Source organism: Pseudoalteromonas sp. SG44-8 (assembly GCF_014164125.1).
Taxonomy (GTDB): domain Bacteria; phylum Pseudomonadota; class Gammaproteobacteria; order Enterobacterales; family Alteromonadaceae; genus Pseudoalteromonas; species Pseudoalteromonas rhizosphaerae.
This window is the reverse complement of the sequence record NZ_JACJEQ010000011.1, coordinates 57,672-115,342: the sequence shown is the minus strand read 5'-3', so window position 1 is coordinate 115,342 and position 57,671 is coordinate 57,672. Positions and strand designations below refer to the sequence as shown.

Sequence of the window (57,671 nt, the reverse complement as noted above, 5' to 3'; positions counted from 1 at the left end):
CCTAGTGAAATTACCTGTCGATTCTTAAGATGAACGTTAATGTAGGTTTGTAGCAATGATGTATTGCAAAAGAGGTGTTAACCGTGCAAAGGGCTAAGTCTTGTTACTATTAATCGCTTTAAACACTGAGTAGCTAACGGCTAATACTAGACAGATGGTGGCGGGGATAAAGAGGGCATTAAATTTATAAAACTGGAATGCATAAGCACCTAATGTGCCACCGCAAATGAATCCTGAGATGATCAGTAAAAACAACAGTGCTTTGCGTTTATCAAAGGGTTCGCCTCTTAATTTAGCGCCAAGCATTAGCCCTAGATCAGTAAAGATACCGGTAACATGGGTGGTGCGAATAACTGCGCCGCTGTAAGTGGTGGCTAACGCGTTTTGTAAGCCGCAGGCTGCAGATGCTAAATAGTGCCCGTTTACAGAGTCATTCGATAAAAAATACACTGAGCTTGCTAACAGAATGGCTTCAAATAACAGCAAGCTGCTGTAGTTATGGCCGAGTTTTAATGCACCACTTTGCAAAAAAGCGCCGGAGATCGCCGCACCAGCTAAAAAACTCAGTAGGATAAGAGCTAGGTGTAATACATCAGTAACGTGGGAGGTAACAAGGCTTGTGCCAAGGAGTGTTGCAGTGCCTGATAGATGTGAAATTGATTGATGTTTGAAGCCTAGTAACCCTATCGAATTAACAAGCCCAGCAACAAGCGCAAGTAAAAACGATCCATATTCTACCCAACGAGGCAATTTTGAAATCACGGCTAACAGTTAATTTAATAAAATCTGTTTGGTAACCTATCAGTTCGTTATTTATTAAACAATAGCTAGCTAAGTTTTCTGTGCATAGTTTGTGCTGGATCAGCAATATTTAGGTAGCTGTTGTGGATTGGTTGCTTACCAGTGCTAAAAATTCCTGTTCGGGTAATGGCTTTGCAAACAAATAGCCTTGGCCATAATCACACCCTATACCAAGTAATAATTGCTGCTGCTCTGGTGTTTCAATGCCTTCGGCAATCACTTTTAAACCAAATTGATGTGCCATAGTGATAATTGCTTTGCATAACGCGAGATCTTGATTGTCGGCTTGAATGTTATCAACAAAACATTTATCAATTTTTAAATAATCTGCGTCCATTTGTTGCAAGTAGGCAAGCGATGAATAGCCGGTGCCAAAGTCATCTAAAGCGAGTTCCATACCGGATTTTACCAGCGCTTTCAGACGTTGTTGAGTGAGTTGCTCTGGTGCGATCATTAACCCTTCGGTGATCTCGCTAACAATTGCACTCGGTGGTAAATTGGCGGCTTTTAGTAAGGCTGGCCACAGATCAATACCGCTATCAAGGCAGCTAAATTGTACCGGCGAGACATTAATACTAAGTTGAAAGTTGGCATCAACCTGCGCTCGTAAAATCGTTAGCGTTTGTAATGCGCGAGTAAATACAAATTGTCCTAATGGATTGATATATCTAGACTCTTCGGCCAGAGGTATAAACTCTGCGGGACTAATTACGCCACGTGTCGGGTGGCGCCAGCGCAATAGTGCTTCTGCTTTATGAATGTGCCCAGAATCTAGGTTAACGATTGCTTGGTAATAAAGATCAAATTGTTTTTGTTCAATGCCATAGCGCATGTTTTTGAGTAAATCCATACGCGCTTGTGCTTGCTCACGTAAGTTGTGATTGAAAAACTCAAAACAGTTACGACCATTTTGTTTGGCTTTATACATGGCTTGGTCGGCGGCTTTTAATAACAGCTCTGAGCTATCGCCATCGATTGGTGCAATAGCGATGCCGATGCTGGTTGCTATGTGTAGTTCTTCGCCTTCGAGTATAAATGCTTTTGTCATGGCATTGAGGATATCGTTGGCTACTTTTTTAATGTGTTCTTCAGTGACTAGCTTGGCATGCACAATGACAAATTCGTCGCCACCAATACGTGCAATAAACTCAATATCAACAATTTCTTGTTGCAAACGAATTGCGATCAACTTAAGTAATTCGTCACCATAAAAATGGCCTAAGGTGTCATTTATGTCTTTGAAATGATCAAGATCAAGTAGCATGATCACTAGTGGCTCATTAGGATTTAAGCTGTTGTTGAGGCGCTGATTTAAGCGTTCTTTAAGCTCAATTCGATTAGGTAGATTGGTTAAATGATCATAGTGAGTTTGATGCCATATCAGATCTTCGGCTGCTTTTTTAGCAGTAATATCGGTAAAGATCGCGACTCTGCGCTGCGCTTCAGAATGTTCATTGTATACAGTATCGATAGTAAGCCATTCAGTGAATAACTCGCCATCTTTACGACGGTTAATTATTTCACCTTGCCAACGACCCGTTTTTTGTAACTGTAGCCACATTTCATGATAAAACGCTTTGCTGTGTTTGCCTGAAGCTAAGATAGCGGTGGTATTGCCCAGTATTTCTTTTTTACTGTATTGAGTTACTTCACAAAAAGCTGGGTTAACATCTAAGATAACGCCGTTTGGATCGGTAATAGCCATTCCTTCACTGCTATTTGAGTAGACCAATGAGGCCAGATGAGAGGCTTTTTCAGCGTTCTTTCGCTGGCTAATATCTTGCAATACGATGGTGTACTCGTTGCTATTAAGCTTGGCACTGATCCGCGCTTCAAATACTTGCTCGACTTCGCTGTTATTGATTATTAACTCAAATTGACTAGTTTTATTTTTACAGGGTAAATTCCTAAGTAACTGTTTACTTTTTTCTTCACCAAGTAGCTCGCGAAGATGTAACTTTGAACGCGTACACACTGGTAAATTTAACTGTGAAATTTGTCCGCCTAAGTTCAGTACATCACCGTGAACATTGATCCGAATATAGGTATCAGGCAAGGCGTTTAATAAACTACTTAGTTCGTCATGTTGGCGTTTGACACTCGCTTCTGCCGTCAGACGTGTTTGCGCCATCGCTTTAAAATGTTGATAGAGAGTATTCAGCTCTGGGCTATTTAAAGAAAACTGTTTTGGTAATAACCCTTGCGCAAGCTCTTTAATCGTCAGTGTGAGTTGCGCTATGGGCGTTAATACGTTGCGCTTTAATTGGCTATGAGCAAATATAGACAGGCCAATAATCATCAATGTGAATGCAGCTAATGTGATAAAAAATAGTTGGTTGGCAGCTTGAATTGCGTTATTAAATGGCATGACAACATAGACGTTTAGGCTATTTTTAGTTTCATCGGTATACATGGTTTTACTGTGTAAAATGTGATTAATACCTTGCAATTCAATTGTGCTATTGAGGATAGGTAGTTCAGAGCTAAATCCATAGGCGTTAATATTTTCGCCAAACAGCGATGGATCGTTAGGGTAATTTGCAATAATGCGACCGTTGTTGTCGGTTATAACAGCAATGGCATCTTCGGGTAAATGAGAGTTGGCAAGTATCTGGCTCCACCAATCTAATGTGACAACCGTTACTACCGCCCCATATACTTGTTGCTGTTGATCAATAAGTGGATAAGCAAAATTGAAACTGAAGGTATTGATACTGCGATCTTTTTGAAAATAGCCAATGGCAAAACTTTTAGTTGCCACAGCATTTTTAAAGTATTCACGATCGGCAATATTAATATTTTCTTTGCGTCCTTGTAATATACACACTGCGTCGCCTTGCATATTGACGATGCCAATATTCGCAATTTCAGGTTGAAGTTCTTGTATTTTAGCTAGGTAATAAGGGCAGCCGGTTTGTAGTGGCGCGGCAAAGTCTTTTAAATCCGCAAGCTGAATAGTAAATGTTTTAATTTTTTTGAGTAGCTCAGTTTGCTGATCCATAAGCTGTTCGGCAACCGTTAAAGCCTGTAGCCGACTCTCTTGGCGCGCCGTTTCTTTAGCATGCCAAAGGCTAAATAAGATCACCAAAATACCTGGTAAGCTCAGTAAGATAAATAAACGATAAAGTCGGTGTTGTAACGATGAGGAAAAAATAACAATACTCTTCATACTGGGCTTTGGCATAAAATTGTAGCCAATTAAGTTGAAAATAACCATATATAATAAAAGGTTATTTATACTTTCTCTAATAAATAATAGAGCAACTACGCAAAAGAGTATGATTGCGCTACGTAAACCTCATTATTATAGTAAACGTAATAACCAGCTAAATTGACTTAGCTTTATTTTTTTGGATGAATTTTGGTTATGACTATTTAGCGCTTGAAAGCCTGCACCTGCCGTAAAGGCACTGGCAATACCGACATTCGATACTGCAAAGCGTTTAAGTCGGTAATTGAAAGCTTGATGATGTTGCTGTTTTAACGCATTGATGCTATTCATTTTTTGACTTAAGTGACGAACTTTATGATTTGGTTTCTTAATAAAATAATCAATTAGCATTATTCACCCCTATTTATATTGAGTAATTGTTTAATGCTGTGCGCAGTTTTATCAAAGCCAATTTTACTGCTGATATAACCAATATTTTTCCACAGCCACATCAAACAAAGCAATTGTAAGCCAATTAGACACACAGCACTGAGCCATATTGATTGACTAAAGGCAAAAATCGCAAAGCCAAGTGTAATCAGCAAACCGGCCCACAACAATACTAAGCCACCGGCAAAACTTACCAGTAAAATAATAGTCAATGCCAAAGAGCGGGTTGATAGTCGCCACTCGGCACTCGCTAATTCTTTACAAATACCTGCCTGTTGGCGATAGTCCTGATAAAGCTGTTCACCGTATTGAGACAATTTAGCAAGATGATCTTGCCACTGATCAGCACTTTGCGGTGCAGGATCAGCGGCTTGATGCTGTTTATCTTTAGGATCGGTATGTGGTTGCATAATCGCTTACTTGCTACGGCGAAATAGTGCAGTTACTAGCATACCGGCTGCAAACGCAATACCAGCTGTAGCAAGCGGATTTTCAGCGGCTAATTGACGAGTTTTACCACTGTATTCAGACAGTTTTTCACGCGCAATTTTTTGCTTTTCAGTCAGAGTTTCAGCTGAGCTTGAAGCACCATGGCGAATATTTTGCTCTGCTGTTGCAGCCTTAGAAGACAGCGAATCAACAGCAAGATGAGCCGCTGAGGTTGCTTTATCTGTTAATGGCGATTCAGTGTGAGCAGCGATGTCATCAACTTTTTTACTGGTTTTTGCAGCTGAATTAGAACTCGATGTTGAAGTAGTCATAGTAATCGTTCCTTAAATATTAAAACTAAATTGTGTAATACTTGTTGCAGCCTTCGTACCACTTCTACAATCTTATTTAATTACTTATAAATCAATGTTTTACTTTTCATTTTCCGAATTGGTTTGTTTGAAATAACAGCGTTTTAAGTAACTATTGCAAAAAGATCGCGTAAATTTTACAAGATCTATTAAGCAGTAATTCGCTACTAATATTTTGTAACTGTTCATTGATTATTCATTAATCATTTAAGTCTGTTTATTTTGTTTTATCTCAGAATAAAATATTTTTTTTGTAGTTATCCACTTTTTCCCACGTAATTCAGTAGCTTTGCGCTAGGCCTTATTTTTTCTGGCTTTAACACGCCATTATAGGTTTTTGCTGACTTGACAAAATAGCTTGTCAAGCCCTAAACTGGAGCACTGTGGTAAAAAGTGGTATTTAGTGGATCAAATTGGATCAAATTAATCAAAACAGATTAATTACAAACTTTTAGAGTAGGCTTTTTATGTTCCGTGGTGCGAGTTCACTGAGTTTGGATGATAAAGGACGATTTGCGGTACCGACTAAGTACCGAGACTCGTTGTTGTCTGAAGATCAGGGGACGGTGATCTGTACTGTCGCACTGAACGAGCCTTGCTTGTGGTTATATCCATTGGCGCAATGGCAGGATATAGAAGATCGCTTAGCTAAAATTTCCAATATGAATCCTCGCGCTCGACGCATGCAAAGGATGTTGTTAGGTAATGCAACAGAATACCAATTAGATAAAAATGGTCGAATATTGCTGGCACCGTCGTTACGGTCTCATGCTGATTTAGGCAAAAAAATCATGTTGGTCGGTTTGATGAATAAATTTGAGATCTGGGATGAAGAGCGTTGGCATGAACAAATGCGCCAAGACACCGAAATTGAACGACTCGGTGAGTTTGAATCAACCCCAGACTTAGATAATTTTTCGCTCTGATCACACAATAAAAAGGCAAACAATAGCTAATGACAGCGCAATTTGAACATATTTCCGTACTAATGGACGAAACCATCGAAGGTCTAGCAATTAAGCCAGACGGTATTTATATGGATGGTACATTTGGCCGAGGCGGACATTCTGGACAAATCTTGGCGCGCCTTGGTGAACATGGTCGATTACAAGCTATTGACCAAGATCCACAAGCGATCAAGTCTGCCGAAAAGTTTTCCGATGATAGTCGTTTTGCCATTGCCCATACTCGCTTTTCTAATCTATACGAAGTGGCAGAGCAAAACGATCTATTAGGAAAAGTAGATGGCATTTTATTAGATATCGGTGTGTCATCACCACAACTAGATGATGCCGAGCGTGGTTTTAGCTTTATGAAAGATGGCCCGCTTGATATGCGCATGGATCCTACCAGCGGCCGCAGTGCTGCGCAGTGGTTAGCTGAAGCCGAGCTGGAGGAGATTGTTCATGTGATCAAAACTTATGGCGAAGAAAAATTTGGTCGTCGTATTGCACATAAAGTGCTTGAAGTGCGAGCACATACGCCGATTACAACAACTAAGCAACTAGCTGATTTAGTTGACGAAGCAGTGCCAGTAAAAGACAAATTCAAACATCCTGCGACGCGTACTTTCCAAGCTATTCGTATTTATATCAACAGTGAATTGGAAGAGATTCAAACGGCATTACAAGCTGCGCTGGGTGTACTAAAGCCCGGTGGTCGGTTAGTGGTGATTTCGTTTCATTCACTAGAAGATCGTATTGTTAAACAGTTTATTAAAAAACAGAGTAAGGGAGTGGCATTACCCAGAGGTCTGCCTTTAACTGATGCACAAATAAATAAAAATCTGACGTTAAAGGCAGTGGGTAAAGCTATTAAGCCAAGCCAAGCTGAAGTTGACCGTAACCCACGTTCACGCAGTTCAGTACTTAGGGTGGCACAGAGGTTGGGATGAAGCCTAAAGCGAATCATCGACAACCCAATTTATTTTTAGAAATAATCAAAGGCCTAGGAGCTAATAAGCTAACCTCGGCCTTGTTGGTTGTGATATTCGCATCAAGTTTGAGTGTGGTGCAGGTCACTCACTTTGCTCGCCAAGAGCTGATTGAGCAAGATCAGTTGTTACAACAGCGAGATGAACTCGATTTAGAATGGCGTTACCTATTAGTTGAAGAAGAGTTTTATTCGCAACATGCACGCATTGAAGAAATTGCTATCGAGCAACTTCAGATGAAACGGTCCACAAGCCAAGACGAACAGGTGATAGTACTACCATGAGAAGTAGAGGGAAAAAACCAGTTAATAGTTTGATCACATGGCGTTTTATGCTGGTGTGCTCTGTGGTGCTGCTGGTTTTTGTTACTTTAGTTTCTCGTGCTGCTTATTTACAAGTTATCGAGCCTGATAAAGCCCGTTCAGAAAGTAATAAACGTACTGTGCGCGTGGAAAAGTTGCATGTGCAACGCGGGATGATTTTTGACCGTCATGGTAAAGAACTTGCAGTTAGTGTGCCTGTGGTAAGCGTGTATGCGGATCCTAAAGCATTGCATAAATCATTGCGTGCTAAAGTGCTCAAGCAAGCGCGTAAAAATGGCGAAGATGAGAATGCTCTTGCAGAAAATACCGCGCTACTTGAACAGCGTATTGCGTTGTACTACAAAAATGATTTGCGTTGGCGTGAACTTGCCGACGTACTGCGTATTGAACCGAAAACAATCAATGGTCGCTTGCGGGATGATGCCAGTCGCCGCTTTGTTTATTTAAAACGCCAAGTAACCCCTGCCGTTGCCAATTATATTGGCGACTTACGTCTGCCTGGTATTCATCTATTAGATGAATCAAAACGCTATTATCCTGCCGGAGAAGTTACCGCACATGTGCTTGGTTTTACTAATATTGATGGCAAAGGTATCGAAGGCATAGAGAAGCTTTACGAAAACGCATTAACTGGCGTTGAAGGTCGTCGCACAATTCGCAAAGATGCACAGGGTCGTGAAGTTGAAGTGCTTGATGAACGTGAACGGATCGAGCCTGAAAGTATTCATTTAAGTATTGATCAACGCATTCAAGCGATTGCTTATAAAGCAGTAAAATCAGCAGTTCTAACCTACAAAGCAACGTCTGGCTCTGCGATGGTGGTCGATGTGAAAACTGGTGAAGTGTTAGCGATGGTTAACAGCCCGTCTTTTAATCCAAATAATTTAAATGATGCAGCCCCGCATAAACGCCGAAATCGAGCGATCACGGATTTGTTCGAACCAGGTTCAACCGTTAAGCCTCTAGCCATATTAGCTGGGTTAGACTACGGCTCAATCCAACCGGATGATAAAATTGATACTTACCCAGGCTGGATGCGCATTGGTGGTACGTTAGTTACAGACTCGCGTAACCATGGTGAAATGACCTTACGTGAGATTTTAAAGTACTCCAGTAACATGGGGGTGACAAAAATAACGCAAGATGTACCGAAGGATTACTTTGTTGGCTTGTTCCAAAAGGTTGGCTTTGGTTCAGATACAGGCACCGGCATGGTTGGTGAAAGTAGTGGCTTGTTTTATCCGAATCGACGTTGGTCTGACCATGAAATTGCAGCACTTTCTTTTGGTTATAACGTTGCTGTAAGCACCGCACAAATGGCGCGTTTTTATGCCATGTTAGGTGCCGGCGGGATCAATAGACCATTGACCATCCTCAAGCAAGATTCAATCCCTGAAGGCGAGCGTGTTTTTCAACAAAAAGATGTTGAAGCGGTTGTGCATATGATGGAAAGCGTTTTTGAAGAAGGTGGTACAGCGAGCCGTGTAAAAGTTGATGGTTATCGTGCTGCGGGTAAAACGGGTACCTCTAAAAAAGCTGCCGCAGGTGGTTATGGTGATGAGTATGTAGGTTACTTTACTGGTATAGCACCTGCGAGTAATCCACGTTTAGCTGTTGTTGTAATGATCAATGAGCCCGGTGGAGATGTTTATTATGGCGGTGCAACTGCAGGACCAGTGTTTGCAGAAATAATCTCCAATGCGTTAAGAATTTTAAACGTGGCACCAGACAAAGGCTCGGTTGCCTACGTGAAGGGCATAGATGATGATGCGTGATTTAAAAATAATTTTACAACAAATAGAAGTAGCAGCAACAAGCTTATTAGTAAGGCACTTACGTTTAGATAGTCGAGATGTAACCCCTGGGGATGTCTTTGTAGCAATTAAAGGTCATCAATTAGATGGCGGACAATTTATAGATAAAGCGATTGCAAATGGTGCTGTCGCAGTAATTGCTGATCGTTTATGTGAGTTTGAATGTGATTTTGAGCCGCTTTATTTAATTTCCGATTTGAATAAGAAATTGCCCGCATTAGCGAGTCATTTTTATCAGCAACCAAGTAAACAATTAGATGTGGTAGGTGTTACTGGCACCAATGGTAAATCAACTACCACTGCGATGATTGCTCATTTAGCTAAGTTTTGCGACACCCAATCAGCGATTATCGGTACGCTTGGGTATGGGCAACCAGAAAGTTTAACTGAGTTAATCAATACCACACCGTCTTGTGTTGATTTACAAAGAATATTAGCGCAACTTGCCACTGACAATAACAAACTGGTGGCGATGGAAGTGTCATCACATGGTTTGGTACAGCAGCGTGTTGCGAAAACGCACTTTAAAGCTGCTGTGTTTACTAATTTATCGCGCGATCATTTAGATTACCACGGTGATATGGCAAGTTATGCCGATGCAAAGTTAATGCTAATGCGAGATTTTGACGCGCAGCTGGTGGTACTAAATCAAGATGATAACCAAGTAGAGCAATGGTTAGAACAATACGATTTTAATAACTTAGTGTGTTATGGCCATAAAAACTTGCAGCCAAAAGGTGCTAAGTTTGTGTACTTTACTGATGTTTCTTACCATAAAACCGGTATATCGGCACAGTTGACTACAAGTTGGGGTGATATTGCTATTACCTGTCCGCTGTTTGGCGAATTTAATTTATATAATTTAGCGGCTGCAATCGCAACTTTACTTGGTTTAGGTTACCCATTAGATCAACTGGCAGCCGGTTGTGCAAGCTTGCAACCAGTTGCTGGACGCATGCAAGCATTTAGCGCGCCAAACCAACCAACCTGTATTGTTGATTATGCTCACACGCCAGATGCGTTAGCTTTAGCATTGCAAGCATTGCAACAACATGTGCCCGGTGGCGTAAGTTGTGTATTTGGTTGCGGCGGAGACCGTGATAAAGGCAAGCGACCAATGATGGCCCAAGCGGCTGAGCAAAATGCTGATAAAGTAATTATTACCAGTGATAACCCGCGTAGCGAAGAGCCATGGCAGATCATTAAAGATGTTGCTGCTGGTTTAAGCCAGCCTGACCGTGCGCACTTAGAAGCTGACCGTGCTCATGCTATTGCCTTTGCAATAGATAACGCAAATGCCAATGACGTAGTGCTTATTGCAGGTAAAGGCCATGAAGATTATCAAATAATTGGTACGCAACGGATAGATTTTTGCGATCGTAAATTTGTCCAGCAGCACTTACAACAAAAGCAAAAGCTAGACCCACAAGAACAACAAATAAGAGGATCGCAGTTATGATCCCAATGGATTTTGATTGGCTAGCAAATGTGCTAGCAACTGATTATCAAGGTGATAATCAAACAGTAAAAAATATTAATACCGATACTCGCACCGTATGCGAAGGAGAAGTATTTTTAGCCCTACAAGGCCCTAATTTTGATGGCCATCAGTTTTTACAACAAGCGAAAGACAAAGGCGCAATAGCCGCTATTGTTAGTCAAAAAGTTGCCGTTGATATTCCACAGTTTTTAGTTACTGATACGCGTATTGCGCTAGGCGAAATTGGTGCTGCGGTAATGGCCAGTGTGGCACCAAAAACTATCGCAATTACAGGTAGTGTCGGTAAAACCACAGTAAAAGAAATGTGCGCAGCTATTTTAGCTCCTCACGGTGAAGTACTGTCGACCAAAGGTAATTTTAATAATGATATTGGCGTGCCATTAACCTTGTTACGCCTAGAACCGCAGCACAAATATGCGGTCATTGAGCTTGGCGCTAACCATATTGGTGAAATTGCCTATACCACGGCGATGACTAAGCCCGATGTTGCCGTTGTTTGTAATGTGGCAGCTGCACATATTGAGGGTTTTGGCTCTCTTGCGGGTGTAGCAACGGCTAAAAGTGAAATTTACGATGGTTTGAAAGAGCATGGCATTGCGCTAGTTAACTGTGACAGCGAATTCAGTGATGGTTGGCTTACTAAGTTACAAGGGCGCAGTGTAAAACGTTTTTCAAGCACTGAACAACTAGATATTTGGGCAGAAGAAGTCAGTCTCGATGAACAAGCTCATGCTTCTTTTTATATTTGTACCAAGCAGCAGCGAGTACCCGTTAAGCTTTCATTACCAGGTCGTCACAATGTTACAAACGCCCTTATAGCAGCTGCATTAACCTGTGAATTTGGCGTTAGTCTTGAGGCGGTGGCAATGGCACTAGCAACCATGGCTGAAGTAAAAGGCCGAGTAAACATTATTCAAGTCAATGAAACACTAACCGTGATTGATGACACTTATAATGCCAATGTGCAATCGGTTAAAGCCGCGATTGATTTACTTAGTGATATACAAGGTCAGCGTATTTTAGCGTTAGGTGATATGGGAGAACTTGGTGAAGAAGCTGCGCTTTATCACCAACAAGTTGGCGCCTATGCCAAACAACAAGGTATTGATGAGTTGTATAGCTTAGGTGTATTGAGTCAATACGCCAGTGATGAATTTGCTAAACCACAGCGGCATTTTTCAAGCCGCGAGGAACTGTTGCAACAATTACAAGCACAGTTAACTGACTTAGCACAAAAAACCACCATAGTCGTGAAGGGATCACGCAGTTCTCGCATGGAATTATTAGTACAAGATTTAGTTAACAGCCAGCAAACTGGCCGCAATGGAGTATCTCAATGTTAGTTTGGCTGGCTGAGTATTTAACACAATATTACAGTGCATTTAATGTGTTCTCGTATTTAACCGTTCGCGCTGTATTTGGTATTTTAACGGCATTATTAATTTCATTGTATTTTGGGCCTAAGTTGATCCGTGCTTTGCAAAGAATGCAAATTGGTCAAGTGGTTCGTAACGATGGCCCGGAGTCGCATCTATCGAAAAAAGGCACCCCAACCATGGGAGGCTTGTTAATTTTAGCGTCTATTTTTACCAGTACTTTGCTGTGGGCTGATTTAGCGAATAAATATGTATGGGCTACCTTGTTTGTGATCGGCTCATTGGGAATTGTGGGCTTTGTTGATGATTACCGTAAAGTGATCCGCAAAGATCCAAAAGGGTTAATTGCTAAATGGAAGTATTTTTGGCAGTCAGTGATTGCCTTAGTGGTTGCCTGCGCATTATTTTTTACTGCTAACCATGCCAACGAAACATCATTAGTAGTGCCGTTTTTTAAAGATGTATTACCGCAGCTAGGTTTGTTTTACATAGTTATGACTTACTTTGTAGTGGTGGGTACGTCAAATGCTGTGAATCTGACCGATGGCTTGGATGGTCTGGCCATTGTACCGACTATTTTAGTGGCAGCAGCACTGGCTATTATCGCTTACTTAACAGGTAACGTGAATTTCTCAGCTTACTTGCATATTCCACATTTACCATTGGCCAGTGAGTTGGTTGTGGTATGTACCGCCATTGTTGGTGCCGGATTAGGCTTTTTATGGTTTAACACTTACCCAGCACAAGTATTTATGGGTGATGTTGGTTCATTAGCGCTTGGTGGAGCATTGGGTATTATTGCTGTATTAGTTCGCCAAGAGTTAATTTTAATCATTATGGGCGGTGTATTTGTGATGGAAGCACTGTCGGTTATCTTGCAAGTTGGCTCTTATAAATTACGTGGCCAACGGATTTTTAGAATGGCACCAATCCATCATCATTACGAATTAAAAGGCTGGCCTGAGCCACGAGTTATCGTGCGTTTTTGGATAATTTCTATCGTGCTAGTGTTAGCTGGCCTAGTAACATTAAAGATCAGGTAAATGACGTATTTAAACGAGATGAAAAACAAACATATTACAGTGCTCGGACTCGGTGTAACCGGTCTGGGCATTGTGCGTTTTTTATTATCTCAAGGTTTAACGCCTAATGTAGTTGATAGTCGCCAATCACCGCCCGGTTGTGATTGGTTACAACAACATGCGCCAAATTTAACGACGCAGTTTGGTAATTTGGCAACTGCACAGCTTGAAAGCGCTGATATGATCATCATCAGCCCCGGTTTAAGTTTAACACTTCCAGCAGTTGCACAAGCAATGCAAGCGGGTGTTGAAGTGATTGGTGATATTGAGTTATTTGCTCGTTTAACAGACAAGCCGGTGGTGGCTGTAACAGGCTCTAACGGTAAATCGACTGTCGTTACGTTGGCTTATGAAGTATTGAAAACGGCTGGCTATAAAGTCGGACTTGGCGGAAATATTGGTACTGCCGCACTGGATTTATTAGCTGATGATTTTGATGTTTACGTATTAGAGCTATCGAGTTTTCAGCTCGATACGATGCACAGCTTAAAACCGGTTAGCGCTACGGTACTTAATGTGTCGGAAGATCATTTAGACCGTTACCCGAGCTACCAAGCCTATATTGATTCAAAACAAACGATTTATGCTAATGCCGCGCTGGCTGTAGTAAATAAGACTGACCCAGCAACGTATACAAAAACAATGCCGCAATTAAGCTTTGGCTTAGAAAATGCGGATTATTGTTTAATGACGTATCAAGGTGACAGTTACTTTAGTTATCAAGGCAAAGCTCTATTGCCTGTTAGTAGCTTAGCCGTAGTTGGTCGTCATAATCAGCTAAATGCGTTAGCGGTTATGGCATTATTGAGCCCATTTGATATCAGTGCTAGTCAGTTTGCACAAGCTTTTAGCCAATTTACTGGCTTGGCGCATCGTTGTCAGTTTGTTGCCGAGCAAGCGGGGGTTAAATATTTTAATGACTCTAAAGCTACGAATGTCGGGGCCACCATTGCGGCGATAGAAAGTTTAGCCGATCAGGCCAAGCAACTAGTGGTGATTGCCGGAGGCGATGCCAAAGGCGCCGATCTCGATAGCTTAAAGCCGTATTTACAACAGCAAGTTAAAGCGCTTATTTGTTTTGGTAAAGATGCCAAAGCACTGGTTGCGTTGACTGACAAAGGCCACTTAACAGAAAATATGCAGCAAGCGGTGATGCTTGCCAAGCAACTTGCCACTGCGGGCGATATTGTGTTGCTTGCACCTGCATGTGCCAGTATCGATATGTATAACAATTATATGCAACGTGGTGAGCACTTTAGTCAATGCGTATTAGCGGAGGCAGTATGATTGCTTTAGCTAATATTCGTGACACCCTGACTCCTAAGCCTTCGGCGCAGTTATACGATGTGCCACTGTTATATTGTGTGATCATGCTAATTGGCTTGGGGTTTGTGATGGTGACGAGTGCGTCGATGCCGACCGCTGATCGCTTATTTAACAATCCCTATCATATTATTATTCGCCACAGCATGTTTTTGGCGATGGGCTTTGTGCTGTTTTGGATCACCTGTTGTGTACCAATGACTTGGTGGAAACGCTCGAATCCTTACTTATTACTGTTTGGCATGGCGCTACTGATAGTGGTGTTAATCGTTGGACGTGAAGTGAATGGCGCAAAACGTTGGATCCCAGTAGGTCCGGTGGGCTTTCAGGTCGCTGAAGCGGCTAAATTATTCTTTTTCAGTTATATCGCCGGTTACTTAGTGCGTAAACGTGAGGAAGTTCAAGAAAACATCAAAGGCTTTGCTAAGCCAATCGCGGTGTTTGCAGTTTACGCATTGTTGATTTTATTACAGCCCGATTTAGGCACTGTGGTGGTGATGTTTGTAACTACCGTAGGCTTATTGTTCTTAGCTGGGGCTAAGTTATGGCAGTTTTTTGCCTTGATATTAACAGGCGTAGGCTTAGTCGTATTGCTCATTATTGTTGAGCCATATCGGATGGCGCGGGTGGTCGGTTTTCTAGAGCCATGGGATGACCCATTTGGTAAAGGCTACCAGTTAGTACAATCGCTGATGGCATATAGCCAAGGTGGTTGGTTTGGCCAAGGTTTAGGTAATAGTGTGCAAAAATTGCAATATTTACCTGAGGCCCATAATGACTTTATTTTTGCGGTGATTGGCGAAGAGTTAGGTTTTATCGGTATCGTCAGTATTTTAATGGTGTTTGGTACTTTGGTGTTTAGAGCACTGTTAATTGGTCAGCAAGCACTTAAATGTGGCAAAGAATATGAAGGTTACTTTGCATTCGCAATAGGTATTTGGTTTGCATTTCAAACCATGGTTAATGTGGGGGCGAGTGCCGGTATTTTGCCAACCAAAGGTTTAACCTTGCCGTTTGTATCTTATGGTGGCTCAAGTTTACTTATCATGACTATTGCGGCAGGTATTTTATTACGCGTGGATTTTGAAACCAAAATGGCCACTAAACAAGCAACATCCGGTGGAGGCAAGCGATGAATAAAAAATTAGTCGTTGTTGCTGGCGGTACTGGCGGGCATATTTTTCCCGGCATAGCTGTGGCTGATCACTTAAGGCAACAAGGTTGGCAAGTGAGTTGGATTGGCACTGCTGATCGAATGGAAGCGCAGGTTGTACCAAAGTATAATATTGAGATTGATTTTATTAATGTTAAAGGTGTACGTGGCAATGGCCTTGCACGTTTAGTAAAAGCCCCCTTTATGGTGATTAATGCCATATTACAAGCACGCAAAGTATTGAAAAAACAACAACCTGATGTTGTGTTAGCAATGGGCGGCTATGTTACTGGGCCGACTGGTATTGCCGCAAAAAGCTTAGGTATACCACTGGTGATCCATGAGCAAAATGCGGTTGCCGGTATGAGTAATAAGTACCTAGCCAAGTTTGCCAATAAAGTGTTGGCTGCATTTCCGCAAGCATTTGCCTCTGGATACAGTGACGTGGTTGGTAATCCGGTACGAGCCAGCGTAGCAAATGTGGCAATGCGGGAAGTATCAAGTCCGGTTAACGTGTTGGTCGTTGGTGGCTCGTTAGGTGCGCAGGTGCTAAACCAAACTTTGCCAGCAGCATTTAAACAGCTCAGTGAAGAGTTTCAGATCAATACATGGCATCAAACCGGTAAAGGTCATTTAGGCTCAGTAACACAGGCATATCAGCAGCAAGGTTTTAGTGCTGAACAAGCTAAGGTGGCTGAGTTTATTGATGATATGGATACGGCTTATGGCTGGGCAGATATTGTAATTTGCCGCGCGGGGGCGTTAACCGTAAGTGAGATTGCTGCTGCAGGAAAAATGGCCGTGTTTGTGCCGTTTCCGCATGCGGTTGACGATCATCAAACTGCGAATGCAAAATTTTTAGTTGATGGCAATGCGGCATTATTAATGCCACAGGGGCAGTTCAATCAACACAGTATTGTTGAACTATTACGCCCGTATTTAGCCAAACCAGCATTAATCAGTGAACTTGCAGGCAATGCTAAGCAATTGGCGACACTAGAAGCTACTGCCAATGTCGCATGGCATTGTATGGATGCCGCAGGTGTCCCCTTGTCAGCGCTGCAAGTAACAGAAAAAAGAGATAATTAAGTGAAACAAATGTCAACACACAAGAGCACTCGCCCGGCAATGCGCCGAATTAGCACTATCCACTTTATTGGTATTGGTGGTGCAGGAATGGGCGGTATTGCCGAAGTACTCGCATTTGAAGGATATCGTATTACTGGCTCTGATATTGCCCATAGTGCAATGACCGAACGTTTGATCCAAGCTGGCGCTGAAGTGTTTATTGGCCATCATCAAAGTAATGTTAAAGATGCCAATGTAGTGGTGGTTTCAAGTGCAATTGATGAAACTAACCCTGAGATTATTGCAGCTAAGGCGGCACGTATTCCGGTTGTGCGCCGTGCAGAGATGTTGGCCGAGCTAATGCGCTTTCGCCACGGTATTGCTATCGCTGGCACTCATGGTAAAACCACCACCACTAGTTTGATCGCAAGTATTTATGCTCAAGCTGGGCTGGATCCAACCTTTATTATTGGTGGCTTACTTAATAGTGCGGGTAGTAACGCAAAAGTCGGTAAAAGTGATTTTTTAATTGCTGAAGCTGATGAGAGTGATGCGTCATTCTTGCATTTGCAACCTATGGTATCGGTGATCACTAATATTGAAGAAGATCACATGGATACCTACGGCGGTAGCTTAGAAAAAATGAAAGACACTTATGTGGATTTCATTCATAACCTGCCTTTTTATGGCCTTGCTGTGGTGTGTATCGATTCAGAAGTGGCAGCTGAGCTTATTCCGCGATTTGGCCGTCCTGTGATCACTTATGGTGAATCGAGCGACGCCGATTACCGCATGACTGATTTTAGCCAAACGGCAAATACCAGTCAGTTTAAAGTGCGCACTAAGCAAGGTGATGAATTAACTGTGCATTTAAATATGCCAGGTAAACATAATGCATTGAACGCCACTGCAGCGATTGCTGTTGCAAAAGATCAACAAATAGCTGATCACGCGATTTTAGAAGCATTGCAACAGTTTGAAGGTATCGGACGTCGTTTTCAGCATTATGGCGATTTTGAAAACGAACGTGGCAAAGTAATGCTGGTGGATGATTATGGTCATCACCCTTCAGAAGTTGCAGCGACTATAGCGGCAATTCGCCAAGGCTGGCCTGATAAACGCTTAGTAATGATTTATCAACCACATCGCTTTACTCGTACTCGTGATTTATATGAAGACTTTGTAAAAGTGTTAGCCGATGTTGATCAGTTATTATTGCTTGATGTATACGGCGCTGGTGAAGAGCCAATTATTGGCGCAGACAGTAAAAGTTTATGTCGTAGCTTACGTCAACGCGGTAAAGAACCACTGCATGTTGCAAGTAGCTCTGAACTAGCTGGAGTATTAGCTGATACGTTACAAGATAATGATTTAGTTATAACCCAAGGTGCTGGTAATATTGGTCAATTAGTAAAAACACTCGCGGCGACATCGCTGTCGATTGAGCAACTTAAGCAGGTAAAGGTATGACGCAATTAAACACACAGTTTGGCAAAGTGGCAGTGTTGTTTGGTGGACACTCAGCTGAGCGCGAAGTATCACTAAAATCAGGCCAAGCGGTATTGAACGCATTACAAAATGCGGGCGTTGATGCAATTGGCTTTGATCCAAAAGAGCAACCGTTATGGCAATTAAAAGAACTCGGCATTGAACGAGTATTTATCGCCCTGCATGGTCGCGGTGGTGAAGACGGTACTATTCAAGGTGCACTTGAGTTTATGGGGTTGCCATACACTGGCAGTAACGTATTAGGCTCAGCATTGGCGATGGATAAAATACGTTGTAAGCATTTATTTAAATCTGCGGGCTTGAGCACTGCGCCTTATGCGGTGGTGGATAGCAAACGTGGTTTTGATGCTACAGCGATAATGAATGAACTGAAAAAAGTGATGGTAAAACCGTCGCACGAAGGTTCTAGCATTGGTATGGCGCAAGCAAATAATGCGCAAGAGCTTGAAGCTGCTTTAGCCGAAGCGTTTAAGTTTGACAGCCAAGTGCTGGTTGAGCAGTGGATAACAGGGCGCGAATTTACAATCACTGTACTAGGCGATGAGGTACAGCCAGTAATTGAAATGACCACCCCGAATGGTTTTTATGATTACCAAGCAAAGTATCAGTCAAATACCACGCAATATCATTGCCCAGCAGACTTATCAGCTGGCGATACCACGCATTTACAAGCAATGGCTTTAGCGGCATTTGATCTGGTGGGTGCCAGTGGTTGGGGTCGTGTTGATGCAATGCAAGATGCAGACGGTAACTTTTATTTGTTAGAAGTAAACACAGTACCAGGAATGACTGAAAAATCGTTAGTGCCAATGGCTGCTAAAGCAAATGGTGCAAGCTTTGAGCAATTAGTTGTTCGCATTTTGGAGCAAACGCTTTAATATGCATCCCTTTTTGGAAAAAGCGCAACAATTAAAACAGCAACTCAATTGGTCGTTAATCTTTGGTGTGAGCTTTTTCCTTATTGTAGTTTTTAGCTTAGTACAAATAACCAGCGGCGTTAGACAGTGGTTGGTGGAAAATAAAGATGCGCAGATAAAGCATTTAGCGGTGTTGGGGAAACCTCAATATACGGACGAAAAAGCGATTATTGGCGCGATTAAAAAAGCTGACTTATCGAGTTTTTTTGATTTAGATGTTAAACATGTTCAACATTTGGTTCAAGAGCTGCCATGGGTTGCTACTGCATCGGTACGCAAGCAGTGGCCAGATACATTACAAGTGTATGTGGTAGAGCATCAGGCCGTCGCAGTGTGGAACAGTGATTTATTACTTAACCAAAGCGGTGAAGTGTTTCAAGCTAGCAGTGCGAAGCTCAGTGACGAGCTGCCACAACTTTATGGCCCTGAGGGCAGTGAGTTTGAAGCTTGGGGAGCTTTCAAGCAGCTTGATGAAATGCTTAAGGTCAATAGTTTTAAGTTAACCAGTCTTGCATTGTCAGAGCGATTTTCATGGCAGTTATGGCTCGATAACGGTATTCGCCTTAAATTAGGGCGTAAAGAAAAAGCTAAACGGGTACAGCGGTTTATAGATGTTTACCCGCGGATGGAAAAACGTGCAGATGCACAAGTAGATGTAGTGGATTTACGGTATGATACCGGCCTTGCAGTGAGCTGGAAGCTCCTGGAAGAAGCGCAATTACAAAATAAGAGTAAGGCATGACTAAGTCAGCAGAAAGAAACCTAGTGATTGGATTAGACGTTGGCACCTCAAAAGTGGTGGCCACGGTTGGTGAAATCACCGCAGATAACAAACTCAGCATTGTTGGGGTTGGCAGCCAAGTGTCCCATGGTATGGATAAAGGCGGCGTAAACGACCTTAACTTGGTGTCGGAGTCTATTCGTCGTGCAATCGATGAAGCTGAACTTATGGCTGATTGCCGTATTAGCTCCGTGTATTTGGGGATCTCAGGTAAACATATTCAGTGCCAAAACGAAAGTGGTGTTGTGGCAATTAATAACACTGAAGTGACTGATGAAGACATTGAAAATGTTATTCATATTGCGCGCTCTGTGCCTATTTCAGCCGAACGTAAAATGCTGCATGCGCTGCCGCAAGAATATAGTATCGATATGCAAGAAGGGATTAAAAACCCGCGTGGTATGAGTGGTGTACGAATGGAAGCCCGTGCTCACATCATAACTTGCTCAAACGATATGGCGAAAAATATTGAAAAATGTGTTGAGCGTTGTGGTCTTGAAGTTGACCAACTGATTTTCACCGCATTAGCGTCGTGTTATTCGGTATTAACCGATGACGAAAAAGAGCTTGGTGTTGCGGTACTTGATATCGGTGGCGGTACGATGGATATCACTATTTATATCAATGGTGCGTTGCGCCACTCTGCAGTTATTCCTGTAGCGGGTAACCAAGTTACTGGCGATATTGCAAAAATATTTCGTACACCGATATCCCATGCTGAATCACTCAAGGTACAATATGCCTGTGCAAGTAGCCAAATGGCCAGCAGCGAAGAAACTATTGAAGTGCCTAGTGTAGGCGGGCGACCAGCGCGGTTAATGTCGCGTCATACCTTATCTGAGGTGGTTGAGCCACGTTTTAGAGAATTATTTGAATTAGCGATGGAAGAAATTCATCGTTCAGGATTAGCAGACCAAATTGCAGCAGGACTCGTCATTACTGGCGGTAGTGCTAAAATGGCTGGCGCGATGGAAGTGGCTGAAGACATTTTCCAGATGCCAGTGAGAATAGGCAAACCTATAGGGATAGTTGGTTTGACAGATTATGTAGATGACCCTTCATATGCAACGGCGGTTGGCTTATTACAATATGGCCGCACAATGCAATCGATGAATGCACAAAAATCGAAACCTGAAGGCGATAATAATTGGTGGAACCGCATAACGAAGTGGTTTCAAGGCGAGTTTTAATACTCAAGTCGGAGAGTAAACATGTTTGATATAATGGAACAACACAGCGAAGAAGCTGTTATAAAAGTAATAGGCGTGGGCGGCGGCGGCGGTAACGCTGTTGAGCACATGGTTAAGCAACAAATTGAAGGCGTGCGTTTTATTGCCGCTAATACGGATGCTCAGGCATTACGTAACTCATCAGCAGATATTACAGTGCAACTAGGTACTCAGATCACGTCTGGGCTAGGTGCGGGTGCAAACCCTGATGTAGGTCGTAAATCAGCAGAAGAAGACGCCGATACTATTCGTGCCAGCCTTGAAGGTGCTGATATGGTATTTATCGCAGCGGGTATGGGCGGTGGTACTGGCACAGGGGCTGCGCCTGTGGTTGCCAAAATTGCTAAAGAGTTAGGTATTTTAACGGTTGCTGTAGTGACACGTCCGTTTGACTTTGAAGGTAAAAAGCGCGCAGCAGCGGCTGAACAAGGTATTAACGAATTGTCAGAAATTGTAGATTCACTTATTACAATTCCTAACAATAAATTGCTTAAAGTTTTAGGCAAAGGGACTACACTATTAGACGCATTCGCTAAAGCTAATGATGTATTATTTGGTGCCGTGCAAGGTATTGCGGAACTAATTACTCGTTCTGGTTTGATTAACGTGGATTTCGCCGACGTACGTACAGTAATGTCAGCCATGGGTACTGCGATGATGGGCACAGCGTCTGCATCGGGTCCTGATCGTGCGCAAGAAGCTGCAGAAGCTGCAATCTCAAGCCCACTGCTTGAAGACGTTGATTTAACTGGCGCGAAAGGCATCCTAGTTAACATCACTGCAGGTATGGATATCGCAATTGAAGAGTTTGAAATTGTTGGTAATCACGTTAAAGCATTAGCATCTGAAAATGCGACTGTGGTGGTTGGTGCGGTTATTGACCCTGAAATGACTGATGAACTACGTGTAACTGTAGTCGCTACAGGTTTAGGCGGCGATCGTCGTCCACAGTTTGGTATTGTCGATAACGGCTTTAAAAAAGCGTCAGGTTCTGATGTTAGCAGTTCAACAAACCAAACTAGCAGTATGTATGTACCAAGCTTTGCAAGCCAAGGTAGTGGCGATGAAATGACTGCTGCTCCAGCGATTGAAAAGCATGAATCGAGCAAGACAACGCAAAGCAATAGTGGTTTATCTAAAACTAATGATAGCGGTAAAAAGTCTAATAAATCAGAAGGTGGCGATTATTTCGACATCCCTGCATTTTTAAGAAAACAAGCAGATTAAGCAAAAAGGTAATTGTTTTTGTTTAAAAAGCGAACGAATTTGGCAGCTGGTCGTATATGTGATATAATCGGCGGTCTAACTGTAACTATAAGTGAGCGAAGCTATGATTAAACAGCGTACCATTGCAGAGATAGTCAAAGCCATAGGAATTGGACTTCACAAAGGTGAGAAGGTCACTATTACTCTCCGACCTGCGAGCGCAAATACTGGGATAGTATTTCGTCGTGTCGACCTTGATCCGGTTGTTGATTTTGAAACAACACCTGAAGCCGTTGGCGATACGCAATTATGTACCTGTTTAACTAATAAAGATGGCGTTCGCTTATCTACGACTGAGCACCTTATTGCTGCGGTAGCGGCAATGGGTATCGATAATTTGATCGTTGAATTAGATAGCTCAGAAGTACCAATAATGGATGGTAGTGCATTACCATTCATTTATTTGTTACAAAAAGGCGGCATTGCAGAGCAGAATGCGGCTAAGCGCTTTATTCGTATTAAAGAAAAAGTACGTATTGAAGAAGGTGATAAATGGGCCGAGATTGAACCATATGATGGTTTTCATATCGACTTTGAAATTGCTTTCGATCATCCGGCAATCAATGAAAGCCGCCAACGTATCGGTTTAGATATTACGGCACAAAGCTTTACGGAAGAAATCAGCCGCGCACGTACTTTTGGCTTTATGAAAGACATTGAATATATGCATGCTAATAACCTAGCTTTAGGTGGCAGCATGGATAACGCCGTGGTATTGGATGAGTTTAAAGTACTTAATCCTAACGGTCTGCGTTATAGCGATGAGTTTGTTAAGCATAAGATTCTAGACTGTGTTGGTGACATGTTTATGACAGGCCACAACATTTTAGGAAAAATTACAGCTTATAAATCAGGCCATGACCTGAACAATAAGTTACTTCGTAAAATTATGGCGACTGAGTCAGCATGGGAATGGGCAACATTTGATACCCCAGTATACATGCCAGCACCAGGTTTAGAAGTAGCCACAGCTTAATCGCAAACGCTTAAAACAGTTATAAAAAATGACGCTATCTAGCGTCATTTTTTTGTTTAAATATTGCGGTTTAGTTTTTTAATGTTATACCAATCGTGTTAAGTTACTGACCATTTATAGCGACAGATAAATGGAGTGATAACAAGGCGTAAATTTTGACATGTAGTTGTTCTACTTAAAAAATTATAACGCAGTTAGCGCTTTATTTAGCTCGCTAGAATGGTTAAATATTTAAGTCGATTGGTATTAAACCTTTTTACAATCCTAACAGCTGTTGTAACTGTACCAGCTCAGTCACTTGGTATGTTGGTTCAATGCCTTCTGGCAGAACTGTGTTGGGATGCTGTAGCCAGCAGGTATCAATCCCGGCATTTTGGCCACCTAAGATATCACTGCTTGCGGTATCACCGACCATTAAGATCTGTTCTTTTGGTGGATTACCTAACAGTTCAAAAGTGTGATAAAAAATTTCTGCGGCTGGTTTTGCAATTCCCACTTGCTCAGAGATAACTAAACAATCAAACATCTCTTTTAATCCGGTATGCTCTAAGCGGCGTGCTTGTAGCTGGGTAAAACCATTAGTGATAATGCCTAATTTAGCATGCGGTTTTAGTTTATTTAGCAGTTCAATAGCACCAGGTAATGGTTCGCAGATCTCAGCCATGGCAGTTAAAAAATCATCATTAAGCTGTTGAGCTGGAACATTGAGCTTATTAGCCCACTCACTAAATCGAGTGACTTGTAGGTGAGTAGCGGAAATAGTATTGTTTTGATACTCAAGCCACAACGGTTTATTTGTTGCTTGATAATGACTGTAATCAGCGTCATTAAAATCAACGCCATAAACTGCAAACATTCTTTTTAAGCCTGCATAGGCATTAAAGCTAAATAAGGTTTCGTCGGCATCAAATAAAACATGGGTGTACTTCATTAAACTTCCTTAGAGTAAAGCGCGGGATGAAGAAAAGGCGCCATAGCGAGTGTCAGCGCTTGCGTATAGGTACTTTCTCGGGTGGCATGATGATTAGTTAATAAACCAATAGCACCGCCTTGCTGTTTGATATTGGTAGTATTAAATGCGTTATCCATTACATCGCCAAGTTCTTTGCCTTGCAATAACGCATTATACAGGCTTGGGGGTAAAGGAAGGTTACTACTACGACCGATAGCACGTTGTTGGTTATCAGCAACGACTACAAATGCAAAGGTAGCGGGGCCGTAGCTAAATTGCTCAGCACCACCTTCCATTGCAACATAAAAATCAGCTTGGTAATGCTGTTGGCAATACAAGACACGATTTTGTGCGCCTATTCGTGTTTCATCTTCACCTATTGGCTGATCAGGTACTTGTGAAGGTGCATCAACTCCTTGACAATCAATCGTCATATCAGGGTAATAGAGAGAGAAAATACTGCGGGCAGCATTTATTTTTACCGGATTTTTGGAACCGACAAGAATGCGTAATGGCTCTGTCATGCTGATATCTCCTTTTATGATGAAGTCAGCAGTTTACATAAGCTATGTATTTCAGCAAGCGTATTTCTTAAATAGGCAAATCAACGGGGGCTAATTCGGCAAGCGCACGCTTTTTAAGGATAATATCTTTGATAAGTGGGGTTAATACTAACTCCATAGCGAGTCCCATTTTTCCACCAGGGACCACTAAGGTGTTGATCCTCGACATAAAGCTGCCTTCGATCATACGTAGGTAATACGGAAAATCGACGTCATCTATGCCACGAAAACGAATAACCACAAAGCTTTCATCAAGGGACGGAATATCTTTTGCGCTAAATGGGTTTGAGGTGTCAACGGTTGGCACGCGCTGAAAGTTTATGTGAGTACGTGAGAACTGTGGCGTAATGTGATTAATGTAATCATCCATACTGCGGACAATTGAGCCCATAACAGCTTCGCGAGAGTGACCACGTTCAGAGGTGTCGCGGATTAACTTTTGGATCCACTCAAGGTTAATGATAGGCACCATACCAATTAGTAAATCAACATGCTTAGCTACATCATGATCTTCATCGACAACACCGCCATGCAGTCCTTCGTAGAATAAAATATCGGTGCTGCTTTCCAGTTCTTGCCACGGAGTAAAGGTACCTGGTAGTTGATTGTATGGCACGGCTTCGTCAAAGGTATGCAAATAACGACGTAATTTACCTGCTCCAGTATCGCCATAGGTGCTGAACAAACCTTCAAGGGCTGCAAAGTCATTAGCTTCACGACCAAAGTAACTAATGTGTTTACCTTCTTGCTGCGCTTCGCGAACTTTTTTATCCATCTCAGGACGAGTATAGCGATGAAAACTGTCGCCCTCTATAAATGCGGCCTCAATATTAAGACTACGAAATATATGCTTAATAGCACTTGTCGTGGTGGTAGTACCCGCACCAGATGAACCAGTGATCGCAATAATAGGATGTTTAGCTGACATAATTTTTCTCGTTTTAAGTAGCTCTGTAGTTATAAGGCGTAGTAAGGGGGTAGGTCAAGTGACATATCAATAACAGACTTGGGAATAACTATAAAATAGCGCTATTATAAGGGCGATAAAAATAATTAGAGAATGATATGAAATTGACTTTACCTTGGCTAAGTTTTGTTGCCACCCTTGCAGTTACCCCTAATAGCGTTTTAGCTGCGATGCCAAAAAGCGAAATTTTACTTGCTAAACTTAACACAGAATATGGGTTACAAGTAAGCCGTATCACTAATAATGATGTTTATAATAATCAGCCTTTACTTACCAAAGAGGGTATTTATTTTACCCAAGAAGTGCAAAGTGAAGGGCAAAGTCAAACAGATCTAGCTTTTTATGATTTTACCAATAAGCAAGTAACTAATTTAACAAATACTGCTGTGAGTGAATACTCGCCGACTTTAACACCTAATGGTAAGGCACTGTCAGCTATCGTAGTCGAGGCGGATGGTAAGCAAAAGTTATGGCAATATCCGTTTGACGATAATGTTAAACCAAGTCGTATTTTTGAGTGGGTAGAACCAGTTGGTTATCATGCCTGGGGCGCCAAAAATGATATGGTGATGTTTATTTTAGGCGAACCACATACTTTACAATATACTCAGGTTGCTGCAGCGAAGCTAAAAGTGGTTGCTGAGCATATTGGCCGTACGTTGACATTTAATCATGCATTAGCTGCCTATACATTTAGTTATAGCAAAGCGCAGCAGCACTGGTTAGCAAGTTATGATCCGCAAGAAAATACCGTCACTGACCTCTTTCGTTTACCGCAGACTGTACAAGATTACGCATTTAAAGACGCTAATACGGTCATTTATGCGGTCGATAATCGTGTTTACCAGCGCCAGCTAAATAGCCCTGAGCAGGTCTCGCTATGGCTTGATTTAACGCCTTTCTGTGATACCAATATTACCCGTATGAGCTACTTAAATGATCAACTCGCTTTTGTCTGCGTTAAATAACTATAATATAAAACTTTGCAGGTTCTTGGCTGTGCTGTAGTTTACAGCTAAGAGCTTAATGAAAATCAAGGATATCCATGTCAGCTAGTCCAGAGCAAATCAACGAGCAACTTATTGCATTAGAGTGCCGTAGTAATTTTAGAATTAAGAATATCACTGAATATATGTTACCTAAGTCCAAAGAAGCAATTTATCTGCATATAGAAGGTGGCCAAGCTAAGCTTGTGCTTCGTCCTGCACTGGAAGTCTTTAGTGATGATTTTAATAAAATAGCAGGCGTTAACCGCATTAGCGGTTTTTTTCATAGTAGTGAAATGACACGGTTTCCAACGCGTATTTTTAAAAGCACGAATCCAATCCATTATGGAATTGGTTTTAAAATGACCAGCGTTGAAGGAGCAAAAGAGTTTATTTCTCAGCTAGTAAAAATTATCAATGGATAAATAACGCTGTTGATAAAAAACGGCAAGCCAATGGCTTGCCGTTTTTGTAGATATATACCCAAGCCACCTCAAGATGCGAGTTTCAGTTGGAATTAAAAGCGATTTAGGCAAGGCATTGATTGCAAAGAATGGTGATTCCCTTGTTAAAATCAATAACGCAGTATAAATCGCTTTTAAACCAACCCCTTGGGCGTTTCACAGGCACTTACTCTCATCGTTGTTCCTTCTTAAAAGGGACTGCCATTCTTGCAAAGTAACGCCTTGATATTAAGCACCTGTGAAACGCTGAATTCTGTATCTTGAGATGGTTTGGGTATAAATTAACGTTTTAAGAAACTATTAACTGAAGCTAGTTCACGTTCTTTAAGTGCAATACAATTATTTACGCTTTCTTCAAGCTTGCTTAAGGTGCGGGCATAACCTGGCTCATCAGCAATTTTGCTCATAAAGAAAGTTTGCGTTTTTGCTAAGCTGCTGGCGCTACAACCTGAGGTGGTAAAGTTAGGCAGGTTAGGTACGAAGAAAGGTGGCAAGTTTGCAACTACCTTATCGTAATTCGCGTATATCCATTCAATAAACAAAGCTTCACGGGTTTTCGTGTAAGCCTGTCCTGACATAATCGTACGCATGTCAGATGCAGTGATATCGTCAGTTAAGCTGTAATTTAATACCTTAGTTTGTAGCTCTGGCGTGCCAAAGTAACTCATAGCCGCTAGCATTTTTGTACGCACTTGCGGATCTTTGGTAGTTTTAAAGGTATTTATATATGCATCGAGTAGGTTTTTATCACCATGGAATGCGGCTAAGTTTAAGTAGATTGACGCAAGGTACGGATCAACTTTTTCTGGGTTATTTAAGTAAACACGGGCTTGTGCCTTGGCGGTATTAATCACACTTTGATCTTCACCATCAAAACCTAAACGTGCAACTACTTGAGTACGTAATTGCGAGATTGCAGCATCTTCTTTAACTTTTGCAGTTAAACCATACTGTTTAGCTGCAGGCATGATGCTTTTACGAATAAATTCAGGCCACAGGTCTTGGTTGCTTTCATCTTCAAAGGTACGCTTTTGTGCGGCTAAATAACCCAAAGCGGTATTAGCAACGCGTGGGTGTTTGTCGCTTACAAAAACTTCTAGTGTTTGCATTAAATGTGCAGCAGAAATAACACCAGCATCTAGTAATGCATCAGCGGCAGACAATAACGCTAAACGTTCTCGTACTGTCAATGACTGTGCGGCGTTATCAATCAATGCAGCAAATTGTTTGTCATCCATCACCCAGCGGTAATAACCTAAAGCGCCTTGATCTGGATAAATCCACTCAGGTTCAAATTCAAGTTCAACAGTTTGATTGGCTTTAGTTAGTAATACATTGGCAGTTTTAACTTTATCGCCAGCACCGTATTTTATTGCAACTGGCACATTCCAAAGCTGTGCAGGAGCATCAACGCCCGCGTTAGTAAAGCGGCTTTGATTAATGGTAATCGTTTTACCTTGCTGAGTTACTTTGATCAGTGGGAATGAAGATTGTTCGATAAACGATTTTAAAACCGCTGCCACATCTTTATTTGACGCTTTACCAAGGGCTTGCCATAAGTCGGCTGCTTCGGCGTTTTTATACGAGAACTCTTTTAAATAAGCGCGAATACCCTGCTGGAAAGCCTCTTCGCCAATCCAGTTTTCAACCATAGCTAATACCGAGCTGCCTTTGCTATAAGCTAAGCCTAGGCCGTCCATAATATCGGCTTCGGTTTTGATTGGTTTACGAATTGGCTTAGTACTTAAACGAGCATCTAACGCCATAACGTTATTTTGCGGCAGGTCTAAATGTGATTCAAATTCAGGGTTAAGCTGGGCTGTGATTTTAGCAGCCATCCAGCTTGCAAACGCTTCATTTAGCCATAAGTCATTCCACCATTTCATGGTTACTAAGTTACCGTACCACTGGTGAGCAAGTTCATGAGCGATGATAGATACATTGCGTTGTTTTTTATTGCGAGTCGCTGTAGCCAAATCAAGCAGCAAAATATCTTCACGGTAGGTAACTAAGCCTGCATTTTCCATTGCACCGAATGGAAACTCAGGAACTGCGACTGAATCTAGTTTTTTATAAACGTAAGGAATACCAAAGTAGCCTTCAAGCGCGGCCAATACTTTTGGCATTGCTTGCTCGGCATATTCACCTAAGTGAATTTTACCTTGTGGCGTGATCACACGACCTGGAATTGGCATGCCTTTGACTTCACGCTCCTCAAATGGACCGACAGCCATGGCCACTAAGTATGAAGGAATTGGCGGTGTTTTATCAAAAAAGTGAGTGGTCATATCGCCATTAACGGTCGTTTTTAACTCAGGTGTATTGGCATACACTTTTTGAGAGCTAGGTGCAGTAATCGTTAATTGGAATGGGATTTTATAACTTGGTTCATCAAATACAGGGAATGCGCGGCGGGCATCGCTCATTTCAAATTGGGTAAATAAATACGGCACACCTTGATCTAAGGTTTTATACAGGCCAACACTTTGGCGATTATAGGGGGCAGTGAAGTCGACTTTAAGCGTGTATTTACCTGGTTGAATTTGCTCATCGCAGCTAAATTTTACTTTACCTGTTTTTAGCATTTCAGCACTTAAGTCACAGTTTTCTGCCCCAAGCAGTTTTGCCATTTGCGTTGCGTAAGCAACACCATTTAGCTCGATATAGTTAGTTGGCTTAAGTACTTCAAGGGCGATTTCGGTCATACCGCTAAAGGTTTCTTGAGCTGGATCAAGCGTTAGAGATACGTGTTGAGAACTTGGTTTTGCGAGCTTTTCTAGGACAAACTCATTAGCATGAGCTGAACTTACTGCAACGGCCACACTGAGTGTGAGTAGGCTTTTAATAAACATAGATATCCCTGATATTTTCTTGTTAGAGTTTTGTGCTCAGTTATCGTAACAGTTTTTAAGCAGTGAGTAATGAGCTAGTTGGTAACAAAGTTTGTCAAATGGTGTGGCGCTGATTAAAGCGGTGCCAATCAATGTGCTGGTTGATCACGCGTATTTGTTGGCAGATCTGATTAAGGGTGATTACATCGCTAAATTCAGTCAATTCATATTCATTAAAACCAAGCAGATAATTAAAAGCATCTTTATTGCCTGCTTGAATTGCATAAATGCGGATTTGCTGCTCAAAATTGAGCCTGAGACTGCTGACAGCGGTTTTCATACCAAGTTGATCGATATTGGGAATATCACACTTTTGTAAGTAGCCGGCACGCTCTCCTTCACCAGAGAACCAAATGCGAACTTTCTCGCTATAGCGACCTGACTTAGATGGTAAGTCAAACAATAGGCGATTGTGTCCTTGTTGTTTAACTGCTGCGATATACTCGTTTAAGCCAGCATCAAAAAGTGCTTGATGGATAGGCACAATACGGGCTTTTATTTTACCGTGGGTATGGAAATGAAAACAAAGGATCTGTTGATGTTCAACAATGTCGCACAGTTGTAAATGGCCAATTTCATCACTGTAAGCTCCGCTGTAATAAGCGATTAAAGGGAGCCAAAAATGCCAGTGTTTCGGCTGTTCGCGAGGTAAGCGTTGATCACCATATATATAGCCATGGTAAAGCGTATGTAATTCCATAGCGGAAAAAGGGCGGCGACCAAGATGGGACTTCAACGTAATACCCTGAAAATAAAGATTTGCGCTAGTTTATAGCAAATAAACCAGCGCAGTAAAGCAATGTTAAGTAATGCTTATTCGCTTAGTGCGCGTGCTAATCCAACCGGCTCGATTTCAACACATACTTGGTCGTCATTCCAGTTTAGGCCAACCAGTGCGTCATCTTCTTTTAGATCTTCAACCCAGTCATCTAAAAACTCATCCAAGGTGATTTGCAGTGGGCTGTAATCGGCCCATTCTTCTTTACACTGGGCTTTTGCTGTTGCTTCACTTTCCCACAATAGTAGTACATCGGTGTTTTCAAATTGGTTAGAGTCACAAACCACAAAACCGCCATCTTCAGCACCTAGCGCCCAGATTTGTTCACTTTGACGTACTTTTTCAACAAAACTAACTAGTTCTGATTCAATTTCGATATCACTCATGTGTTTACCCTTAAATGTTAATTACGTGGATCGGTTTGCTGCACTGCCTGTTGCTGAGCAAATGAATAATAGAAATTCATTAACTCGGTATGTGCCGTTAGATCCGTTAACTCGCGGAAGCAAATCCAATCAAGTAAGCAGTATAAACTGATGCACAGGTATTCACAGCTTTTAAATTCTGCATCTGCAAAATGGTTATTTAAATAGCTTAATGTTTCAGCAATGCGTTCATTTTGTAGATTAAAAAATAATTTATCACCCTGTGTATCGAATCCTGAACGCTGACAAAGTAATAGCTCAACCAGCGAATCATTGCATGCATTAATGATTGTTAGTAGGTGCTCTTGTTGCCAATTCAGACGAGTTTGACTGTGTTGTTCGAGCAAAAAGCGGATGATGTTATTTGAATCAGCTAAAGTTTGCTGCTTAGTGATTAGCACTGGAATTTTTCGGGCTGGATTATTTTGTATCATCAGCTGACGATCAGTGTCTGAAAAAATATCTAAGTTGATAAACTCAAGACTACATTGATTTAACAGTGCCCAAATACGAATGCGGCGTACAAATGGCGAGGTTGTTGAGCCTAATAGTTGCATGTGCTTTCCTTAGGATAAAAAGAAAGCCGCAGAGGCGGCTTTCTTTTAGGTTAGTAATAAAACCAACGTTATTCTGTACGACTAGTCACTTCAAGTAAGTGGTAGCCAAACTGAGTTTGCACAGGACCTTGTACTTGATTAATCGGTGCTGAAAATACCACTTTATCAAATTCAGGAACCATCATACCAGGACCAAACTCACCTAATGCACCGCCATCCTGACCTGAAGGGCAGTTTGAATGTGCCTTAGCTAACTCAGCAAAATCTTCGCCTTGTTCAATCTTGGTTTTTAAATCTAAGCACTGCGCTTCGCTGTCTACTAATATGTGTCTTGCACTTGCCACTGTCATAAAATCTCCCGTTTCAAGGTGGTGTTTTTTTAATCAAATCTTACGTTATTCTAGTTCAATAATAACTACTTGTACCAGTATAAAATTAAATATCTGAAATTGCTTGTTCTATTGCTTTAACTAACTTGTCTGAATCAGGCTTGGTTTTGCTATTAAAACGTTCAACCTGTTTGCGATCTGCAGATACAAGATATTTATAAAAGTTCCAATTTGGCGAACTCGTTTGGGCATTTAAATGTTTAAATATAGCATTAGCATCACTGCCTCTGACTTCGCTGGTGGCAAACATCGGGAAAGTTACGCCGTAATTTACAAAGCAAACTTTAGCGGTGGCTTTTTCGTCATCTTCTTCTTGGAAAAAATCATCAGAAGGAAATCCCAGTATCACTAAACCTTGATCTTGGTATTTTTGATATAGCGCTTCTAGACCTTCAAATTGTGGCGTAAAACCGCAGTTGCTTGCCGTATTGACTATTAATAAGGGTTTATTCTTGAATTGACATAAATTAATGCTCTCTTTAGAGCGAAGTTTGCGCATAGTAACATTAGTGAAGTCATCACATGATGTAGCCTCAACCTGCTGTTGGCTTGTTTGCTCTGGCTGTGCATAAACACTACAACTGAGTATTGCGCAGCATAATAATAATTTTTTAAACATACCGATTCCTTAACTTGTTGTGGCTGATCACCCTAGATGGCAGTCTACCGTTTATTTTGCAGTAGTGTCAGTTTAACTCATACGTTACTATGCAATGAATTGATCAACAACCGCTAAAAACAAAATGACAATACGATTAGCAAATAGTAATGATTTAGCCGCTATAGTTGCAATTTATAATGAAACAATCGCAAGTAGAATGGTTACAGCCGACACCGAACAAGTAAGCATAGCAGACAAGCAAAGTTGGTTTAATAGCCATACCGAGCAGCGGCCTATTTACGTTTATGAGCAAGACTCGAAGGTGATAGCTTGGCTTAGTTATAAGTCATTTTATGGCCGTCCAGCCTATGATGGTACGGTAGAGGTCAGTATTTACATTACAGCCAATGCACAAGGTCAAGGGCTTGGTAAACGTTTACTTACTTTTGCCCAAGAGCAAGCTAAGCCATTAAATATTAAAGTACTACTGGCATTTATATTTAGTCATAATATACCGAGTGTTAAATTGTTTGAGCGTTTTGGTTATCAACGGTGGGGAGAGTTGCCTAATGTAGCAATTATGGATGGCAATCACTACAGCTTAACTATTTTAGGTAAGCACTTAGGGTAGCGGTACTCCCAAAAAATAACCTCTTTGATTATGTTAATGCAGAAAACTTAGGCTACGCTTTTACAATCTTAAGTTGATGAAAAGCGTGGTCAAAGCTGTGCGGAAAATATTGATAGTTGATAGCAGTAGCATTTTAGCGATGCGAATAAAAGTATTGCTCGAATTGATTGGCTGTGAAGTTGAGTTGATTCATTTTTCAATGCTACATGAGTGCACTGCGTTTAGTTGTTATGATTTAGTGGCTGTGGCTCATGGCGTTCCATTAGCTACCGCAAATTCTTTAGTAACGCAGATCAATCAAGATCGCTTTTTGCTTCTCGCCCCTAAAGTTGAAAACAATGAACAACTTTCTTCATTTAGTGATCTTAATCGGCTGGTGCCAAATGCTATTGTAATTTATCCATTTTTTGCGAATAAAGAAATCAGCACCTTGCTGGAGAGTGTTTTAGAGCTTGGCTCCGATAGTGTTTTAGTATTACCAACGGTATTGCTGGTTGATCATATCCCTCAGCGGCTTGAAAAAATAGCAAATAGCCTGTTAGGCGCCCATATTAAAACGATTACAGCTCATAGTATTAGCTCTGCGGTAACTCAAGCGCAAGGGCATGAAATTGATCTGTTATTGAGTGATTTTAGTCTGCCTGATGGCTCAGGTTTAGAAGTGTTCGCCGCCCTCAAAGTATTATATCCGCAATGTCGCTGTTTGTTATTTACCTCAAAACCAAATCAAGTGTCGATGATTGAAGCAATTCGTCAAGGGGTGGAAGACGTATTGGTTAAACCGATCAATGAAAATATGATACTGCAATCTGTGCATAAACTTTGGCAAACTGAGTTGCTAAGACGGCATAACACAGAGTTAGTTGAACGTCTGCAAGATACCGTTGATGCACTTATTGAAAAGGATAGCTTGTTACGCGTTATTTATAAGCACACACCTGATGCGATTATGTTATTTGAGCGCAATGGTGAAGTGATTGAAGCAAACGATGCTTGCTCTAAACTCTTTAATTTACCTGCAAAAATACTTAAAGGTAGCTCAGTTTTTACTTTATTAGATACGATGTCTGCTGAGCAAATTAAAGAAAAAATAGCGACGTTAAATAAAAATCGTCAATTTAGTTGTGATGTATATCTGCCAATGAAAGAGGGAGAGGCTATCCCATTAGTTGGTTCGTTTAATGAGATTGACCATCATGGTAATATTGCACTCGCGGTTATTTTTAAGAATGTTACTCATCTTAAACTTAAAGAGGAGCTGTTGCTCGAGGCAAAAGATATGCTTGAAGAGCAAGTACGTGCCCGAACATCGCAGCTTGAGCATGCTAAAAATGTCGCCGAGGCAGCAAATCACAGTAAATCAGAGTTTCTTGCTAATATGTCCCATGAATTACGTACTCCTATGCATTCAATATTAAGTTTTGCTCGCTTTGGTTTAGATAAACTCGGCAGAGGTGATATTTCAGTTGAAAAGCTACAGAAATATTTATCTCGCATAGAGTGTAGTGGCGAGCGGCTGCTCTCATTACTTAATAATTTACTCGACCTATCTAAACTCGATGTTGGTAAGTTCCCTTTTAATCCGCGCCCGCATAACCTGAGTAATATTATTAAAACCAGTATTGATGATGTGTCAGGTACCGCTATGGAAAAAGAGATTGAAGTACAGTATTTGCCACCAAAACCGCCTATTATAATTGACTGTGATGAAGAGCAAATAAATCAATTATTACGTAATATCCTCGGCAATGCGTTGAAATTTAGTGATCAGCATAGCCGTATTGAAGTCGTTTTAACTAATCAACAAGGGCAGGCAATTATTGAAGTGATTGATAGTGGTATAGGGATACCTGATGATGAACTTGAGTATGTGTTCTCAAAATTCGTGCAGAGTAGCACAACTAATAGCGGTGCTGGTGGAACAGGGCTTGGTTTAGCCTTATGCCGTGAGTTTGTCTCATTACATGAAGGAGTTATTTCTGCTCATAACAATAGCTCAGGAGGCACGACGATTCACATCGCTCTGCCTTTAGAAATAAAAAGTTTCAGCTAAGCAATAATAAATTACTTAGCCTTACTGGTAAGAGTTTTTTTTACGACTAAACTATTAATATGAATTATGAAATGGATGACAATTATGCCTGTAACGAGAATTCTAGCTGTTGATGATGAGCCCTTTAATTTAGAAATTATAGAAGAAATATTATTAGATCTTGATTTTGAATTAAAGATGGTTAGCAGTGGCCCTGAGTGCCTCAGTATCGTGGAAGAGTTTGCGCCACAAGTAATTTTACTTGACGTGAGTATGCCACAAATGAATGGTTATGAAGTATGTAGAAGACTAAAAGCAAACCCTCGTACGGCTCATATCATAGTCATGTTTGTATCAGCCAGAGGCACAGTAGAGGAGCGGATGGAAGGGTATGCTGTAGGTGCTGAAGATTATATTGTTAAGCCATTTGGACAGGATGAACTTAAATCGAAACTGAAAATTCTTAATCAAGTACTGATTGAAAAAAAATCGTTAGAACAGCAAATTGAAGAGGCCACATCAACTGCATTCAATGCTATGGCAAACAGTAGTGAAATGGGGCAAATAGTTAATTATATTGAGAAGATTGGTATGATTAACAACACCAAAGCGCTTGGGGAGGCCCTAGTTCATTGTTTAAGATCGTTTGATTTACAAAGTAATATTGAGTTTAGAGTTATTGCTGATGCTCCTGAGCACTTTGCCCTCAATGGTACGTGTTCGCCAATTGTAATTGAGTTGTTTGATATGCTCAAAAATAAGGGCCGCCTACATGAGTTTTCTCATCGTATCTTAGTTAACTATGAATTAATTAGTTTATTGATTTTAAATATGCCAGATCACGATCCTGATAAGCATGGCCGGATCCGTGACCATGTGTGCTTTATTGTCAGTGTCACAGAGCAACAGCTACGAGCAATCATGACTCGTGAAGCTTTACAGTCGCAACAAACAAAGCTAAATGATGCAATTACTATGGTGAATAGCAAGTTTCATGGCTTAATTGAGCTGTTAAATGAAAACCGTAAGAGTAATGAAGCGGTGTTCAAGCGTTTACAAGAAGAGTTAGAACAGCGTATCCCATCAATGGGGTTAGACGAAGATCAAGAAGTGTTTATTTATCAGAAGGTAGATCAAGCGATTCAAAACTCAGTTGCCCGTGAAGAGTCTGTACAGGGAGTGAAAGCCGCTTTTCATGAAATTGAGCAAGACCTATCTATCTTATTGAAAAAGTAACAGTAAATAATCAAGGGGTGTGAAGCTACGCATCTCTTGGTAAGCCCTTTTCTACGATACGTATCAAACGGGCGGTTTTTCGTAGCAATTTATCTTGTTTTGAGCGTTGTTGCTTAAGCGCCCACTCTATATGCTCTTTTACCAACTCGGTTGATTGATCATAGCTGGCGCTGAGCGCGTCAACGATCGATTGGCTAAATTGCGCATTACCTAAACCTACAGCAATATTTCGTAGCCAGCGCTGATGGCCAATTCGACGGATCGGACTGCCTTCGGTATTTTTTAAAAAGGTAGCTTCATCCCAACTAAATAAATCAAGTAAATCTTTATCTTTTAGTTGTGTTCGTGGGTGAAAGTCGGCTTCATCGGTAATTTGCCCGTAGCGGTTCCATGGGCAAACTAATTGGCAATCATCACAGCCGTAAACGCGATTACCTAATAGTGAGCGATACTGCTCAGGGATTGGTCCTTGCAGCTCAATAGTAAGATAAGAAATACACTTGCGTGCATCAACCACGTAAGGCTCTACAATTGCGCCGGTTGGGCATAAAGTAATGCAGGCTACGCATTTTCCACATCCCTCAAACTCATTGGGCTTATCAATTGGTAAAGGGATATCAACAAATAACTCACCCAAAAAGAACCAAGAACCGGCTTCTTTATTGATTAGCAAGCTGTGCTTTCCACGCCAGCCTAAACCTGCTTTTTCAGCAAGTTGACGTTCTAATACTGGTGCTGAATCAACAAATGGCCGATAGCCTAATTGACCGATTTGCAGCTCAATTTTTTGACCTAATTTCTTTAATCGATTACGCATCAGTTTATGATAATCACGCCCTAACGCATAACGACTAATATAAGCTTTATCGGTATTTTTGAGGGTTTTAGCAAAGCTTGCATCGGGGGGCAGGTAATTCATTTTTACTGATATAACCCGCACAGTACCAGGGACTAGCTCCGCAGGGCGAGCGCGTTTCATTCCATGAGCGGCCATATATTCCATATCGCCGTGATAGCCTAAATCAAGCCAGCGCTGTAATTGTGCTTCGTGTTTGCTTAAATCAATGTCAGTGATGCCAACTTCAGCAAAGCCAAGTTCTTTACCCCACTGTTTTATATCAAGGGCTAACTGCGTGTGATCGGATATTGAGCTACTCACATGGGTACATCATTAAGAAAAAATAACGGCGCAATTTAACACATTTACAGCGCAGTTAAAACGCTTGTACTTAGACAAAACGCTTTAACTGCTGCTGAGTTTGCTCACTTAGTTGTTGTGATAATTGACAATCACCTAACGCTACATCAATTTGTGCTTTTGCTTGGCTGCCTAATGCAACGATTTTTTCAACTGATTGATGGGTTTGATTTTGTGTCTGTTCGAGTAAGTGCACTGCGCTTACAATTTGCTGTAATTGTTGTTGATTGTGTTCAAATTCAACAAGCCGATCGGTAAATCCATGGGATGTATTACTAATGGTTGTTTCTGCATTATGTGAATAACTGACAAGTTGCTCAGATTCTTTATTTGTTTGATTTACTAAAGAATCCATTTGGTTGATGAAATCGCTGATCTGGCGAGTTGCATCACTTACTTTAACCGATAAAGTTCTTACTTCATCTGCTACAACCGCAAAACCACGACCTGCTTCACCCGCACGAGCGGCTTCTATTGCAGCATTGAGCGCCAACAAATTAGTTTGATCTGAAAACTCTTCAACCATTTTCAGGATGCTACGAATATTCTCGCTGTTTTGTTTTAAGCCAGAAATCGTTTCTGAAAAACTCCTCAATACATGACTAATCGATTTAACTTGAGTGACTAGTTTTGTGAGTTCTTGTGCAGAGTGTGTAACAAAGTTTAAATGCTCTGCGTTTACTTGATGAACATCATCGGTATTGGTAACGATACTTTGCAGACTATCAGTTATTTGATTACTGGCTGCGGTTATTGTTTGGCTAAAATCAATTTGTTGTTCGCTTAGCTGCGCCGTATGTTGCATTGACTCAGTCACTTGATTATTACTTTGTGCGCTGGCCTGCGAACTTTGGTAAGTGGTAGCGAGTAATTGGCTTAGATGATCAGTAAAGGTATTGTACTGTTGGCTGATCTCACGAAATTCATCATAGGTAAAGTGGGGGAGTTTAGCTGCTAAGTTTGCATCTTGGCGGTTAATTTTTATTAAAGTATCACGCATTGCTGTAACTGGGCGCACGATCAGAAAGCGCATGTAAAAGAGTGTAAAGGCAAAGCCGGCAATAATAATCACCGTGAGTAACCAAAATAGGCTAGTGTCTGCGTCTTGCGTAGTTAGACTTTTATATAACCAAATCAAAGTAATAGCTTGGAAAAAAAATACAAAGCTAAGATTGCCAACAATCTTTCGGGTTAAAGTAAAAAAGAAGCTTTGTTCTATAAAGTTATAAATACGCATATACCCACTCATCAATTGCCCGCTCGGCTGTTGTATTGTTTTACTCAGTATCGTTCAAATTCACTTTAATTCAAGAATATAGGATGAACGGCAGCCATTTTTGATAACTACAGTGAGTTTAAAATCATTTTCGTGTTGCATGGGTAATTAGTAAAAATTCCGTCGACACCAAAACTCAGCATTAACTCAATATCTTCTTGTTTATCAACCGTGTATGCATAAACTTGTAAGCCGCGTTGTTTGGCATCCGCGACAAACTCATGGTTAATAAAGTTTTTATCAACATGAATACTAAACGCCTGTAAGCGCTGGGCAAATTCGGCATAGTTGATAGGAATGGAGCCCGTTAACGCGCCAATTTTTAGCCAAGGTAGTTTTTGTTTAAGCCACATTAATTGATGATGATCAAATGAAGAGACTAACAGCATATCCTGAGATAGTTTGTTATTAACGATATTTAACTCAATCAGCTCAACAAATTTATCCAACGAGAAAGTGTGTTTTAACTCAAGGTTTAAGAGCACTTTATTGGCTGTCCAATCAATAGTTTGCTGTAGGGTTGGGACAAATTCGCCATTGCCGGCATCAAAACATTGAATTTGCTCTCGGGTGAGTTTATTTATTTTGCCACGGCCGCTGGTGGTGCGATCTAGCCAAGTATCATGGATGATCATGTAATCATCCAAACAGCTTTGTACATCGACTTCAATACCATCGACTTCAATTTCGACTGCTGCGGTTATCGCACTCTGGGTATTTTCTGGATAAGTGCCACTGGCGCCGCGATGAGCAAAAACTTTTATCATAATGTGTGTTTCCGAGTAACTGACCATGTTTCGTAAAATGCTGCACTGATCACTAAAGCACCGCCAAGCAGGGTCTGTAGTGAAGGTTGTTCATGCAACAGCAAAAAAGCTAAAAATGTGCCGTATAAAGGCTGTAAACAAGAAATAAGTCCCGCTGTTGATGCTGATAAATACTGTAAACTTGCTGCAAATAAAGAGTGCGGAGTTGCAGTAAAAATTACGCCAGCGACGAGCAATAACCCTAGATCTTGGTTCGATATATTAATCACTGGTACTTCAATAAAAGCACATAATAACAAGCTAGCCACTAATGTTTGATAAAACATAGTTTGTGGCCCACCGTAGTGGCTAAAGTATCGCTTATGAACAATATTTCTAAATGCGAAAAAAAATGCTGAAATAACACCTGTTACCACGCCTAAGGTGACATCATTACCCATATCTGCATTTGGGGTCAGCAAATAGATCCCAGTTATTACTACACCTGCGCTGAGCAAATCGTTTACTTTGGGTTTACTACCATTAAAGAATGGTTCAATAAATACGGTGATCACAGGGTAAGTAAAAAATGCAATCATGCCAACCGCAATCCCAGCCATTTGCATACCAGCAAAGTAGGTGACCCAATGTATACCTACAGCAGCTCCTAACAACAAAGCAATTAAGTAATCTTTAGCACAGCTGAGTTTAATTGCTTTTTTTTGCCATAACAGCAATATCATAATAGCCAGTCCCGCGATGGCTGCGCGGTACACGGTAATATCTAATGCGTTTAGATTTATTAATTTGGCAAATAGTGCTGTGCCACCAAAAAGTAATACCGCAATGTGTAAATAAACTAAACTTTGCTGTTGAGCCTGCATCTATGAACCTTTTTATTTTTTTAATACCAGCACTTTGCCTGTTATCAAAGAGCTTAGTGTCTAGGTGTTATGACTAGGTATTGTGTATCTTTATGTATGACAAAAGTCAGTTTTATTCATGACAATTTACACTACACTCACTCATCATTAAAAGGGATAGTTAAGTTATTAAAGGTAATAAACACCATAAATTTAATAACTAAGGAGTGATAAATTGATGAATATTGCAGCGTGGGTTAGTTTACTAATAGCAGGTATATTTGAGGTCGTGTGGGCGTTGTCTATGAAGCAATCCAATGGTTTCACTAAATTATGGCCAAGTGTGATTACTTTTTTAGCGATGTGGGTAAGTTTTGCATTTTTATCATTTGCTTTAAAGTCTTTACCTTTGGGTATTAGTTATGCTGTATGGGTAGGAATTGGTACTTTAGGAATAACGATTATGAGCTTTGTGTGGTTTAAAGAGCCATTATCTGCTTTTCAAATTGGTTGTATTATTTTGATTCTTATAGGTATTGTTGGTCTGAAAGTGCAAGGCAATTAAATTAAGGATGAGTATGCTACTTAATAAATTAACCCCAAAGACTAAAGCAAAATCCTTTTGGAGTTGGGGGCATTTACTTTTTTCGGTTTTTTATTTATTGCCTACCATTTTTAATTTTTCCCACTTAAGTACACTTAATATCAGTGCTACTTTAGGTTTTTATATAACATTTATTACACTGTATATTCAGGCTGTAAATAAAAAACAAGGGGAAGTAACGAAATTATTTATTGCGATGCTCTTAGTGTGTATTTTTGCAAGCTTTTTAACGACAGGTAGCTCTACATTATTTGGTTTTTCAGCTTTTATTGCCGGTTTTAGTTTTGCAAAATTATCTCGAGCGATGTCAGTTACAGGGGTCTTTATTGGTGTGGTGTTTAGTACTTATATTACAGATATTGATAACCCACAATATTTTTTAGGTGGCTCATTAATATTGAGTATTGCACTTTTTAGTTTTGGTGTCGCTACGCGTAAAGAGCATATTCATAAAATTCGTGAGCAAGAAAGTGCAAAACAATTAGAGCAATTAGCAGCTATTGCTGAGCGCGAGCGTATTGCTCGCGATTTACATGATATTCTAGGCCATTCTCTTTCATCTATTGCTTTAAAAGCAGAGCTTGCTAATAAATTAAATCAAGGTGAACGTTACACACAAGCAAATACTGAAATTGCCCAAGTTGCAGAGCTTGCAAGGCAGCTATTGAGTGATGTGAGAAGTGCTGTCAGTGATTTAAAACAGCTCAATCTTGCGAGTCAAATTTCACAATTAAAACAAAGGCTAATCGAGCAAGGTTTTGAGGCCGATTTTAACGTGAAGTTAAATGCGTTACCTGCGAAAGTAGAAGGCATAGCAAGTCTTATAATTAAGGAGGTTGTTACTAACTTACTACGCCATAGCAGCACCAAGAAATGTATAATTAGCATAACGCAAAATCAGCAGCAATTAATAATCAATGTGATTGATCATGCACCAGGCAGCTCAATAAAACCTGGAAATGGCTTAAATGGCATTAAAGAACGAGCAGAGCAGCTAGATGGTAAGGCTACATTTACCTGTGAGGATAACTTTAGTTTAAATGTGATGCTGCCTTTAACAGCGAAGGGTTTCTGATGATCAAGGTGTATTTAGTAGAAGATCAGGGGCTTGTGCGCGACGCAATCGCAGCATTATTAAGTCTAGATTTTAATATTGAGGTAATTGGTCAAGCAAGTAACGGGCAAGATGCATTAACAGCCATAAACATGCTAGACAGTAACTCTCTTCCTGATATTATTTTAACCGATATCGAAATGCCTAGCATGAACGGCATCGAACTCAGTGAGCAAATTGCATCAAAATACCCTGCTATAAAAATAGTTATTATGACCACCTTTTCGCGAGCGGGTTATATTAGGCGTTCTTTAAGTGCTGGCGTTAAGGGCTTTATTTTAAAAGAAGCCCCGAGCGATGAATTAATTAGCGCGCTTAAAAAAGTAATGCACGGGCAAAAGGTTATTGATCCTGAGCTTGCTATTAACGCATTAGATGATACTGATCCGCTGACAGATAAAGAACGAAAAGCATTACAACTCGCAAGTGAAGGGTTGAAAACAGCCGATATTGCCGCAAGGTTATACTTAAGCGAGGGCACGGTACGTAATTACTTATCAGACGCTATTGCTAAATTAAATGCCATAAACCGAGTAGATGCAGCGCGTATAGCCAAACAAAAAGGTTGGTTATAACGCCGTAATAAGCTGTTTAAAGCAAGTAAAAGCGCTTTCTTAAAAGTTTCATAGCTTTTGCCTGTCTCATTGATCGGTTATGGGTTAAAATAACATCATAACCAATTAACAAGATAGTGAATGTCAAACCAAGATCCTAATCTCAGTCGAGAACAAGAAAAGTACGAAAACCCTGTCCCAAGTCGTGAGTTTATACTTACTCATATAAAAGACCGTGCCAAGCCTGCTAATTTTCATCAATTATGTGAGGAGTTAGCGGTAAACGATGATGAGCGTCAAATTGCTTTTAAGCGTCGTTTACGTGCCATGGAGCGTGATGGTCAACTCTTCTTTAATAAATTTAAATGCTACGCCTTAATTGATGAAGCTGGGCTTGTTAAAGGCAAAGTAATCGGTCACCGTGACGGGTTTGGCTTTTTAGAAGTCGAAGGCGAAAGTAAAGACTGGTTTATTGCCAAGCATCAAATGAGTTCGGTGCTGCATGGCGACATAGTACTGGCTAAAGGCACCAAACGAGGCTCCGGCGGCAAGTGCGATGCGCGTATTATTAAAGTGCTGGCTGGCGAGCGAGCACCGATTGTTGGTCGCTATTTTGTTGAGCATGGCATAGCAGTGGTGGTGGCGGAAGATCCACGTATCACCCAAGATATTATTATTTTGCCGGGCAGTGAAAACGGCGCACGTCACAACCAAATGGTGCAAGTGCAAATTACCCAAAACCCTAACCGTAATATGAATGCGGTAGGGAAAATCATTGATGTACTGGGTGAGCATTTAGCCCCTGGTATGGAAATTGAAGTGGCACTGCGTAATCACGATATCCCGCATGTATGGCCAGAAGCGGTTGAAAAGCAGGTTGAACACTTAGGTGAGTTTGTCGAAGAAGGTGACAAGCAAAATCGAGTTGATTTACGTGATTTACCATTGGTTACGATTGATGGTGAAGATGCTCGCGATTTTGATGATGCGGTGTATTGTGAGCCTGTTGAATCGGGTGGTTGGCGGTTATGGGTTGCGATTGCTGATGTATCCCATTATGTCGCAATGAATACCCCACTTAATGCCGAGGCAATCGAACGTGGTAACTCAGTGTATTTCCCTGAGCAAGTTATTCCTATGCTGCCAAAAGTATTGTCCAATGGCTTGTGTTCATTAAATCCAAAAGTTGACCGTTTATGTATGGTCGCAGAAATGCTGGTATCGGCTGAAGGTAAATTATCAGGCTATCGTTTTTACGAAGCGGTGATGAATTCGCATGCTCGCTTAACCTACACCAAAGTAAACGCTATTTTACAAGGTGATGAGAAGTTACGTACTGAATACGCACCGGTCGTGCCACATTTAACTGATTTACAGCAAATGTATATGGCATTAAAAGTCGCCCGCCAAGAGCGCGGAGCGATTGAGTTTGAAACCCTTGAAACACGCTTTGTATTTAACGCTCAGCGTAAGATTGAATCAATAGTGCCGGTGCTGCGTAATGACGCCCACAAGCTGATTGAAGAATGTATGATTTTAGCCAATGTGTCTGCGGCTAAAATGCTTGAAAAACACGAAGCCAGCGCGCTTTATCGTGTTCATGCTGAACCAGATGGTGAAAAACTGGCTAACTTTAGACAGTTTTTATCAGAGTTGGGTATTGAATCAACACTCAGTGATGAGCCAACACCAAAAGAAATCACCCATGTGTTAGCCAAGCTTGGCGACCGCCCTGATGCTGAACTTATCCAAACTATGCTACTGCGTTCGATGAAGCAGGCAGTATATCAAGCTGAAAACATAGGTCACTTTGGTTTGTCATTAGGTGAATATGCACATTTCACCTCGCCAATTCGTCGTTACCCAGATTTAGTCGTACATCGTGCGATTAAAGGCATTTTGAAAGCCCAAGGTATGGTTACGTCAGGGGCGTATGTTTATAGTGACGAAGAAGTCGCGCAATTGGGCGAGCAGTTTTCGAATACGGAGCGTCGTGCAGATGATGCAACCCGTGAAGTAGCTGATTGGCTGAAATGTGAATACATGCAAGATCATGTGGGCGACGAATTTGAAGGAGTGATCTCATCGGTTACTAACTTTGGTTTGTTTATTCGCTTAGCTGATTTACAAATTGATGGCCTTATCCATGTCACTAATTTAGGCGATGAGTATTTTCAATATGATGGCGCTAAACATTGCTTGATTGGTGAGCATTCTCGTAAAGTTTATCGTTTAGGCGATAAAGTCACTGTTCAGGTGGCATCGGTAAGCTTAGATGAGCGTCGCATCAATTTAACGCTCAGTGGCGATGTTGCACAAGACAGATACGCCCGTCGTCGTGGTGATGCAAAAGGGCATCAGCCGGCAAGTGTTCGTTCGCAGCTAAAACGTGGCAAAATACCAGGTAAAAAAGCTGACGCGAAAGAGCCTGGTGAACTTAGCGGTCGTTCTGAACAGGGAAAACCAAAGCCAAAAAAAAACAGTGCCAGTAGAGGTAAAAAGAAGCCTGCAGGAAAATCAGCGGATGCTGGCACTTCAACGACTGCAAAAAAACCAAAGAGAAAGGCCGTGAAAAAGCCGAAAAGACCCGGCAAAAATGCCCGTAAAAGTAAGAGTTCAGGAGCAAGTGATACGTGAGTAATGAATTAATTTTTGGCTTTCACTCTGTTGAAGCAATTTTCGCAAGTGAGCCTGAGCGTTTTATTGAAATTTATGCCCTAAAAGGACGTGATGATAAACGCTTATCTCCAATTATTGAAGAAGCGCATAAATTTGGTATATCAGTGCAGTTTATGCAGCGTAAAGCGCTTGATAACAAATCAAAGGGTGAACAGCATCAAGGCATTATTGCTAATGTTATCGCAGCTCCTACTTTCAATGAAAAAGATTTAGATGCAATCATTGCGCGTGAAGAAACGCCATTTTTACTGGTTCTCGATGGCATAACAGATCCGCATAATTTAGGTGCTTGCTTACGTAGTGCAGACGCTGCCGGTGTTCACGCCATTATTGTGCCAAAAGATAAATCAGCAAAACTAAATGGCACAGCGCGTAAAGTTGCCTGTGGTGCAGCTGAGACAGTACCGCTGATCCAAGTCACCAATCTTGCTCGTACTTTACGTGAAATTAAAGATGCCGGTGTTTGGGTTGTTGGTACTGCTGGCGAAACCGATGTTCATGTATTTGATGCCAATCTAACAGGCCCTATGGCGATTGTTATGGGCGCTGAAGGTGAAGGTATGCGCCGCTTAACGCGCGAACATTGTGATGTGTTAGTTAAAATCCCAATGGCAGGCACTGTTTCAAGCTTAAACGTATCTGTAGCAACAGGTATTTGTTTATTTGAAGTACTGCGTCAGAGAAATACGACACAGCCATAAAAGAAAAGCTTTAAGCTTGTAGCCGTCAGTTTAGAGATAAAATTTGAAACCATGCTTGACTTAATAAGCATGGTTTTTCTTTTTGAGCGGATAGCTGATTTTTCAACTTACCACTTAAAGCTAAAAACCTACTTGCTTAATTTTCCGACTAAGCGTAAAATGCGCGCTCATTTCGGCCTATTTAATATTAATTCCTTGCCTTAAACCGACCGGCTGAAACGGTAGAAGGCTCTATTAACCGTAAGGAATATCCATGCGTCATTACGAAATCGTATTCATGGTTCACCCAGATCAGAGTGAGCAAGTTTCTGGTATGATCGAACGTTATACTGGTTCTATCACTGAAGCTGGTGGTGTTATCCACCGTCTTGAAGACTGGGGCCGCCGTCAACTGGCATACCCAATCAACAAGCTTCATAAAGCTCATTATGTTCTTATGAACGTTGAAGCACCTACTGAAGTAATCAGCGAGCTAGAAACTACTTTCCGCTACAACGATGCAGTGCTTCGTAACTTAGTTATGCGTACTAAAGACGCTGTAACTGAAGCATCTCCTCTTGTAAGAGAAGAGAAGAAAGAAGCACCAGCTGCTTAATTGTTTTGAGTCCAAGCATGGCACTTGATCAGCGATAATTTTAAGGTAAACCATATGGTCAGTCCTTTTATGAATCAGCTGGTTATTTCTGGGGTTGTTTGTAAAACACCTAAGTTTAGCCAAAGCCCTGCTGGTATCCCGCATTGTATTTTTGTTGTAGAACACAAATCAATGCAAATTGAAGCAGATCTTAACCGTAATAGTTATGTACGGCTTCAAGTGGTTGCTAGTGGTAAGCAAATGCAACAACAGACTCAACATTTGCACGTTGGGCAGGCATTGCAAGTGAGCGGTTTTTTAAATCGTCACGAAGGTCGTAACGGCCTTAGCCAATTGGTTTTGCATGCTCAGCATATAGAAAGAATTATTTGAGGAATTTATCTCATGGCACGTTATTTCAGACGTCGTAAGTTCTGCCGCTTTAAAGCGGAAGGCGTACAACAAATCGATTATAAAGATCTAGCTACTCTTAGAAACTATGTTACAGAAAGTGGCAAAATCGTACCTAGCCGTATTACAGGTACTAGCGCTAAATACCAGCGCCAGCTAGCAACTGCTATCAAGCGTGCTCGCTACTTAGCCCTTCTTCCATACACTGACTTACATAAGTAAGCAGCGGATTAACACGTTTTTAAAAGGTGTAGAAACATGCAAGTTATTCTACTAGATAAGATCGCTAACCTAGGTGGCCTAGGTGACCAGGTTGTAGTTAAATCTGGCTTCGCACGTAACTTCCTTTTCCCACAAGGTAAGGCAGTTCCTGCAACTAAAGCTAACGTTGAAACTTTTGACGCACGTCGTGCTGAGCTTGAAGCGAAAATCGCTGACCAGCTTGTTGCTGCACAAGCACGCGCTGATAAGCTTGAAGCATTAGCTGAAGTTACATTAGTATCTAAAGCCGGTGACGAAGGTAAGTTATTCGGTTCTATCGGTACTCGCGACATCGCTGACGCTATCTCAGCTGTTGGTGTTGAAGTTGCTAAGTCAGAAGTTCGTTTACCTCTAGGTACTATCCGTGAGACTGGCGAATTTGACGTATCAATCGCAGTTCATTCAGAAGTAACGGCTACTATCAAAGTAATCGTAATCGCTGAAGCTTAATTTCTAATTAAGCGAAAAAAGCCGTGCTGAAAAGCACGGCTTTTTTGTTTATTATTCTCACACATATCACTAGCTAGCATATCATTTCCCACATAAATATTGATTAAAGTCCCTTTTTTAGGTTTTTTATCTGGTATAGTTTGATTTAAAATAAAAACTAATTATTTATACCTATTAAAATGTAGCTGCATTGTAATTAGGTTACAGATTATTGACAGTGACAGCGTTGTCACTGTATATTGTTTGTGCACTGGGCATAGTGTTAAGGATGTTTAAATTGAAAGAGCAGATGATAAAAAATGCGAAGCTTTCTTCTGGTTTCACATTAATCGAGTTATTAATAGTCGTTGCCATTCTAGGCATATTATACAGTGTAGCTATGCCTTCATATATTGAGCATATGGAGCGTAGTCGCCGTGCCGATATTCAACAAGTAATGTTGCAACATGGTGCAGTATTAGAGCGTATTTATTCGCGTAATGGTGGTTATCCAAATGCTTTTGATACGGCAAAAAATACAGATTTTTATACTTTTACTTATACAGCGCTAAACCGCGTTAGTGGCGCTGCAGCTGATGCTAATTTTAAAAGTCGTGCTTTTACATTAACTGCAACCCCAAAAATCGGTTCTGCCCAAGCAGGAGATCGCTGTGGTGCATTAGTGATTAAGCATGATGGCACACAATCAGCTGATGCTAATAGTTGCTGGGAGTAACAATGACTAGAACAGCCGGTTTTACATTAGTGGAGTTGATGATTGTGGTTGGGATCGTTGCGATTATGGCGGTATTAGCGTTTCCTTCTTTTAGCCAGCAAATCATGCAAGATCGGGTTGTTACCACCGCAAATCAGCTCAATAGTGTGTATAAATATGCGCGCAGTGAGGCGGTAAAACGTAATCGTGAGATTAAGCTAGTGGTAAGTGGTGATAAATGGCAGGTAACAGCAGCTGTTGATGGTGTTGATACAGTATTAAAAGAATTCGTCATCCAACATCATGGTGTAACAGTTGGTTTAGTTGATCGTACCGTGTGGTCAAGTGGCGAAATCTCTGCGGCGAGCGAGATTTTAATTAAAGATGACAATGATAAAACGGTAGATTATTACTTGTGCATTTTAAAAAGCGGCCAAAATTGGTTAGCTGAAAAATCAGTGGCATGTGCATAATGATTAAACAAAGTGGCTTTTCATTATTAGAAGTGATGCTGTCAGTTGTTATCGCCGGTATTGCTTTATTAGGGTTGGCAGCAGCTCAGCTCAAATCGCTACAATATGCCACTAACAGTTTTAATTACACTGTATCGCTGGTGCAAGGGCAAAATACTTTAGAGCGTATTTGGCCTCGCTTGTGTGAGTTACAAACGACAAATCCAGCTTTATTCACGGATGCTAACTTTCGTGCCTCTTTAGACCCGCAAATCGATGATTATCAGCTGAGCTTACCTGCGGCGTATGCGCATGATATGCAAATCACAGTTTCATGGGCTGATGAGCGGATCAAGCAACAAGACCCTGCTCAATTAGAAAATCAAATTACCTTAAATGCTAGTTACCCTGAGCTACCAGTTGGGTGTATTTGATGATGGCAATTTATCGTCCGCGAGGTTATACCCTTGTAGAACTGATGGTGGCTCTAGCCGCTGGTTCATTCCTACTAGCTGGAGTTAGCCTTTCATACTCAGCTATTAAAGGCACTATTTCAGTTAGTAAAGAGCTTGAAAATGCGCAAGAAGTAATACGTTACACAAGTAAGGTTTTTACGCGTAGCATTAAACAAACACCAAGCGCACCTTTGGTTGCAGCAGATGGCTCGGCAATTACTGTTACTCAGCCAACTGGGGTTATCACCTGTAATGGCAGTGTATCAACAGCTGATATAAATGAAGTTTATAGCCTAGTAGGCAATAATTTAATGTGTACATTAGGAGCAGCTCCAGCAGAGCGGTTATTGACGGGAGTCGCCCGGTTGAGTTTTGCAATTGATAATAACATTGTCACTATTAATGTTGGCCCAGAGAACTTACCTGCGCAATTTGAAGACACTATTGCCATTGATATTGCGGTTTCTAATGTTATTTTAAACAATGCTTTTGGTGGTGTGTAATGGCTAAAAAACAAAGTGGTTTTACGCTTGTAACAGTACTTATCCTCACCAGTATGGCGAGTATTGTGGTACTTAATTCATTGCGTGAAAATATTATTCAAGAGCGTATGAGTGGCAATTTTCAAAAGAAAATAAATAGCCGTTTACTCGCTGAAAAAGGTGTTTTCGAAGAAGCTAAGTTATTACAGCAAGCTTTTTCAGATGATAAAACCTTAGATATCGATGGCTTGATCGCAGCGACAGGCACAGCATCAGGCCGCGGTTTGATTGGTGAAGATGCAACTTATAATGCCAGTATTAGTAAAAATGCTGCTGGAGAGCTGGAAATCATCAGCTTGGGTGAGCGTTATGGTGGTGATGCACAAAGTAATTTAGTCGCACGGTTTGGATTTACGCCAGGTAAAGGAGGCTCTGTTTTTGAGAACGCAATTGTGGGCTGTGAAGGGGTGTCACTCAGTGCCAGTGGTCGAATTGATAGCTATGACTCAAGTAAAGGGGATTACGATCCTGACAAGGCTGAGGCTGGCGCTGTCATAGGCACGGTTTATAAAGATAAGGATGTTACATTATCAGGTGCTTCAACTATTTGGGGGAGTGTTCATGCGACTGGCAGTATTACTTTTTCCGGCTCATCTCCAATCACAGGCACATTGCGTGCAAATAACCATATTACAATTGATTCGAATTTTACAGTATCGACTGATCCTGTTTTACCCGATGGTTTTCCACTTGATACAGCTGTAGGCGGAGATGTTTTATCGGCGGGAGGGGTTACCTGGAAGCAAGGAAAAATATTAGGCGTAGTTAGAGCAAATAAAGATCTTAACTTCCCTAATAACAGTGCGAGTACTGTGCTAGAAAATAGAAATAATGACGGCTTAGACGTTTTATATGGCGGCAAATTAAATGCAAAAGATTTAGCACCACACCTTGAACAAGGTGGTATTCCTTACTCAGATCCACGTTATAATGTATCACCAAATGTTGAGTTGGTACCTTTTCAAGATCCTGATAATTTTACAGCAGGGCAAACACAGTGCGATTCAATAAATATAACAACGGTTGTTGATGGTCTGGTTGATCCTAGCGCCGAAAATATTATTGTGAAACACGGTAGTTCAACACTAGTCTCTGATAAGCCAGAAACACGTGTTATCTACGAGTTAACGCCTGAGATAGCTCAGTCTAAGATTGAAAATCAAGGTGATTATGTATGGGAAAAGTGGTTAGGCGCACGTCCTGCGACACTTAATTATACGTTAAACACAATTGAGAACGTTGTTGATGTAAAAGTATTAAAAGCAGGTAACTTCTCATTAAATAATGGCATTTTAAAAGTCGCGGGTGGTGATGTAACCTTGATAGTAAATGGTCACTTCATGATGGAAGGCGCTTCAGAGATCCATATAGCACAAGGCAGCAGCTTAAGCCTTTATGTCAACGGTAAAGTAAAATTGAAAGCGTCTCCAGGGTCGATCACAATGAAGCATGGGTTAACCAAAACTGGTAAACCGGTATTCAGTATTTATTCCAGCAATGAACAAGCCAATGGTATTGATATTGATGCTGATGCTAATTTGTATGCAGCCATTTATGCGCCAAAGACTGATGTTAAAGTCGTCGCTAATGGTGGTTTCAGTGGCTCAATTCGGGGCAAAACGGTTTCAGCGTCTGGCAAAGGTGGTATTCACCATGATTCAAATCTAGCAAATATAAGTAGTGGTGGGGGCAGCGCGTCTGACGGCAAATTAGTTTTCCTTGGCTGGTCATATAAAGCACCGGAAAACACCACTGAAGGGCCCGAAGAAGATCCCCCAGAAGCAACGTTATAAAACCACTTGATAAAACGGCTAACTGATAAGTTAGCCGTTTTTTGTTAAAAATAATTTTATGTCATTTAAACCTTTTCACTTACATCTCACGTCTAACTATTCAAGAAACTTAAAATTCTGAAAGATCGTATTTCCTGAGTGCTTAGGTATACTCATTTCATAATAATAATCATAAAGGGACAACATCAACGATGTTGATAGATGCAAAACATGCTTTTACACAGCTAAGCGAAGATGCACTTATTACCCGTGTAAAAAGCGGTGATCAAAATGCTTATGCTGCACTTTATGAATTACATGTAAAGCGGGTTTATGGATTGTGCTTACGGTTACTCGCAGATCGCGAACATGCCGAAGATGCAACTCAAGAAGTATTTGTGCAGCTGTGGCATAAAATCGCTAGCTTTGAAGGGCAGTCACAGTTTTCAACTTGGCTGCACAGTGTCACCAGTAATATTGCGATTAGCTATTTACGTAAACATAAAAATTGGTTGCAAAAAGTAGTGAGCTTCGAGCAAAGCGGTATGGATGAACAAAGCGCAACAGATTGCCAAGGTCTAAATGGACTCGACAAGTTAGTATTACGACTACCTGAGCGAGCTCGTATGGTATTTGTGCTGCACGCCATTGAAGGTTATCGCCATGAAGAGATTGCCACTATGTTAGGAATGGCAGTGGGTTCTAGTAAGTCGCAATTTCATCGCGCCCGTCAGTTATTAAAAGAGTGGTATGAAAATGAGTAAGCCTAATTTTGAAACATTTTTAGCTGAGTCAATCAATAACACTGAGTCAGAGATCTCACCACAAAAAGATTTATGGCCAGGTATCGAAAAAGCATTAACGCATGCTCCACAAGCGCAAGGTAAAGCTGCGCTGTGGCCTAAATTAGCGGGTGTGGCAGCATGCTCAGTGGCGGCTTTATTAACCGTGCAGTTGCTGTTTTCCGGCTCTGAGCCTGCGACAAGTGTGGTGATGAGTGACTATTTTACCCAGCAAAAACAAACCTTGTTGGTGCAATATCAAAATCAGCCTGCATTGACAGATAACTGGCAACAGCAATTAACAGAATTAGAGGACGCTGAGCGGGCAATAAAGCAAGCACTCGACAATGAGCCTGAGAATCCAGCGTTATTAAAAATGCTCGCACAGGTTTATCAGCAGCAATTAGATCTAATCAATAAGGTGCATGCACCGAAGTGGCAACAAATTTAGGAGTATCAACCATGAAAACATTACTATTAGCACTAACTTTATTGCCGTTTTTCGCCTCTGCTGGTGAGAAAATCAATGAACAAATTGAGGTGCCCGCTAATAAGCGTATTTTTATAGATAACCAACGCGGTGATGTACGTATTGAGGGCTGGGATAAATCACAATTACAGATCACCGGTGAGCTTGATGATAAAGCACAAGGGTATCGTTTAGAAGTGGCAGGAGATCGTATCGAATTTATTGTTAAAATGCCGCGTAACAATAATAACGGTTGGAATAGTGGCGATGGTTCTCAATTAGTTATTTATATGCCAAAGAGCAGCGAACTTGAATTTACCGGTGTTAACGCCACTATCAGTGCTAAAAATTTGATCGCCGGGGCTGATATTGATGTCGTTAATGGTGATATTAACTTACAAAACATCAGTGGCAATATTAGTGTGGATACCGTTAATGGTGATGTCAGTGCGATAGGCTTAAAAGGTGATATACGCTATGAAACCGTAAACGGCGAAATTAATGACAAAGACTCACAAGGCACGCTGCGCTTTACTGCTGTCAATGGTGATATTAAATCCAAAACAGCAGCTCAAGAAGTTCGCTTAGAGAATGTTAATGGCGATATCGACTTTGCTTTTCAGGCATTAAAAAGCTTACGTATTAGCACGGTAAATGGTGAGAGTGAAATACATATTAATGAGTTACTAAAAGGTGCGCAAATTACTTATGAATCTGTTAGTGGCGATGCCGATTTTTACTTCCCGACGGATGTTTCTGCGCGGTTTGAAATTGAAGCGCATGCCAATGGTAAAATTATTAATGAGTTGAGTGACGATAAAGTTAAAAAAGCGAAATATGGGCCATCAAGTGAATTGGAGTTTGCGGTTAATGGTGGTGATGCTGATATTGAAATAGACACTATCAGTGGGCGCATAGAATTACGTAAGCAAAAGTAATCTCCCGTAGCAAAGTAGGAAAAGAAATCCTGCTTTGCTCTTTGCACAACGTAGCCAAGTAGATAGAATAGAGGCCATTCATTGTTAGTATTGCGAAGTTATGGCTAAACCAGATAAACAAGTCGACACTCTTAAAGTTCCTCCTCATTCCATTGAAGCAGAGCAATCTGTTTTAGGTGGCTTAATGCTTGATAATCAAGCCTTTGACCGTGTTGCCGAGTTGGTCGTTTCGCAAGATTTCTATACACGTACCCATAAGCTTATTTTTGAAGCCATGGTCGAGCTTGCTGAAATAGGCGATCCAATCGATTTGATCACCATATCAGAGAGCTTAGAGAAAAAGAATTTACTCAGTGGTATCGGTGGTTTTGCTTATTTAGCTGAAATTGCTAAAAATACGCCAAGTGCGGCGAACATCGACGCCTATGCGAATATCGTACGCGAACGTGCTGTGGTACGTGAAATGATTGGCGTTGCCAATGAAATAGCCGAAGCAGGTTTCAATCCGGAAGGGCGCACCAGCCACGATTTACTCGACTTTGCAGAGAGTAAAGTGTTTAAAATTGCTGAGCAGCGGACAAAAAGTAACGATGGTCCGCAAAGTATTCACAGCATCTTAGAAAAAACAGTCGATAAAATCGAAGAGTTGTACCAGTCGCCACAAGATGGTGTGACGGGGGTAAGTACTGGTTATGCCGATCTAGATAAAATGACCACTGGTTTGCAGCCATCAGATTTAATCATTGTGGCCGCCCGTCCGTCGATGGGTAAAACCACATTTGCGATGAACTTAGCTGAACATGCCGCAATGACACAAGATAAGCCTGTGCTTATTTACTCATTAGAAATGCCCTCGGAGCAAATCATGATGAGGATGTTGGCATCCCTTGGTCGAATTAATCAGACCAAAGTGCGAACCGGTCAATTGGATGATGACGATTGGGCGCGTCTTTCATCAACTATGGGGCTACTGATGGAAAAAGGAAAGATGTATGTTGATGATGCATCAGGTCTAACTCCAACAGATGTTCGCTCACGTGCGCGTCGTATTGCTCGTGATCACGGTGGGATAAGTATGATCATGGTCGATTACTTGCAGCTAATGCGCGTTCCTAGCCTCTCTGATAACCGTACTTTAGAAATTGCTGAAATCTCACGGTCACTTAAATCATTAGCAAAAGAACTCCAATGCCCAGTCGTAGCACTGTCGCAGCTAAACCGTACTCTAGAGCAGCGTGCCGATAAACGCCCAATTAACTCCGACTTACGTGAATCAGGCTCTATCGAGCAGGATGCCGATTTAATCATGTTTATCTACCGCGACGAAGTATATAACGAAGACAGTACTGAGAAAGGGATTGCTGAAATTATCATAGGTAAACAACGTAATGGTCCAATTGGTAAAGTACGTTTAACTTTCCAAGGTCAGTTCTCGCGTTTTGATAATTACGCCGGACCTGCTGTAGACGACGATTACTGATGCGTTTAGCTATTGCCGAAATTAACTTACAAGCACTTGCTCATAATTTAGCGCAAGTGCGACAGTTTGCGCCTAATAGTAAAGTTATGGCGGTATTAAAAGCCAATGCTTATGGCCATGGTTTAGTGAAAATAGCGCAGCACCTTAATGATGCTGACGCATTTGCAGTGGCACGAATAGATGAAGCTCTAGCACTGCGGGCGGGTGGGCTGACCAAGCCTATTGTGTTGCTGGAAGGTTTTTTCCATCAAGATGATTTGCCGATTTTATTAGCCAATAACTTTCAAACCATTATCCATGATGAAAATCAGCTCAGGGCACTTGAAAATGCAAAGCTCGATGAACCAATCAGTTGCTGGTTAAAAATCAATACCGGTATGCATCGTTTAGGGATTGCACCAACGCAGTTGAATGATTTTTATCAGCGCTTGCAAGCGACGAATAACGCTAAAGATACAATCAATTTAATGACGCATTTTTCCAGTGCCGATGATGTTAATGATCCCAAAACAGCTGAGCAAATTGCTTTGTTTGATTCATTAGTGCAAGGCAAACAACAAGCACATTGTTTAGCAAATTCGGCTGGTATTATAGCTTGGCCTGCAGGTCATGGCGACTGGGTACGTCCAGGCTTGATGATGTATGGTGTATCACCAATGCTTAACACTTCTGGCAAAGACCATCAGCTGAAGCCAGTGATGCGCTTAACCACTAAGGTCATTGCAATTCGTGATGTTGATGCCGCGCAAGGTGTTGGTTATGGTGGCTGTTGGCAAAGTGCTCAGCCGACTAAGCTTGCAGTGGTTGCCATGGGCTATGGTGATGGTTATCCGCGCCATGCTAGACATGGCACACCTGTAGTGATTGCTGGCAAACGTTATGGTATTGCTGGCAACATCTCTATGGATATGATCAGTGTTGATATTGGTGCAAATGCTGATGGCATCAAAGTCGGCGATGAGGTGGTGATGTGGGGCCCAGAATTACCCGTTGAAGAAATCGCCCAATGTGCCACGACAATCCCTTACGAGTTAGTCTGTAATATTACCCCACGGGTAAGCTATGAATATTTAGAGTAATGCTAAGCGTTACTCTTTGATAAAATACACATCGCTAAAACCCATGCGAGCAAACTCTTCATCACGAAAATTACGCACTGCCGCTGAGCCTTTTGAAGTCATAGCAATTTGCTGTTCCATCTTTAAATAATTTGTTAAATCAATCCCTTCAGCCGCAGCAATAGCCTGATACATATCGCGGTATTTATCTTTTGCAAAATTAATTTCGCGAGGCTGATTTTTAAATTTGTACGTAATGCGTCGTGCCATGAGTCACTCATAAAATAATTTAATTGCGTTAATTTTACACCTTCTTCGACATCCGCTCTACCTTTGAATGACTTGTAGCTTAGCTCAAGTTACAATAACGGTCATATTTTTAAATAAACCAAGGAATTGTCATGAAATTATCTGTAGAGATCAGTAAGTACCCACTTCATCAAGATTATATCCCATTTATTAAGGGGTTTATTGATCGCTTAAATGAATATGACGATTTAAAAGTAATAACAAATACCTTGTCGACGCAAATTTTTGGGGATTACGATTTAGTAATGTCAGTGCTTAGTACAGAGATAAAACGTTCATACGAAGAGTTTGGCAAAGCTATTTTTGTTTGTAAATTCCTCAATGGTGATCTCTCTCCCCAATAGCAGCTAAAGCCTTAGTGGAT

At 41.2% G+C, this 57,671-nt stretch carries 60 protein-coding genes; 41 read left to right on the top strand and 19 right to left on the bottom strand.

Features of this window, described 5'->3' with window-relative positions; all coding sequences use genetic code 11:
* Positions 1-93: 93 nt before the first annotated feature.
* The 5 genes from H5163_RS11225 to H5163_RS11205 all read right to left on the bottom strand — a co-directional run bounded on the left by H5163_RS11225 (position 94) and on the right by H5163_RS11205 (position 5,163).
* Positions 94-762 (bottom strand): YoaK family protein, encoded by a 669-nt coding sequence (locus tag H5163_RS11225; protein WP_182731652.1) that lies wholly within the window; start codon positions 760-762, stop codon positions 94-96.
* Positions 763-871: 109 nt separating this feature from the next.
* Entirely contained in the window at positions 872-3,970 is a 3,099-nt protein-coding gene (locus H5163_RS11220) for an EAL domain-containing protein (RefSeq protein ID WP_182735149.1), read from the bottom strand.
* A gap of 135 nt (positions 3,971-4,105) precedes the next feature.
* Complete coding sequence (locus tag H5163_RS11215; RefSeq protein WP_182731650.1) at positions 4,106-4,363, bottom strand: hypothetical protein; 258 nt, start codon at positions 4,361-4,363, stop codon at positions 4,106-4,108.
* On the bottom strand, positions 4,363-4,812 hold the full coding sequence (locus tag H5163_RS11210; RefSeq protein ID WP_182731649.1) for a hypothetical protein: 450 nt from the start codon (positions 4,810-4,812) through the stop codon (positions 4,363-4,365). The genes H5163_RS11215 and H5163_RS11210 overlap by 1 nt, the downstream gene beginning before the upstream one ends.
* Before the next feature lie 6 nt (positions 4,813-4,818).
* Complete coding sequence (locus H5163_RS11205; RefSeq protein ID WP_182731648.1) at positions 4,819-5,163, bottom strand: DUF883 domain-containing protein; 345 nt, start codon at positions 5,161-5,163, stop codon at positions 4,819-4,821.
* A 506-nt stretch (positions 5,164-5,669) separates the two neighbouring features.
* On the opposite strand from H5163_RS11205, the gene mraZ reads away from it, so the two are divergent.
* The 16 genes from mraZ (at position 5,670) to lpxC (ending at position 23,453) form a co-directional block, all read left to right on the top strand.
* On the top strand, positions 5,670-6,128 hold the full coding sequence (mraZ, locus tag H5163_RS11200) for a division/cell wall cluster transcriptional repressor MraZ (protein WP_145236856.1): 459 nt from the start codon (positions 5,670-5,672) through the stop codon (positions 6,126-6,128).
* A gap of 29 nt (positions 6,129-6,157) precedes the next feature.
* Positions 6,158-7,096: a 16S rRNA (cytosine(1402)-N(4))-methyltransferase RsmH gene (rsmH, locus tag H5163_RS11195; RefSeq protein WP_182735148.1), complete on the top strand. Its 939-nt coding sequence runs from the start codon at positions 6,158-6,160 to the stop codon at positions 7,094-7,096.
* Positions 7,093-7,419: a cell division protein FtsL gene (gene ftsL, locus H5163_RS11190; protein ID WP_145236863.1), complete on the top strand. Its 327-nt coding sequence runs from the start codon at positions 7,093-7,095 to the stop codon at positions 7,417-7,419. Before rsmH ends, ftsL begins: the two co-directional genes overlap by 4 nt.
* On the top strand, positions 7,416-9,233 hold the full coding sequence (locus tag H5163_RS11185; RefSeq protein WP_182731646.1) for a penicillin-binding transpeptidase domain-containing protein: 1,818 nt from the start codon (positions 7,416-7,418) through the stop codon (positions 9,231-9,233). The genes ftsL and H5163_RS11185 overlap by 4 nt, the downstream gene beginning before the upstream one ends.
* A complete protein-coding gene (murE, locus tag H5163_RS11180) occupies positions 9,226-10,731 on the top strand; it encodes a UDP-N-acetylmuramoyl-L-alanyl-D-glutamate--2,6-diaminopimelate ligase (protein WP_182735153.1) in 1,506 nt (501 codons plus the stop codon). Before H5163_RS11185 ends, murE begins: the two co-directional genes overlap by 8 nt.
* The gene (gene murF, locus H5163_RS11175) at positions 10,728-12,116 is read left to right on the top strand and encodes a UDP-N-acetylmuramoyl-tripeptide--D-alanyl-D-alanine ligase (protein WP_182735147.1); all 1,389 of its coding nucleotides are present in this window, start codon (positions 10,728-10,730) and stop codon (positions 12,114-12,116) included. The genes murE and murF overlap by 4 nt, the downstream gene beginning before the upstream one ends.
* Complete coding sequence (mraY, locus tag H5163_RS11170) at positions 12,110-13,192, top strand: phospho-N-acetylmuramoyl-pentapeptide-transferase (RefSeq protein ID WP_145236872.1); 1,083 nt, start codon at positions 12,110-12,112, stop codon at positions 13,190-13,192. The genes murF and mraY overlap by 7 nt, the downstream gene beginning before the upstream one ends.
* On the top strand, positions 13,193-14,518 hold the full coding sequence (gene murD / locus H5163_RS11165; RefSeq protein WP_182735146.1) for a UDP-N-acetylmuramoyl-L-alanine--D-glutamate ligase: 1,326 nt from the start codon (positions 13,193-13,195) through the stop codon (positions 14,516-14,518). It begins immediately after the preceding gene.
* Complete coding sequence (ftsW, locus tag H5163_RS11160; RefSeq protein ID WP_182718050.1) at positions 14,515-15,690, top strand: cell division protein FtsW; 1,176 nt, start codon at positions 14,515-14,517, stop codon at positions 15,688-15,690. The genes murD and ftsW overlap by 4 nt, the downstream gene beginning before the upstream one ends.
* Positions 15,687-16,796, top strand: a complete 1,110-nt coding sequence (gene murG, locus H5163_RS11155) for an undecaprenyldiphospho-muramoylpentapeptide beta-N-acetylglucosaminyltransferase (protein WP_182735145.1) — start codon at positions 15,687-15,689, stop codon at positions 16,794-16,796. The genes ftsW and murG overlap by 4 nt, the downstream gene beginning before the upstream one ends.
* Before the next feature lie 9 nt (positions 16,797-16,805).
* Positions 16,806-18,245: a UDP-N-acetylmuramate--L-alanine ligase gene (murC, locus tag H5163_RS11150; protein WP_259397186.1), complete on the top strand. Its 1,440-nt coding sequence runs from the start codon at positions 16,806-16,808 to the stop codon at positions 18,243-18,245.
* Entirely contained in the window at positions 18,242-19,162 is a 921-nt protein-coding gene (locus tag H5163_RS11145) for a D-alanine--D-alanine ligase (protein WP_149980616.1), read from the top strand. Before murC ends, H5163_RS11145 begins: the two co-directional genes overlap by 4 nt.
* A 1-nt stretch (position 19,163) precedes the next feature.
* Positions 19,164-19,943, top strand: coding sequence for a cell division protein FtsQ/DivIB (locus H5163_RS11140; RefSeq protein ID WP_182735144.1), 780 nt, complete (start codon positions 19,164-19,166; stop codon positions 19,941-19,943).
* Positions 19,940-21,172, top strand: coding sequence for a cell division protein FtsA (gene ftsA, locus H5163_RS11135; RefSeq protein ID WP_145236894.1), 1,233 nt, complete (start codon positions 19,940-19,942; stop codon positions 21,170-21,172). The genes H5163_RS11140 and ftsA overlap by 4 nt, the downstream gene beginning before the upstream one ends.
* Positions 21,173-21,193: 21 nt before the next feature.
* A complete protein-coding gene (gene ftsZ, locus H5163_RS11130; RefSeq protein WP_182731641.1) occupies positions 21,194-22,438 on the top strand; it encodes a cell division protein FtsZ in 1,245 nt (414 codons plus the stop codon).
* A gap of 103 nt (positions 22,439-22,541) precedes the next feature.
* Positions 22,542-23,453 (top strand): UDP-3-O-acyl-N-acetylglucosamine deacetylase, encoded by a 912-nt coding sequence (lpxC, locus tag H5163_RS11125; protein WP_182718054.1) that lies wholly within the window; start codon positions 22,542-22,544, stop codon positions 23,451-23,453.
* Positions 23,454-23,709: 256 nt separating this feature from the next.
* Here lpxC and yjjG read toward each other — a convergent pair whose 3' ends face one another.
* The 3 genes from yjjG to H5163_RS11110 form a co-directional block, all read right to left on the bottom strand.
* Entirely contained in the window at positions 23,710-24,384 is a 675-nt protein-coding gene (gene yjjG, locus H5163_RS11120; RefSeq protein ID WP_145236903.1) for a pyrimidine 5'-nucleotidase, read from the bottom strand.
* Positions 24,384-24,929, bottom strand: coding sequence for an inosine/xanthosine triphosphatase (gene yjjX / locus H5163_RS11115; protein ID WP_182731640.1), 546 nt, complete (start codon positions 24,927-24,929; stop codon positions 24,384-24,386). Before yjjX ends, yjjG begins: the two co-directional genes overlap by 1 nt.
* Before the next feature lie 67 nt (positions 24,930-24,996).
* Positions 24,997-25,896: a phosphoribulokinase gene (locus tag H5163_RS11110; protein WP_145236910.1), complete on the bottom strand. Its 900-nt coding sequence runs from the start codon at positions 25,894-25,896 to the stop codon at positions 24,997-24,999.
* Between the two features lie 137 nt (positions 25,897-26,033).
* Between H5163_RS11110 and H5163_RS11105 the strand changes: the two genes are divergently transcribed.
* Positions 26,034-26,903, top strand: a complete 870-nt coding sequence (locus H5163_RS11105) for a hypothetical protein (RefSeq protein WP_182735143.1) — start codon at positions 26,034-26,036, stop codon at positions 26,901-26,903.
* Between the two features lie 77 nt (positions 26,904-26,980).
* Positions 26,981-27,346, top strand: a complete 366-nt coding sequence (locus H5163_RS11100; protein WP_145236916.1) for a hypothetical protein — start codon at positions 26,981-26,983, stop codon at positions 27,344-27,346.
* A 320-nt stretch (positions 27,347-27,666) separates the two neighbouring features.
* On the opposite strand, the gene H5163_RS11095 is transcribed toward H5163_RS11100, so the two are convergent.
* The 6 genes from H5163_RS11095 to H5163_RS11070 form a co-directional block, all read right to left on the bottom strand.
* On the bottom strand, positions 27,667-30,237 hold the full coding sequence (locus H5163_RS11095; protein WP_182735142.1) for a M1 family metallopeptidase: 2,571 nt from the start codon (positions 30,235-30,237) through the stop codon (positions 27,667-27,669).
* A 94-nt stretch (positions 30,238-30,331) separates the two neighbouring features.
* Positions 30,332-31,012: a hypothetical protein gene (locus H5163_RS11090; RefSeq protein WP_149980621.1), complete on the bottom strand. Its 681-nt coding sequence runs from the start codon at positions 31,010-31,012 to the stop codon at positions 30,332-30,334.
* A gap of 77 nt (positions 31,013-31,089) precedes the next feature.
* The gene (locus tag H5163_RS11085; protein WP_145236925.1) at positions 31,090-31,440 is read right to left on the bottom strand and encodes a DUF2750 domain-containing protein; all 351 of its coding nucleotides are present in this window, start codon (positions 31,438-31,440) and stop codon (positions 31,090-31,092) included.
* A gap of 17 nt (positions 31,441-31,457) precedes the next feature.
* On the bottom strand, positions 31,458-32,036 hold the full coding sequence (locus H5163_RS11080; RefSeq protein WP_182735141.1) for a glutathione S-transferase family protein: 579 nt from the start codon (positions 32,034-32,036) through the stop codon (positions 31,458-31,460).
* A gap of 68 nt (positions 32,037-32,104) precedes the next feature.
* Entirely contained in the window at positions 32,105-32,386 is a 282-nt protein-coding gene (locus H5163_RS11075) for a peptidylprolyl isomerase (protein ID WP_145236931.1), read from the bottom strand.
* 85 nt (positions 32,387-32,471) lie between these two features.
* Positions 32,472-33,044 (bottom strand): glutathione peroxidase, encoded by a 573-nt coding sequence (locus H5163_RS11070; protein ID WP_182735140.1) that lies wholly within the window; start codon positions 33,042-33,044, stop codon positions 32,472-32,474.
* Between the two features lie 124 nt (positions 33,045-33,168).
* Between H5163_RS11070 and H5163_RS11065 the strand changes: the two genes are divergently transcribed.
* The 3 genes from H5163_RS11065 (at position 33,169) to H5163_RS11055 (ending at position 36,925) form a co-directional block, all read left to right on the top strand.
* Positions 33,169-33,657: a GNAT family N-acetyltransferase gene (locus tag H5163_RS11065; protein ID WP_182731634.1), complete on the top strand. Its 489-nt coding sequence runs from the start codon at positions 33,169-33,171 to the stop codon at positions 33,655-33,657.
* A gap of 76 nt (positions 33,658-33,733) precedes the next feature.
* Positions 33,734-35,710: an ATP-binding protein gene (locus tag H5163_RS11060; RefSeq protein WP_182731633.1), complete on the top strand. Its 1,977-nt coding sequence runs from the start codon at positions 33,734-33,736 to the stop codon at positions 35,708-35,710.
* Positions 35,711-35,794: 84 nt separating this feature from the next.
* Entirely contained in the window at positions 35,795-36,925 is a 1,131-nt protein-coding gene (locus tag H5163_RS11055) for a PleD family two-component system response regulator (protein WP_182735139.1), read from the top strand.
* A gap of 25 nt (positions 36,926-36,950) precedes the next feature.
* On the opposite strand, the gene queG is transcribed toward H5163_RS11055, so the two are convergent.
* From queG to H5163_RS11035, 4 genes are all read right to left on the bottom strand, one after another.
* Complete coding sequence (gene queG, locus H5163_RS11050; protein ID WP_182735138.1) at positions 36,951-38,084, bottom strand: tRNA epoxyqueuosine(34) reductase QueG; 1,134 nt, start codon at positions 38,082-38,084, stop codon at positions 36,951-36,953.
* A 70-nt stretch (positions 38,085-38,154) separates the two neighbouring features.
* The gene (locus tag H5163_RS11045; RefSeq protein ID WP_182735137.1) at positions 38,155-39,372 is read right to left on the bottom strand and encodes a methyl-accepting chemotaxis protein; all 1,218 of its coding nucleotides are present in this window, start codon (positions 39,370-39,372) and stop codon (positions 38,155-38,157) included.
* A 95-nt stretch (positions 39,373-39,467) separates the two neighbouring features.
* Positions 39,468-40,166 carry a glycerophosphodiester phosphodiesterase family protein gene (locus tag H5163_RS11040; RefSeq protein ID WP_145236954.1) on the bottom strand — a complete coding sequence of 233 codons (699 nt, stop codon included), beginning with the start codon at positions 40,164-40,166 and terminating at the stop codon, positions 39,468-39,470.
* Positions 40,163-41,029: a DMT family transporter gene (locus H5163_RS11035; protein WP_182731629.1), complete on the bottom strand. Its 867-nt coding sequence runs from the start codon at positions 41,027-41,029 to the stop codon at positions 40,163-40,165. The genes H5163_RS11040 and H5163_RS11035 overlap by 4 nt, the downstream gene beginning before the upstream one ends.
* A 217-nt stretch (positions 41,030-41,246) precedes the next feature.
* Here H5163_RS11035 and H5163_RS11030 point away from each other — a divergent pair, with 217 nt between their 5' ends.
* The 19 genes from H5163_RS11030 to alr all read left to right on the top strand — a co-directional run bounded on the left by H5163_RS11030 (position 41,247) and on the right by alr (position 57,019).
* Entirely contained in the window at positions 41,247-41,573 is a 327-nt protein-coding gene (locus tag H5163_RS11030; RefSeq protein WP_182731628.1) for a multidrug efflux SMR transporter, read from the top strand.
* A gap of 13 nt (positions 41,574-41,586) precedes the next feature.
* Complete coding sequence (locus tag H5163_RS11025; protein ID WP_392352704.1) at positions 41,587-42,687, top strand: sensor histidine kinase; 1,101 nt, start codon at positions 41,587-41,589, stop codon at positions 42,685-42,687.
* The gene (locus tag H5163_RS11020) at positions 42,687-43,301 is read left to right on the top strand and encodes a DNA-binding response regulator (RefSeq protein ID WP_182718062.1); all 615 of its coding nucleotides are present in this window, start codon (positions 42,687-42,689) and stop codon (positions 43,299-43,301) included. The genes H5163_RS11025 and H5163_RS11020 overlap by 1 nt, the downstream gene beginning before the upstream one ends.
* Positions 43,302-43,421: 120 nt before the next feature.
* On the top strand, positions 43,422-45,917 hold the full coding sequence (gene rnr / locus H5163_RS11015) for a ribonuclease R (RefSeq protein WP_182735135.1): 2,496 nt from the start codon (positions 43,422-43,424) through the stop codon (positions 45,915-45,917).
* Positions 45,914-46,660, top strand: coding sequence for a 23S rRNA (guanosine(2251)-2'-O)-methyltransferase RlmB (rlmB, locus tag H5163_RS11010; protein WP_182735134.1), 747 nt, complete (start codon positions 45,914-45,916; stop codon positions 46,658-46,660). The genes rnr and rlmB overlap by 4 nt, the downstream gene beginning before the upstream one ends.
* Before the next feature lie 253 nt (positions 46,661-46,913).
* Entirely contained in the window at positions 46,914-47,255 is a 342-nt protein-coding gene (gene rpsF / locus H5163_RS11005; RefSeq protein WP_145236974.1) for a 30S ribosomal protein S6, read from the top strand.
* Between the two features lie 54 nt (positions 47,256-47,309).
* On the top strand, positions 47,310-47,627 hold the full coding sequence (gene priB / locus H5163_RS11000) for a primosomal replication protein N (protein ID WP_182731625.1): 318 nt from the start codon (positions 47,310-47,312) through the stop codon (positions 47,625-47,627).
* Positions 47,628-47,639: 12 nt separating this feature from the next.
* Complete coding sequence (rpsR, locus tag H5163_RS10995; protein ID WP_002962753.1) at positions 47,640-47,867, top strand: 30S ribosomal protein S18; 228 nt, start codon at positions 47,640-47,642, stop codon at positions 47,865-47,867.
* Positions 47,868-47,903: 36 nt separating this feature from the next.
* Positions 47,904-48,356, top strand: coding sequence for a 50S ribosomal protein L9 (gene rplI, locus H5163_RS10990; RefSeq protein WP_145236982.1), 453 nt, complete (start codon positions 47,904-47,906; stop codon positions 48,354-48,356).
* A 277-nt stretch (positions 48,357-48,633) separates the two neighbouring features.
* On the top strand, positions 48,634-49,071 hold the full coding sequence (locus tag H5163_RS10985; protein ID WP_310736427.1) for a type IV pilin protein: 438 nt from the start codon (positions 48,634-48,636) through the stop codon (positions 49,069-49,071).
* A gap of 2 nt (positions 49,072-49,073) precedes the next feature.
* On the top strand, positions 49,074-49,523 hold the full coding sequence (locus H5163_RS10980) for a GspH/FimT family pseudopilin (RefSeq protein WP_182731624.1): 450 nt from the start codon (positions 49,074-49,076) through the stop codon (positions 49,521-49,523).
* Complete coding sequence (locus H5163_RS10975; RefSeq protein WP_145236995.1) at positions 49,523-49,936, top strand: prepilin-type N-terminal cleavage/methylation domain-containing protein; 414 nt, start codon at positions 49,523-49,525, stop codon at positions 49,934-49,936. The genes H5163_RS10980 and H5163_RS10975 overlap by 1 nt, the downstream gene beginning before the upstream one ends.
* Positions 49,936-50,460 carry a PilW family protein gene (locus tag H5163_RS10970; RefSeq protein WP_182735133.1) on the top strand — a complete coding sequence of 175 codons (525 nt, stop codon included), beginning with the start codon at positions 49,936-49,938 and terminating at the stop codon, positions 50,458-50,460. Before H5163_RS10975 ends, H5163_RS10970 begins: the two co-directional genes overlap by 1 nt.
* Entirely contained in the window at positions 50,460-52,292 is a 1,833-nt protein-coding gene (locus tag H5163_RS10965; protein ID WP_182735132.1) for a hypothetical protein, read from the top strand. Before H5163_RS10970 ends, H5163_RS10965 begins: the two co-directional genes overlap by 1 nt.
* 191 nt (positions 52,293-52,483) lie before the next feature.
* The gene (locus tag H5163_RS10960) at positions 52,484-53,035 is read left to right on the top strand and encodes an RNA polymerase sigma factor (protein ID WP_182718069.1); all 552 of its coding nucleotides are present in this window, start codon (positions 52,484-52,486) and stop codon (positions 53,033-53,035) included.
* Positions 53,022-53,504: a hypothetical protein gene (locus H5163_RS10955; RefSeq protein WP_182731620.1), complete on the top strand. Its 483-nt coding sequence runs from the start codon at positions 53,022-53,024 to the stop codon at positions 53,502-53,504. The genes H5163_RS10960 and H5163_RS10955 overlap by 14 nt, the downstream gene beginning before the upstream one ends.
* A gap of 11 nt (positions 53,505-53,515) precedes the next feature.
* Complete coding sequence (locus tag H5163_RS10950) at positions 53,516-54,460, top strand: DUF4097 family beta strand repeat-containing protein (RefSeq protein WP_182735131.1); 945 nt, start codon at positions 53,516-53,518, stop codon at positions 54,458-54,460.
* 100 nt (positions 54,461-54,560) lie between these two features.
* Positions 54,561-55,940, top strand: a complete 1,380-nt coding sequence (dnaB, locus tag H5163_RS10945; RefSeq protein WP_145237015.1) for a replicative DNA helicase — start codon at positions 54,561-54,563, stop codon at positions 55,938-55,940.
* Positions 55,940-57,019 carry an alanine racemase gene (gene alr / locus H5163_RS10940; RefSeq protein ID WP_145237018.1) on the top strand — a complete coding sequence of 360 codons (1,080 nt, stop codon included), beginning with the start codon at positions 55,940-55,942 and terminating at the stop codon, positions 57,017-57,019. Before dnaB ends, alr begins: the two co-directional genes overlap by 1 nt.
* Positions 57,020-57,028: 9 nt before the next feature.
* Here alr and H5163_RS10935 read toward each other — a convergent pair whose 3' ends face one another.
* A complete protein-coding gene (locus tag H5163_RS10935) occupies positions 57,029-57,268 on the bottom strand; it encodes a DUF2960 domain-containing protein (protein ID WP_145237021.1) in 240 nt (79 codons plus the stop codon).
* Positions 57,269-57,399: 131 nt separating this feature from the next.
* On the opposite strand from H5163_RS10935, the gene H5163_RS10930 reads away from it, so the two are divergent.
* On the top strand, positions 57,400-57,651 hold the full coding sequence (locus tag H5163_RS10930; protein WP_145237024.1) for a hypothetical protein: 252 nt from the start codon (positions 57,400-57,402) through the stop codon (positions 57,649-57,651).
* Positions 57,652-57,671 lie beyond the last annotated feature (20 nt).

Excerpts from the sequence above, each read along its gene's own strand:
- ftsW (WP_182718050.1), top strand. The coding sequence starts at position 14,515 with ATGATTGCTTTAGCTAATATTCGTGACACCCTGACTCCTAAGCCTTCG.
- mraZ (WP_145236856.1), top strand. The coding sequence starts at position 5,670 with ATGTTCCGTGGTGCGAGTTCACTGAGTTTGGATGATAAAGGACGATTT.
- ftsL (WP_145236863.1), top strand. The coding sequence starts at position 7,093 with ATGAAGCCTAAAGCGAATCATCGACAACCCAATTTATTTTTAGAAATA.
- H5163_RS11055 (WP_182735139.1), top strand. The coding sequence starts at position 35,795 with ATGCCTGTAACGAGAATTCTAGCTGTTGATGATGAGCCCTTTAATTTA.
- H5163_RS11025 (WP_392352704.1), top strand. The coding sequence starts at position 41,587 with ATGCTACTTAATAAATTAACCCCAAAGACTAAAGCAAAATCCTTTTGG.
- H5163_RS11040 (WP_145236954.1), bottom strand. The coding sequence starts at position 40,166 with ATGATAAAAGTTTTTGCTCATCGCGGCGCCAGTGGCACTTATCCAGAA.
- H5163_RS11185 (WP_182731646.1), top strand. The coding sequence starts at position 7,416 with ATGAGAAGTAGAGGGAAAAAACCAGTTAATAGTTTGATCACATGGCGT.
- murC (WP_259397186.1), top strand. The coding sequence starts at position 16,806 with ATGTCAACACACAAGAGCACTCGCCCGGCAATGCGCCGAATTAGCACT.
- H5163_RS11220 (WP_182735149.1), bottom strand. The coding sequence starts at position 3,970 with ATGAAGAGTATTGTTATTTTTTCCTCATCGTTACAACACCGACTTTAT.
- H5163_RS11215 (WP_182731650.1), bottom strand. The coding sequence starts at position 4,363 with ATGCTAATTGATTATTTTATTAAGAAACCAAATCATAAAGTTCGTCAC.
- H5163_RS11065 (WP_182731634.1), top strand. The coding sequence starts at position 33,169 with ATGACAATACGATTAGCAAATAGTAATGATTTAGCCGCTATAGTTGCA.
- rpsF (WP_145236974.1), top strand. The coding sequence starts at position 46,914 with ATGCGTCATTACGAAATCGTATTCATGGTTCACCCAGATCAGAGTGAG.
- alr (WP_145237018.1), top strand. The coding sequence starts at position 55,940 with ATGCGTTTAGCTATTGCCGAAATTAACTTACAAGCACTTGCTCATAAT.
- H5163_RS10975 (WP_145236995.1), top strand. The coding sequence starts at position 49,523 with ATGATTAAACAAAGTGGCTTTTCATTATTAGAAGTGATGCTGTCAGTT.
- H5163_RS11110 (WP_145236910.1), bottom strand. The coding sequence starts at position 25,896 with ATGTCAGCTAAACATCCTATTATTGCGATCACTGGTTCATCTGGTGCG.
- H5163_RS10935 (WP_145237021.1), bottom strand. The coding sequence starts at position 57,268 with ATGGCACGACGCATTACGTACAAATTTAAAAATCAGCCTCGCGAAATT.
- H5163_RS10930 (WP_145237024.1), top strand. The coding sequence starts at position 57,400 with ATGAAATTATCTGTAGAGATCAGTAAGTACCCACTTCATCAAGATTAT.
- H5163_RS11145 (WP_149980616.1), top strand. The coding sequence starts at position 18,242 with ATGACGCAATTAAACACACAGTTTGGCAAAGTGGCAGTGTTGTTTGGT.
- ftsZ (WP_182731641.1), top strand. The coding sequence starts at position 21,194 with ATGTTTGATATAATGGAACAACACAGCGAAGAAGCTGTTATAAAAGTA.
- rsmH (WP_182735148.1), top strand. The coding sequence starts at position 6,158 with ATGACAGCGCAATTTGAACATATTTCCGTACTAATGGACGAAACCATC.
- murD (WP_182735146.1), top strand. The coding sequence starts at position 13,193 with ATGACGTATTTAAACGAGATGAAAAACAAACATATTACAGTGCTCGGA.
- H5163_RS11020 (WP_182718062.1), top strand. The coding sequence starts at position 42,687 with ATGATCAAGGTGTATTTAGTAGAAGATCAGGGGCTTGTGCGCGACGCA.
- H5163_RS11095 (WP_182735142.1), bottom strand. The coding sequence starts at position 30,237 with ATGTTTATTAAAAGCCTACTCACACTCAGTGTGGCCGTTGCAGTAAGT.
- H5163_RS11210 (WP_182731649.1), bottom strand. The coding sequence starts at position 4,812 with ATGCAACCACATACCGATCCTAAAGATAAACAGCATCAAGCCGCTGAT.
- H5163_RS11035 (WP_182731629.1), bottom strand. The coding sequence starts at position 41,029 with ATGCAGGCTCAACAGCAAAGTTTAGTTTATTTACACATTGCGGTATTA.
- H5163_RS11105 (WP_182735143.1), top strand. The coding sequence starts at position 26,034 with ATGAAATTGACTTTACCTTGGCTAAGTTTTGTTGCCACCCTTGCAGTT.
- H5163_RS11070 (WP_182735140.1), bottom strand. The coding sequence starts at position 33,044 with ATGTTTAAAAAATTATTATTATGCTGCGCAATACTCAGTTGTAGTGTT.
- H5163_RS10970 (WP_182735133.1), top strand. The coding sequence starts at position 49,936 with ATGATGGCAATTTATCGTCCGCGAGGTTATACCCTTGTAGAACTGATG.
- mraY (WP_145236872.1), top strand. The coding sequence starts at position 12,110 with ATGTTAGTTTGGCTGGCTGAGTATTTAACACAATATTACAGTGCATTT.
- H5163_RS10980 (WP_182731624.1), top strand. The coding sequence starts at position 49,074 with ATGACTAGAACAGCCGGTTTTACATTAGTGGAGTTGATGATTGTGGTT.
- yjjX (WP_182731640.1), bottom strand. The coding sequence starts at position 24,929 with ATGACAGAGCCATTACGCATTCTTGTCGGTTCCAAAAATCCGGTAAAA.
- yjjG (WP_145236903.1), bottom strand. The coding sequence starts at position 24,384 with ATGAAGTACACCCATGTTTTATTTGATGCCGACGAAACCTTATTTAGC.
- H5163_RS10960 (WP_182718069.1), top strand. The coding sequence starts at position 52,484 with ATGTTGATAGATGCAAAACATGCTTTTACACAGCTAAGCGAAGATGCA.
- H5163_RS11045 (WP_182735137.1), bottom strand. The coding sequence starts at position 39,372 with ATGAGTGGGTATATGCGTATTTATAACTTTATAGAACAAAGCTTCTTT.
- priB (WP_182731625.1), top strand. The coding sequence starts at position 47,310 with ATGGTCAGTCCTTTTATGAATCAGCTGGTTATTTCTGGGGTTGTTTGT.
- H5163_RS11060 (WP_182731633.1), top strand. The coding sequence starts at position 33,734 with ATGAAAAGCGTGGTCAAAGCTGTGCGGAAAATATTGATAGTTGATAGC.
- rplI (WP_145236982.1), top strand. The coding sequence starts at position 47,904 with ATGCAAGTTATTCTACTAGATAAGATCGCTAACCTAGGTGGCCTAGGT.
- H5163_RS11030 (WP_182731628.1), top strand. The coding sequence starts at position 41,247 with ATGAATATTGCAGCGTGGGTTAGTTTACTAATAGCAGGTATATTTGAG.
- H5163_RS11100 (WP_145236916.1), top strand. The coding sequence starts at position 26,981 with ATGTCAGCTAGTCCAGAGCAAATCAACGAGCAACTTATTGCATTAGAG.
- H5163_RS11085 (WP_145236925.1), bottom strand. The coding sequence starts at position 31,440 with ATGAGTGATATCGAAATTGAATCAGAACTAGTTAGTTTTGTTGAAAAA.
- H5163_RS11075 (WP_145236931.1), bottom strand. The coding sequence starts at position 32,386 with ATGACAGTGGCAAGTGCAAGACACATATTAGTAGACAGCGAAGCGCAG.
- dnaB (WP_145237015.1), top strand. The coding sequence starts at position 54,561 with ATGGCTAAACCAGATAAACAAGTCGACACTCTTAAAGTTCCTCCTCAT.
- rpsR (WP_002962753.1), top strand. The coding sequence starts at position 47,640 with ATGGCACGTTATTTCAGACGTCGTAAGTTCTGCCGCTTTAAAGCGGAA.
- ftsA (WP_145236894.1), top strand. The coding sequence starts at position 19,940 with ATGACTAAGTCAGCAGAAAGAAACCTAGTGATTGGATTAGACGTTGGC.
- lpxC (WP_182718054.1), top strand. The coding sequence starts at position 22,542 with ATGATTAAACAGCGTACCATTGCAGAGATAGTCAAAGCCATAGGAATT.
- H5163_RS10950 (WP_182735131.1), top strand. The coding sequence starts at position 53,516 with ATGAAAACATTACTATTAGCACTAACTTTATTGCCGTTTTTCGCCTCT.
- H5163_RS11080 (WP_182735141.1), bottom strand. The coding sequence starts at position 32,036 with ATGCAACTATTAGGCTCAACAACCTCGCCATTTGTACGCCGCATTCGT.
- H5163_RS11205 (WP_182731648.1), bottom strand. The coding sequence starts at position 5,163 with ATGACTACTTCAACATCGAGTTCTAATTCAGCTGCAAAAACCAGTAAA.
- murE (WP_182735153.1), top strand. The coding sequence starts at position 9,226 with ATGCGTGATTTAAAAATAATTTTACAACAAATAGAAGTAGCAGCAACA.
- murG (WP_182735145.1), top strand. The coding sequence starts at position 15,687 with ATGAATAAAAAATTAGTCGTTGTTGCTGGCGGTACTGGCGGGCATATT.
- H5163_RS10965 (WP_182735132.1), top strand. The coding sequence starts at position 50,460 with ATGGCTAAAAAACAAAGTGGTTTTACGCTTGTAACAGTACTTATCCTC.
- H5163_RS11140 (WP_182735144.1), top strand. The coding sequence starts at position 19,164 with ATGCATCCCTTTTTGGAAAAAGCGCAACAATTAAAACAGCAACTCAAT.
- rnr (WP_182735135.1), top strand. The coding sequence starts at position 43,422 with ATGTCAAACCAAGATCCTAATCTCAGTCGAGAACAAGAAAAGTACGAA.
- H5163_RS10955 (WP_182731620.1), top strand. The coding sequence starts at position 53,022 with ATGAAAATGAGTAAGCCTAATTTTGAAACATTTTTAGCTGAGTCAATC.
- murF (WP_182735147.1), top strand. The coding sequence starts at position 10,728 with ATGATCCCAATGGATTTTGATTGGCTAGCAAATGTGCTAGCAACTGAT.